A 54528-nucleotide genomic window follows, 5' to 3' on the forward strand; every position below is an offset into this window, starting at 1 on the left:
GGCCGAAATTGGCCATCGCCCGCGCTACCATGCCGATATTTTCTCCGAGCTGCGGTTCGACCAGAATGATCGCCGGGCCTTCCGCCACAAGTTCAAGCTCGCTGTTCGTACCTGCCATAGTTCGTTTTCCAGTTTCCAGACCGCCGTATCGAAAATCGATACTCTAAAGCGCGTCTCACTCGCACAGATCGGCGCGGAAATCAAAGCAGAAAGGCTACGAGCCCTCGTTATTCGCCCTTGATAATGGTTGCCATCTCTTCGCGCAGCGAGTCCGTGCCCTCATCGCCAACACGATGAATGTCGTTGATCACCGGACGACCATCCTCTTCGATGACGTCGAAATTCACTTCATCGACTGTCGCCTTCATCTCGGCCTCGTCCATGCATGCCCACAGCTTGAACTTTGCCGTGACGTTCGTGACGCCATCCTTCGCAGGCGCAGCATCCACGATGACATCCTGCAACGGGCAACCGTCCTGCGAGTTGGTGACGACATCGTAACCGAAGGGGTCGCCCGTCGTGCCGCTTTCAGCCTCATAGGCCGGCTTTTTCGCGGCCTCCCGATATTGTGCGACGAATTCCTTGCTGAACAGTCCGGTCAGCATGTCCTCGTCGAAGATGTATTTCCAGTCCTCGGCTTCGCCGGACCAGTTCTTGACGGTGATGTCCATGATCTTCTGGACCGGATCGGTGGGACCGGCAGCAAAAGCGCTGGTGGAAAAGAGGATGGCGGCGGTGGCGAGCAGAATGGTCCGCATGATGTAATCCTGGAATTGACCCTTAGACGGGCGAAGCGATTCGCCTGACTGTATTGCGGCAATATGGTTTGGCAATGTTCAAAGCAGCAATGGCGCCCAGCCAAAAAAGCGCCACTCATGGCTTTGCCTCACGCGCATGCGATGCTATAGCCGCACCGGATATTTTTTCCACATAACGGCGTTTTTGCGCCGCAGCTTCGAAGGTGAGGAATTCATGGCAAAGATCAAGGTAGCCAATCCGGTCGTCGATCTCGACGGCGACGAAATGACCCGTATCATCTGGCAGCTCATCAAGGACAAGCTGATCCTGCCGTACCTCGATCTCGATATCGAATACTACGACCTGTCGGTCGAAAACCGCGATGCCACCAACGACCAGGTTACCGTCGATGCTGCCAACGCCATCAAGAAGCACGGCGTCGGCATCAAGTGCGCAACGATCACGCCGGATGAAGCCCGCGTTGAAGAATTCGGCCTGAAGCAGATGTGGAAGAGCCCGAACGGCACGATCCGCAACATTCTTGGCGGCGTCATCTTCCGCGAGCCGATCATCTGCAAGAACGTTCCGCGCCTGGTTCCGGGCTGGACGAAGCCGATCGTTGTTGGCCGTCACGCTTTCGGCGACCAGTACAAGGCAACCGATTTCAAGTTCCCCGGCAAGGGCAAGCTGACGATCAAGTTCGTCGGTGAAGATGGTCAGGTTATCGAAAAGGACGTCTTTGACGCTCCGAGCGCCGGCGTTGCACTGGCTATGTACAACCTCGACGAATCCATCCGCGAATTCGCACGCGCATCCATGAATTACGGCCTGATGCGCAAGTGGCCGGTATACCTTTCCACGAAGAACACCATCCTCAAGGCTTACGACGGCCGCTTCAAGGATATCTTCGAAGAAGTCTACCAGACAGAGTTCAAGGCGAAGTTCGACGAAGTCGGCATCACCTACGAACACCGCCTGATCGACGACATGGTTGCTTCCGCTCTGAAGTGGTCCGGCGGCTACATCTGGGCCTGCAAGAACTACGACGGCGACGTGCAGTCCGACACGGTTGCGCAGGGCTTCGGCTCGCTCGGCCTGATGACCTCCGTTCTTCTGTCGCCCGATGGCCGCACGGTTGAAGCCGAAGCTGCTCACGGTACGGTTACGCGCCACTACCGCCAGCACCAGAAGGGTCAGGAAACCTCCACGAACTCGATCGCTTCGATCTTCGCATGGACCCGTGGCCTCGCACACCGCGCCAAGCTGGACGACAACGCCGACCTGGCGAAGTTCGCTAGCACGCTGGAAGAAGTCTGCGTTGCAACCGTTGAAAGCGGCTTCATGACCAAGGACCTCGCGCTCCTTATCGGTCCGGATCAGCCTTGGCTCTCCACAACCGCATTCCTCGACAAGATCGACGAGAACCTTCAGAAGGCCATGGCTGCCTGATTTTCCCGATCATGACACAGAAAACCCGGCCATATGGCCGGGTTTTTTTATGCCTTCGGCCTGGGCTGCGGCTTCAATAATTCACGACCGGGCGCTTGTTACAACGTCGGGTTTCTTTTTGAATCACCATATCTTGATTAGACGTGACACTAGGCGCACACTCCGCAACCGACTGCGGCCGTATGCGAAGCTGAACAAGACAACAACAATAACCACCTGAATTTCGAACTTCACCCGACTGGCCCGGTCAACAATGCCACACACCTCTATCGGACCCCGGAGATGTATCCCGGTTGCCGACATGTATGCTGCGTGGCTGAACGAGTTGGAGCGTCCATGCCTCCATCCGGGCCAATGGCGCTCTGAAGTGCGCTTCAGGAGGAGGAGCCATGAGCGAACTGATATTTTATACCAACCCCATGTCGCGCGGCCGCATCGCCCGCTGGATGCTGGAAGAAGTGGGGGTCCCTTACAAAACGGAAGTTCTGGGCTTCGAAACATCGATGAAGTCGCCCGCCTATCGTTTGATCAATCCGATGACCAAGGTTCCGGCGATCAAACACGGCGACACGATCGTTACCGAAGCCGCCGCGATCTGTGCCTATCTGGCAGACGCCTTCCCCGGCGCCAATCTCGCACCCACACCAAAGTCACGTGGCCTTTATTATCGCTGGATGTTCTTCGCAGCCGGTCCGCTCGAAATGGCTGTCAGCATGAAGGCACTGGGTTACGAGGTGCCGAAAGAAAAAGTGCGGATGGTGGGCTGTGGCAGCTATGACGACGTGATGAACACGCTCGAACGCGCCGTCAGCGAAAACCGTTATGTGGCGGGCGATCATTTTTCCGCTGCAGACGTCTATGTCGGCTCCCACATTGCCTGGGGCATGCAGTTCGGCTCCATCGAAAAACGTCCGCACTTTGTCGAGTATGTCAGCCACCTCGGCGAACGCGCGGCCTACAAGCGTGCCCATCAGCTGGACAACGAAGCTGCCAAGGAAATGCAGGCAGCCGGTTGAAAAAACAAAAAAGGCGGGCAATGCCCGCCTTTTTCATTGATATGAAATGCCGTTATCAGGCAGCCAGAGCAGCAGCAACAGCGTCGATTGCCTCACTGGCTTTCGCACCGTCAGGGCCGCCAGCCTGCGCCATGTCAGCGCGGCCGCCGCCACCCTTGCCGCCGAGCGCTGCAGAAGCGGTCCGCACCAGATCGACGGCGCTGAAGCGCGACGTCAGGTCTTCGGTAACAGCGGCAACGGCGCTCGCCTTGCCATCGTCAGAGACTGCAATCAGGAGAACGACGCCAGAACCAAGACCCCCCTTGGCTTCGTCGGCGAGGCCCTTGAGATCCTTGGCGTCGATGCCGGAGAGCGACTTGGCGAGGAACTTCACTCCGCCGATTTCCTTGACGTCCCCGGCCGAACCTTCCGTGGAACCGCCACCCATCGCGAGCTTGCGGCGTGCTTCCGCCAATTCGCGCTCAAGCTTCTTGCGCTCGTCCAGAAGACCTTCGACACGCGAAAGAACATCGGCAGGCTGAACCTTGAGTGAGGATGCCAGCGCCTTCACGCGCTCATCCTGTTCCGCGAGGTAGGCAAGTGCGCCCTGCCCTGTCACGGCTTCGATACGGCGAACGCCGGCACCAACCGCGCTTTCACCGAGAACGCGGACCAGGCCGATCTGGCCGGTCGCCGAAACATGCGTACCGCCGCAAAGCTCGACCGAGTATGGACGGTTCGCCTTGGCGCCATGAATGCCCGTTCCCATGGAAACGACACGAACCTCATCGCCGTACTTTTCGCCAAACAGCGCCATGGCGCCCTCGGCAATCGCATCGTCGACGCTCATCAGGCGGGTCACGACAGGCGAGTTCTGCAGGATGATCTCGTTTGCCATTTCCTCGACGATCTTCAGCTCTTCAGCCGACATCGGCTTCGGATGCGAGACGTCGAAACGCAGGCGCTCGGGCGCGACCAGAGAGCCCTTCTGGGCAACGTGGGTGCCGAGAACCTCGCGCAGTGCCTCATGTAGAAGGTGGGTTGCCGAGTGGTTGGCACGCAGGCGCGAACGACGGTCGTGATCGACTGTCAACTGAACCGCTTCACCAACCTTCAGGCCGCCCTTCGAAACGGTACCGACGTGCACGAACAGGCCTTCGCCCTTCTTCTGCGTGTCGGATACGGTGAAGGCACCGTTTTCGCCGGTGATGACACCGGTATCGCCCATCTGGCCACCAGATTCACCGTAGAACGGCGTCTGGCTGACTACGACCTGAACGGCCTCGCCATCAGCGGCGGCGTCAACCGACTTGCCGTCCTTGACGATTGCCTGCACGACGCCTTCAGCCGTTTCCGAGTCGTAGCCGAGGAATTCGGTTGCGCCGAGCTTTTCCTTGAGCTCGAACCAGACGGTTTCGGTCGCCTTGTCGCCGGAGCCGGCCCAATGCGAACGGGCTTCCGCCTTCTGGCGCTCCATCGCGTCGGTAAAGCCCGAAATGTCGACGCCAATACCGCGAGCGCGCAGAGCATCCTGCGTCAGATCGAGCGGGAAGCCGTAGGTGTCGTAGAGCTTGAAGGCGGTTTCGCCATCGAGCATGCCGCCCTTGGACAGATCCACAGTTGCGTCAGACAACAGCGACAGACCACGCTCCAGCGTCTTGCGGAAACGGGTTTCTTCGAGCTTCAGGGTTTCGGAGATCAGCGCTTCTGCACGCACGAGTTCCGGATAGGCGCGGCCCATCTGCTGAACGAGTGCTGGCAGGAGCCTCCAGATCAGCGGCTCCTTCGCGCCGAGCAGTTCGGCGTGGCGCATGGCGCGGCGCATGATACGGCGCAGAACATAACCGCGACCTTCATTCGACGGCAGAACGCCATCGGCAATCAGGAAGGCGGACGAACGCAGGTGGTCGGCGATAACGCGGTGGCTGGCGCGCTTTTCGCCTTCCGCCGGAACACCGGTTGCCTCGACCGACGCCGAGATCAGAGCGCGGAACAGGTCGGTGTCGTAGTTGTCGTGCTTACCCTGAAGCAGCGCGGAAATACGTTCCAGACCCATGCCGGTGTCGATCGACGGACGCGGCAGATCGATGCGCTCTTCCTTCGTAATCTGCTCGTACTGCATGAAGACGAGGTTCCAGATCTCGATGAAACGGTCGCCATCTTCATCCGGCGAACCGGGAGGACCACCCCAGATGTGATCGCCGTGGTCATAGAAGATTTCCGAACAGGGACCGCAAGGACCGGTATCGCCCATCGCCCAGAAGTTATCGCTGGTCGGAATGCGAATGATACGGTCGTCGGAGAAACCGGCGATCTTCTTCCAGAGATTAAAAGCCTCGTCGTCGGTGTGATAGACCGTCACGAGAAGGCGGTTCTTGTCGATGCCGAACTCGCCGGTGATCAGGTTCCAGGCGTGGCTGATTGCTTCTTCCTTGAAATAATCACCGAAGGAGAAGTTGCCGAGCATTTCAAAGAAAGTGTGGTGACGTGCCGTGTAACCGACATTGTCGAGGTCGTTGTGCTTGCCACCGGCGCGAACGCACTTCTGCGCCGACGCTGCCGTGGAATAAGGGCGGCTCTCAAGACCGGTGAAAACGTTCTTGAACTGCACCATGCCCGCATTGGTGAACATCAGCGTCGGGTCGTTACGCGGAACCAGCGGACTGGAAGACACGATTTCGTGCCCGTTCTTCTTGAAGTAGTCGAGAAACGTCGACCGAATTTCATTCACACCGCTCATGCCCACACACCGCTATAGCTGGAGTCCATCATCGCCATCCCATGCGGACGGCCATATTATAAAATCACTGGCTTTTATCGCCCGCTTTCCGCCCTGTCCAGCCGTTGAGCGTAGCATGACGCCCTGGCAAAACAAAAACGACCGCGCGAAACAAGTTCGCGCGGTCCAAATCTCAGAAACGGAAGTAGAGAGACTACAATTCAGGCCAATCTCGAAGCAGATCAGCCTTCACCGTCGCCATCGTCACCTTCACCGGCGTCAGGCCCACCGTTCTGCAGGAAGCGATCGGCGATCAGGCCAGCGTTCTGGCGCAGCGCCAGCTCGATCTCATTGGCAACCGCCGGATTATCGCGCAGGAAGGTCTTGGCGTTTTCGCGGCCCTGCCCGAGACGCTGACTGTTGTAGGAGAACCACGCACCGGACTTCTCGACGATGCCGGCCTTCACGCCGAGATCGACAAGCTCACCGGTCTTGGACACACCTTCGCCATACATGATGTCGAATTCGACCTGCTTGAAGGGCGGAGCCATCTTGTTCTTGACGACCTTGACGCGGGTCTGGTTGCCGACAACCTCTTCGCGTTCCTTGACGGCACCGATACGGCGAATGTCGAGGCGCACCGAGGCGTAGAACTTCAGCGCGTTACCGCCCGTCGTCGTTTCAGGCGAACCGAACATCACACCGATCTTCATACGGATCTGGTTGATGAAGATCACCATGCACTTCGAGCGAGAGATCGACGCCGTCAGCTTGCGCAGCGCCTGGCTCATCAGACGTGCCTGAAGACCCGGAAGGCTGTCGCCCATCTCACCTTCGATTTCCGCACGTGGCGTCAGTGCCGCAACGGAGTCGACGACGAGAACGTCAACGGCGCCGGAACGAACCAGCGTGTCGGTGATTTCGAGCGCCTGTTCACCCGTGTCCGGCTGCGAGATCAGCAGGTTCTGCAGATCAACGCCGAGCTTGCGGGCATAGACCGGATCGAGCGCATGCTCGGCGTCCACGAAGGCGCAGATGCCGCCCTTCTTCTGGGCTTCTGCAATGGTCTGCAGCGCCAGCGTCGTTTTACCCGAGCTTTCCGGCCCGTAAATTTCAATGATACGCCCCTTCGGCAAACCGCCGATTCCGAGCGCGATATCCAGACTGAGCGAACCCGTCGATACGGTTTCGACTTCGACTACGTTTTCATTGGAACCGAGCTTCATGATCGATCCCTTGCCGAACGAACGTTCGATCTGGGAGAGCGCCGCTTCCAGTGCCTTGCTTTTATCCACCGATTTATCCTCTACGAGACGCAAAGAATTTTGTGCCATCTGAAACACCTTTAGGTTATTGAAGCCACGCAGGCAATGAAGCAGTATGGAAACGGTATGTACTCTATTTGTTCTCATTTCGCAAGGCGACGCCAGAACATTGAAAACAAATAGCGATAAGTCATTTGTTCTATTTTTGTTTTTCTGGGCGCCGCTCGGGAAGCCTTTCAGGAAAAACAATCCGGGAACCGATTTTTTCAGCCGAATCGGAGAAAAATTTCGGGTCTCCAGAGAAGGGAAGAAGCGTTGAAAAAGATACTCGTTCTGGGAGGAGCGCATATCGACAGGCGCGGCATGATCGAGGCGGAAACCACGCCCGGTGCCAGCAATCCAGGACACTGGATGGAAGAAGCAGGCGGCGGCGGCTTCAATGCGGCCCGTAACCTGTCCCGTCTCGGCTTTGAGGTTCGCATCATCAGCCCGCGCGGTGGAGACGTCACTGGCGAAGCCGTTGCGGCAGCGGCGCGACAGGCCGGTGTCGAAGACACCCCTTTCGTTTTCCTCGATCGCCGCACACCAAGTTATACGGCCATTCTGGAACGCGACGGCAATCTGGTCATCGCGCTCGCAGACATGGACCTCTACAAGCTTTTCACGCCGCGACGCCTGCGCGTACGGTCTGTGCGCGAAGCGATCCGCTCGACCGACATTATCCTATGCGACGCCAACCTGCCGGAAGACACGCTGACGGCAATCGGCCTGGCAGCCCGTGTCTGCGGCAAGATGCTTGCGGCGATCGCGATCTCGCCCGCCAAGGCGGTCAAACTCAAACCGGCCTTTGCTGACATCGACATTCTTTTCATGAATGAAGCCGAGGCGCGCGCACTGACCGGAGAGAATCCCGACGATATCCGGCAGTGGCCCGATATGTTCCGAACAGCCGGCCTGCGCGGTGGCGTGGTCACGTCTGGCTCCAAACAGGCGATCGCTTTTGACCGAAACCAGGCAGCAACACTCGTTCCGCCTCGCGTCGACGATGTGAAGGATGTGACCGGTGCTGGCGATGCCATGGCCTCCGGTTATCTTTCCGCCATTGCCGAGGGCGCAACCATCACGCAGGCGCTACGACTGGGTGCAGCAGCAGCAGCCCTCACCGTCCAGTCGCCCTTCGCAACCTCGCCCGATCTATCGAAAAACGGTGTCGAGCTCATGTCGGGACTTGTGCCCGAGGCCGAAACACTGGCATGAACCCGCTTTTAAAAAATCTGGAACAGATAAGATGACCCGTCCAATTTCCCCACGCCTCCCCATCGTCTATTCACAGGAAGTCGCGGCCGCCAAGCAGCGCGGAGCGCCGATCGTGGCTCTCGAATCCACCATCATCACCCACGGCATGCCCTATCCGGGCAATATCGAGATGGCCGAAAGCGTCGAACAGATCATCCGCGACCAGGGTGCTGTGCCGGCAACCATCGCCGTCATTCATGGCGTACTGCATATCGGCCTTGAAAAGGATCAGCTCGAAGCGCTCGCCAAGACCACCGATGCGATGAAGGTTTCGCGCGCCGATATCGCCTTCGCGATTGCCGAGCGTCGCACCGGCGCCACCACCGTGGCGGCAACCATGATTGCCGCCGCACGCGCCGGCATCAAGGTCTTCGCAACCGGCGGCATCGGCGGCGTACACAAGGGTGCGGAAGAAAGCTTCGATGTATCCGCAGACCTGACCGAACTTGCCAAGACCGGCGTGATCGTTGTCTGCGCCGGCGCCAAGGCTATCCTCGATGTTCCCAAGACGCTCGAAGTTCTGGAAACGCAGGGCGTTCCGGTCGTGACCTTCGGCTCGGAAGAGTTCCCGGCATTCTGGTCGCGCTCCTCCGGTCTGAAAAGCCCGTTGTCGCTCAATAGCCCGGCTGCAATTGCCAATTTCCAGGCAACCCGCGAACAGCTCGGCATCGACGGTGGCATGCTGGTCGCAAACCCTGTTCCGGAAGAAGACGAAATCCCCAGCGAAGAGATGGCCATCTACATCAACCGCGCCATTTCCAACGCCGAACGCGAGGAAATCACCGGCAAGGAAGTCACACCATTCCTGCTGGGCGATATCTTCAAGATCACGGAAGGCCGCAGCCTGGTGACCAACATTGCGCTTGTGAAGAACAATGCTCGCCTCGCAGCAGAGATCGCTGTCGCGCTCGACTGAGGCAGTAAGGTATTCAAGCAAAAGGCCCGGAACCTTGTGGTTCCGGGCCTTTTTCGTTGTGGAGGTCCGCTTAGTTCTGCGCAACCGGGCGCACAAGCGGCGTAACGCGACGGATGGTGACGCGACGGTTCTGCTGTTCCGCAGTCAGTGTTTGAACCTTCAGGTAACGCTCGCCATAGCCCTGGGTCGCGAGGTTTTCCGGCGGAATGCCGTAGACATCCGTCAGGACATTGGCGACGGAGGCCGCACGTTCATCAGAAAGCACGAGGTTGCTTTCATCCGAACCAACCGCATCCGTATGTCCTTCGATCAGGAAGGTTTCCGCCGGGTTCTTGTCCAGCGCCTTGTTGATCGCATCGGCCACCTTGCGCAGCGAGCGGGCCTGCGCCATCGGAATTTCCGCACTGCCCGTGGCAAAGGTAATGGTATCGAGGTCGATACGACGCACCTTGTCACGAATACGGGCCGAATATCGCACCTCGTCGAGCGAATAGACGCGTTCGACCGGCTCGACCGGCGGCTGTTCCAGGAAGCGGTAGTAATCGCGATCCGGATCGCTGGAGGTATCGATGATGTAATCGCGAACAGGAATGCGCAGACGCATCGGCGGCAGGTCAAGGCCCGGATCGCGATAGACGTAATCCTGATCCGGATCATCCATCAGCTCAGGCGCATAGAACAGCACATATTCCCGGCCGCGATCATCGATGCGCGAACGCTGGATGACATCGCCATAACGGTTGCGGATCGTCACGACCTGGGTGCCATCCCGGCGTTCGACGGTTTCGCGGACCCGGCCTGCAGGCAGGCGCTCGTAATAGGGTTCGCCACCATCGCGGATGAAGCGCTGGTTATCGTCACCACGAACCACGACGCGATCACCGAATTGCAGGATGATCGGCGCATCGCGGTCTCTGTCGCGACGACCGCCTTCGCGTGGCTGCCATTCGCGCACGCCATCCGGCCGCTCATATTGCGGGCGCTGATCGATGCGCTCGCCCTGCTGCGAGGTGATCGCTTCCATCTTCACAGGCGGTGGCGGCGGGTTGCCATCCGGTCTTGCGGCGCGCTGGGCTTCGGCATCCGATGTCGGAACCTTGTAATCCCCGCCCTGCTCGCGTTCGCGGCGCCGCTCTTCGCGGGCCTGACGGTTGCCGGAGCGTTCGACCTCCTTGTCGCTGTCGAGAACGGCAGCACCCTTGTCAACAGGCAGAATAACCGTATCCGCAGTCTTGGATGGGTCCTGAGCAATCGCCTTGGCCTTGTCCAGCTGTTCCTTGCTCATTGGCGGCGCCTCGGTCTGAGGGGTCGCGACCTGATCGGGAACGACTTCACCAGCCGGGGCCTGTCCTGTGGTTGAACCATCCTGCGGCGGTGGGTTCGGCGCATCCGGCAGAGGGGTCGGGCGAGCATTGCCCTGACCTTCCGTTGGCTGCTGCTCCGACGGCTGCTGGCCAGGTGCAGGGTTTGGCTGTGCTTCCGGCGGACGCGGACGTGCCGGCGTCGGAGCCTCGGTCGGAACCGGTGCATCCTTGGCGGCGGGTTCTGGAGCGGCCGGTTTTTCGGCTGGCTGCGCCTTCTGCTCAGGCGCCTGTTCCTCTACCGGCTGCTTGCGGCGATCCGGCTTCTGTCGTGGCTCAGCGTTTTCGGGCGCCTGTGCAGCCGGCCGTTCGGCCTGGGGTTCCTGCGCGCGCTCCTGTCTGCGCGGCCGCTGCTGCTCACCCTCGCCTTCCGGCTGCTGGGCACGTTCAGGACGGCGTGGGCGCTCCTGTTGCTGCTCGGCAGGGGCTGCCTCCTGCGCCGGTTCACGTCGCGGGCGGTCCGGGCGCTGCTCGCCCTCACCTTCCGGCTGCTGCGCGCGCTCGGGACGACGCGGACGTTCCTGCTGCTGCTCCGGGGCCGCCTGCTGCTCTGGGGCTGGTGCTTCCGGCTGCGCCTCACGCTGTCTTGGAGGCTGCTCTGCCTGCGGTTCCGGCTGGCGCTGCGGCTCGGGCGCGGGTTCCGCCTGACGCTGCTGCTGCTCCTGCGGCTGAGCTTCTTCGGCCTGCTGGCGCTTCTTTCGCGGAATTTCTTCGGGATTGGCTTCCTCGGCAGGCGCCTGTGCCTCAGCCTGCGCCAGGATCAATGGGCGGGTATCCGCCGCTACGGTCGAACGGATGCCTGCCGGAGCCCCCGAAAAACCGGCCAATGCCGGTTCCACAGCGACCACCAGCGACATCAGGGGAAAGACCACCCCTGTCAGCAGTTTGTTCTTGTTCAGCATCGGTGCTTCCTCATCTGCCTTCATTTTTCAGCGTCAACGCTACCGAGACGCTTTGTATTTCTTTGCCGTGAAGGCGCTGAACAACGCCATGCACGCACTTCGGTTCCCATGATGAGCAAAGCCTTCTGTACTGGAAATGAACAGAACAAGGCCTTTTCGTGGAAGCACTGCGGCAGAAATGGAGGCAGAATTATTGCGGTTGCATTTTTTGACCAACAGGAAGAATAATTGCCGGCGCATTTGAGGTCGAAGACGCGATATTCCGTTCCGCCGACCTCACGCGCACAAGGCGTCTGCAACTGAAGATAAAAAACAGCCCGCAGATGAACGACCAAAAGAGAGGATCTAAATGCCTATTTCCACCCGTCTGCTCGCAGCCGTATCGATCGCCGCCATTTCGCTGTTTTCCGGCGCTGCCATGGCGCAGGACAAGCTCGTCATCGGCACCGAAGGTGCATACCCGCCCTTCAACAATCTTGAAGCCGACGGCACCCTGACCGGCTTCGACATCGACATCGCCAAGGCGCTGTGCGAAGAAATGAAGACCGAATGCACCTTCGTCACCAACGACTGGGACGGTATCATTCCCGCCTTGCAGGCCAAGAAGTTCGACGCCATCATCGCGTCCATGTCGATCACGCCTGAGCGTCTCCAGAAGGTCGACTTCTCGAAGAAATATTACAATACCCCACCGGCAATCGCCGTCCCGAAGGATTCGCCAATCAAGTCTGTCGAAGACCTGAAGGGCAAGTCGCTCGGCGCGCAGGGCTCCACCACCCACTCGAACTATGCCGAAAAGCATTTTCCGGATTCCGACCTGAAAATGTACCCGACCGCCGACGAGTATAAGCTCGACATCTCGAACGGCCGTATCGACGCCGTCATCGACGATATCGTCGTTCTGTCCGAGTGGCTGAAGTCGGATGCCGGCGCATGCTGCAAGATCATGACGCCGCTGAAGGTTGACCCTGAAATCAACGGCAACGGTGCCGGCATTGCTGTCCGCAAGGGTGAAACCGCTCTTGCCGACAAGTTCACGGCTGCTATTGCCGCGATCCGCGCCAACGGCAAATACCAGGAAATCAACAAGAAATACTTCGATTTCGACGTTTACGGCGAATAAGCCTTACGCGATCTGTTGAAATCTGATGGCGGAAGGCTTGCCCTTCCGCCATTTTTGTTTGAAAACGTGACGATAACAATCACGGCGGCTTAAGACCGCAGGGGAAAATTGGCATGAGCGGAGCATTTTCCGCCATAGGTGCGTTCTGGACCTATGTCTCGACACTTCTCGACCCATTCTGCGGACCGGTCGGCATTTTCTCGGTTTTTGGAAACGGCACCCTCGTTGCATGCGGCGATACCGGATGGGGCGATGAAATTGCCTTTGGCGTGAAAGTCACGATCTCGCTGGCGCTTGCGACACTGCCTGTCGGATTGATCATCGGCTTCCTGATCGCGCTTGCCGCACAATCTGAAGAAAAATCGCTGCGTCTCGCCGCTGGTATCTACACCACGATTTTCCGCGGACTGCCGGAACTGCTGACGCTCTTCATTGTCTATTACGGCATCCAGATGCTTCTGCAATCTGTCGCCGGATATGTCGGCATCACCGGTCCCGTTGAAATCAACGCCTTCCTCGCAGGCATGATCGCGCTTTCCGTGGTCTTTTCATCCTATGCCTCGGAAGTTCTGCTTTCGGCCTTCAAGGCCATTCCAAAAGGTCAGTATGAGGCTGGCGATGCGCTGGGTCTTTCCCGTGCCCGCACCATGACCCTCGTCATCATTCCACAACTGGTCCGGATCGCCCTGCCCGGCATGACGAACCTCTGGGTCATTCTGCTGAAGGATACGTCCTACGTCTCGATCATCGGTCTTGCCGATATCGTCCGCCAGACCGGCATTGCCGCCCGCGTCAGCAAGGAAGCCTTCTTCTTCTACGGCATTGCCTGCCTGCTTTACCTGACACTGGCGCTGATCTCGTCCTTCGGCATCGGCTTCATCGATCGCTGGTCGAAAAAGTCGGAGGTCCGCCGATGAGCCATATCCAGGAACTCATTCCGCCGCGTCCGGCTCCGCCTGTCGTCGACAAACCCTTCAATCTGTCGCGCGTCGTCGGCATAGCCGTCATCGCACTCTGGCTGATCCTTGCCGCAGGGCTGATCTTCGCCATGGTCGAAGGCTGGGACTGGGACAAGTTCGAGCGATACGGGCCGCGCTACATCGATGGCCTCATCACCACCATTACCCTGGTTGGCATGTCGATCATTCTCGGCGCAATCGTCTCCGTGCCGATTGCCTTTGGTCGCATGTCCGAAAACCGGTTCATAGGCTCGCTCGCTTATGCCTATGTTTATGTGTTCCGCAGCACGCCGCTGCTGGCGCAGCTCTTCCTGATCTATTATGGCCTCGGCAGCTTCCGTCACGGGCTGGAGAGCGTAGGCCTCTGGTGGTTCTTCCGCGAAGCATGGTATTGCGGCCTCCTCTCGCTGACGCTTAACACCGCCGCCTATCAGGCGGAGATCCTGCGTGGCGCAATCCAGAGCGTTCCGCGCGGCCAGCACGAGGGTGCAGCCTCTCTCGGCCTGTCGAAACTCGTGACCTTCCGCAAGGTCATTCTGCCCCAGGCACTGATCGTGGCCCTTCGCCCTTACGGCAATGAGATCATTCTGATGATCAAGGGGTCGGCCGTGGTTTCCATCGTCACAGTGTTCGACCTGATGGGGCAGACGCGTTACGCCTTCTCCCGCACCTTCGACTATCAGACCTATCTGTGGGCAGCGATCTTCTACCTGGCGATCGTGGAAACCCTGCGGCACGTGTGGGCATGGCTCGAAGCGCGCCTTACGCGCCATCTGAAGCGATAGGGCGAACGTTGGCAGCACTCACCAACAAACGCTGCTAACATTATGAAAAATATAAATATTTTGTGACAACCCAGGCCATTGGCAAGGGTGAATTAACCATGTCATGCTCCCATATCCGATACAGCGCAAATGCTGAAATCGGCAACAACAAGAATGGGAACAGCCTTCATGAACAAAGACATGGAAATGATGCTGAAGGGCTACGGCCTGACAACCGCCCAGATCTTCTATCGCATGCCCGATCACCCGCTGGTTCTGCAGAGCTATGTCTGGCAGAACTATGATGTTGCACCGGATTTCCCTGAAATGCGTGGTTTCCTCAAGTTCTGGCAGGAAAAGCTCGACGGGCCGCTGCACTCGGTTCGCTATGTCCACCGGCAGGTAATATCGGCGCAGGAATGGCGTGCCCTGAAAGGAGAGTTCATCATCCACTGAGCGTGAACAGCATATAGATATTGCGCCCGTTACTGTTGCGGCTTACAGCAGACGTCAGCCAGAGCGCCGTCCGTTTGAAAGACGACGGCATGAGATGCTCTGAACCTTAAAATCCGCGCATCCTTTATCTTGCAAATCGACGTTGATTTCCGAGACGATGTGCCAAGACGCTGATGGACCCGCACGATGACGAAAAACCAGAAAATTGACGAAGAGGCACTCGCCGAAGCCTACAATCGCGCACTCGCGCTGGAAAAGGCGGGCGACGTTGACGCTGCCGTCAAGGCTTACGAAGAGGTTCTCGCCATCGATCCGGAAGATCACGGTGGCGCAGCGGTCCGTATCGCGGCCATGGGACGTGGCGAAGTACCACCAAAAGCACCTGACGCCTATGTCGAAACGTTGTTCGACCAGCACGCCGAAGCATTCGAGGACATTCTCGTCGAGCAGCTTGGCTATGCCGTACCGATGATGGTGCGCCAGCGCTTCCAGACACTCGAGCTCGGCCCCTTCAAGCGCCTCCTCGACCTGGGCTGCGGCACCGGCCTCACCGGCGAAGCCCTGCGCGACATGGTCGATGACATCACCGGTATCGACATTTCCGAAAACATGGTCGAGATCGCCCACGAAAAGGACATCTACGAAACGCTCTACGTGGCGGAAGCGGAAGATTTCCTCGAAGACAATGATGACGAGCCCTTCGATCTCGTGGCTGCAACCGATGTTCTGCCCTATCTCGGCGCATTGGAGCCGCTGTTCTTCGGAGCTGCGGAAAACATGACGCCCGGCGGCATTCTGGTGTTCTCCTCGGAAACGCTTCCAGAAGACGTCATGGCTGGCCGACCCTATATCGTCGGTCCGCACCAGCGCTTTGCCCATGCCGAAAGCTATGTGCGCGATCGCCTTGCCGCCACCGGTTTCGAAATCATCGAAGTCACCGACATCAACGTCCGTATGCAGGATGGCAACCCGACCCCCGGCCACCTGGTCATCGCAAAGCTCAAGGGCTGACGGTCAAGGCGCTCCCGAAAACGGGAGCGCCTCCCCTGATTCAAACTTTCAGCAGAACACCCCAGCCCACTGAATTGACTCTCTTTTCCGAACGCGGATGCGTCAGCTTGCTTTCGGGCGCCAGATGATATCGGCGACATTCAGTTTCTTCGGCACGATCTTCAGATCATAGAACTCGTCTGCGAGTGCCTGCTGATAAGCTATCGCCTCATCCGGCACAGTCGACACCCGACCGAGATCAGCACCGGGACGCGTCAACGAAACCTTCGTCACATCCTCCGGAACGCCCGTGATGACAGAGAGCGATTTCGCCGTGGCATCGATGTCTGCCTGAGCCTTGGCACCTACATTTGCCAGCTCTTTCAGGATCACCGGGATCAGGTCGGGATTTTCGTTGACGAAATCGCCATTGGCAAGAAAGTAGCTCCACGGATCGACAATGCCTTCCGCCGTTGCCAGCACACGCGTTGTCGGCTCCTTTTCAGCGACGGCAAAATACGGGTCCCAGATCGACCACGCGTCGATGCTGCCGGAGCGGAAAGCCGCCGCCGCATCCGGCGGGGCAAGATCAACGGGGGTGACATCGGCAAGTGTCAGGCCCGCTTTCCTCAGCGCCTTGACCGTAACGTTATGAGCACTGGAACCGCGCTTGAAGGCCACCTTCTTGCCCTTGAGGTCTTCCAGCGTCCTGATGGGAGAATCTTTCTGGACAAGAAGAGCCGAACCACCGGCCGCCCCCTTATAGGTGCCGACGTACCGCAAATTGCCGCCGGCCGCCTGTGCAAAGAGCGGTGGAACATCGCCGGTCGGGCCGATATCCAGAGCACCGGCGCCGAGCGCTTCGAGAAGGGGCGGCCCTGAGGAAAACTCGGACCACTTCACCTCGATACCACGATCCTTCAACAGCGCCTCAAGTGCCCCCTGGCTTTTGGCAAGCGCGATCACGCCGTTCTTCTGCCAGCCAATGCGCAACGTCGTCGTCGCTGCCGCAGCCCGCCTGACATGAGGCATGAAGACCGCTCCTGTTGCGCCTGCAATCAATCCCAATGTTCCGCGTCGTGTCAGCATGCTGGCTATCCCTCGCTGTTGGCGTTCATCGCACCTCAAAAGCGTAGATATTCCACAGATTTTATCAAATTAATGCTTTGCGCGGATCGCGCCCCAATGGAATTGAATGTGCGCATTTGCCGACGTGAGAAGAATACGGTTTTTTCTCCATCGCAGCATCGCTGACCTGATCTTGCACCGAGGCCGCTTAGAACTGTCCACCAAACAACGAAAAATGCCCTCCCCGCATATCGGAAAGGGCATTGCAAAACGTCAGACGTGACGGCGACCGGAGTTATTCTTCGCCGGACTTCGGATTGTCCAGCATCATGTAATCAAGCGGCAGTTCCGTCGTATATTTGATCTGCTCCATGGCGAAGGCCGAGGATACGTCACGAATTTCGATCTTGGCGATCATGCGCTTGTAGAACGCGTCGTAGGCCGCGATATCAGGCACGACAACACGAAGCAGATAATCGACGTCACCGCTCATGCGGTAGAACTCGACGACTTCCGGAAACTCCGAAACCACCTCGGAAAAACGCTTCAGCCATTCAATCGAGTGGGATGCGGTGCGGATGGAAACAAAGACCGTAACCTTGGTGTTGACCTTGGCCGGATCGAGCAGGGCCACGCGCCGACGAATGACCCCATCCTCTTCCATCTTCTGGATACGCCGCCAACAGGGCGTCGTCGAAAGGCCGACCTTCTTTGCCAGATCGGCAACGGCCAGCGTAGAATCTTCTTGCAGAATGCGCAAAATCTTACGGTCAAGGCGATCCAATGCGTCTATCCTCCTGAATTAATTTCCTTTCAATACACCAATTCAGAGACAAAAACAGAAAATTGTTTCACTTTGCCAGGTTTTTTACATTCTCGCGTAGAACCGGCAGCAATTCCAGCTCGAACCACGGGTTGTTTTTCAACCAGCCGCTATTGCGCCAACTGGGATGCGGCAGCGCCAGAACACGCTGGCCGGTGTTGGTATGGAAATAACTGCGCCAGTTGCGAACGGTCTCGGTCACCGTTTTCAGACGTCTCGAACCGAGATGCCAGGCCTGTGCATACTGACCGATCGTCAGGACCAACTCCACCTGCGGCATTGCCGCGACAACCTCGTTGCGCCACTGCGGAGCACATTCTCGCCGCGGCGGCAGATCGCTGCCCTTGTCGTCATAACCGGGAAAACAGAAGCCCATTGGCACGATGGCAAAACGGTCACGATCGTAAAACTGCTCGCGATCCACATCCAGCCATTGGCGTAGACGATCGCCTGATGCGTCATTGAACGGCAGGCCGGTTTCATGCACCCGCAGTCCTGGCGCCTGCCCGGCGATCAGAATACGCGCCTTCGTCGAGATCACAGCAACTGGCCTTGGTTCGTGCGGCAGACGGTCTGCCTCCCCTTTCAACGGGGTGTCACGACAGAGCCGACAGGCCGCGATCCGATGGCGCAACTCATCGAGCCCATCTGAAGCCTCCGGCGTATCGGTCGAGATGTCAGACATTTCCCCACCCGAGAAGATGACGAATGATCGTCAACACGCCAGCGGCAGGCGTATCGAGTTCAGCGGCGCGATGCTCCCGCCTCCAGTCTTGCGGACGCTGAAAATCGCCGGACCAGATCCCCGATTTCTCCTGACGCGCCTGACGCTGCTCGTCCGAGAACTGGAAATATCCGGTCGCAACGGCAAAACCGGCCTCGACCATGGCAGACGAGATGTCCCTGCCATCAGCGCTGCAATAGACCAGCAACCGGTCGTAACGGTCTCTCGAGCCGCCCGAGCATGCAACCTTGCGGCCCTCGATGAGACCTTGCATGAAACGGCGCGCCTCCTCGCCGCATTGCCAGACCTTGCCGTCCCGCTCGCAGGACTGCCGCAGTTCCGGCGCATCGATACCAAGCAGCCGGAAGCGCTCACCGTTTTGCGAAAGTGTATCGCCGTCGATGGCGAAAAACCGGCCCGCATAGGTCTCGCTATTGACCTGGTCGAGCCGCGCGGCAATCAGAATGCCGAACACCATCATCAGCAGAAAAAGCACGCCATCCCGCAGCGGGGAGAAGCCTCCGCCTCCATTCCGTCTCATATAACAACAAACCCTTGTCAGAAATGGCAAACAAATCCTTTAACGGCAGCATCTTCTTAAGATTTTCCTCTTAGGCTGCAAGCGTTCATGTCATTTGCGTAGTCACAATGAGTAGAAGCGTCAGCACGTCCACCGACAAGATCATCGTCGACCGGTCCAGGAAACACCGCAACAAGGCGGTTTTCGACACCGTAAAGGCAACGCGCGAGCGCCTGCAACAGGGCGGAGCGTCGAGCGACGCCTATGAGCGTGAAATGCTGACCATGCACGTCGCCGAGACCCTTCAGGGGGCGACGATCATGCCGCTGTTCATTGTGCTGGCTTCGATCATCGGCGTCTACATCACCCGTGACGTCGAACTCATCATATGGTCATTGCTGGCGCTGAGCGCGCACGCCGTTTCGCTGATCCTGGTCAAGAGAGCGTCCAAACAGGACATTACGACGGAAAACCTGCCGCGCTGGCGCAGCCTTTTCCTCGGCACGCAGATTATCATCGGTTGCGTCTGGGCAATGTTCTCGCTCGCCGAGCCGGCATCGACCGACCCAAGCCTGATGCTGTTCTACAAGGGCTCGACCCTGTTGATCGCGCTTTCGCTGACGGCGATGGTCAGCTTCATGCTTCGGCGCGCCACCTACATGACCTTCCTGCCGGTGCTTGCGGCACTTTCGGTCACCGCGTCCATATCCCGCGATCCGTTCGACGTCGGCCTTGCCCTGATGTTCGGCATGGCGATCCTGTTTTGCCACCGCATCACCAGCAGGCTCTACCAGTCGAGCGTCAAGCTGCTCTCCTACCAGACGGAGAAGGACGACCTGATTGCCGAACTGGAGGTCGCGAAATCCGTGTCCGACGAGGCCCGCCGACGCGCCGAAGAGGCCAATCTGGCAAAGTCACGCTTCCTGGCGTCGATGTCGCACGAACTCAGAACGCCGCTGAACGCCATCCTTGGCTTCTCGGAAGTCATGGCGTCAGAGGTTTTGGGACCGCTCAATAATCCTCTCTACAAGGAATATTCGGGCGACATTCATCGTTCCGGTCAGCACCTTCTCAACTTGATCAACGAAATCCTCGATCTCTCCCGTATCGAGGCAGGCCGTTACGACCTCAATGAAGAGGCAATCTCGCTTCTTGAAATTGCCGAGGATTGCATCGGCATGATCCAGTTGCGTGCCCGCACCAAGAACATCAAGATCGCGCAGCAGTTCGAAAACAGCCTGCCGCAGGTCTGGGCGGACGAAAAGTCTATACGCCAGGTGGTGCTGAACCTCTTGTCCAACGCCGTGAAGTTTACGCCGCAGGGCGGTGAAATTCTCGTCAAGGCGGGCTGGACGGCGGGCGGCGGACAATATGTGTCGATCAAGGATAATGGACCCGGCATTCCGGAAGACGAAATCCCGGTCGTTCTTTCCGCATTCGGTCAGGGGTCGATCGCGATCAAAAGCGCCGAACAGGGAACGGGCCTTGGTCTACCGATCGTCCAGGCCATTCTTGCCAAGCACGACGGTCAGTTCATTCTGAAATCGAAATTGCGCGAAGGTACGGAGGGCATTGCCATCCTGCCGGCAAAACGCGTGATGCAGAGCCTGCCTGCGGTTGAAGAAACCCACGCCGTCCAGCCGCGCCGACGCTCCTTCGCCTGAACGGACGATCAGAGGCGAAGCGTTGTCGCCCATCGCCCCTTCCCCAAAATACCGCCGTTAAAAGAACAGCGACGTTACCAGCGAATAAAGCATGAAAAGGCCGTTTGCCGTCAAAAGGCAAAAGACGGAGAAGGAGCCAAGGTCCTTCGCGTGACGTCCCACCGACGAAAATTCAGGCGAGATGCGATCGATCACTTCCTCGATGGCCGTGTTCAGGGCTTCGACCGCAAAGAGCAGAAGCATCAGGACGGCAAAGACAAGGAAGTGGACAAAGGGCGCGCCGACAAGCAGAAGCAGCACAACGCCGACGCCAAACGCCAGAACCTCGTGCCGGAACGCCGCTTCCTGCCAGAGACGCCCCAGCCCCTGCGCAGAGTAGCGCGCAGCGGCAAAAAGATGGCGCAGGCCCTTTTCCTTACGGAAGACCGGCTCTTGTCCTGGCGGTTGCGGCATCGCGTCCATGCTCGTCCTCAGTGGTTGATGCGGGTATCGACACCCGCAGCCTCGAAGGTTGCCATGCCGGAATGGCAGGCGGCAGCGGCTTTGACGATGCTGGCGGCAAGGGCTGCACCCGTGCCTTCGCCAAGTCGCATGCCGAGTGCGAGAAGCGGCGTCTTGCCAAGCTTTTCAATGGCCGCCAGATGGCCCGGTTCTGCCGAGACATGACCAATCAGGCAATGGTCGAGTGCCGAAGGGTTGGCAGCCTTCAGAAGCGCGGCAGCGGCAGTTGCGACATAACCATCGATCAGAACGGGAATACGTTGCACGCGTGCTGCAAGGATCGCGCCGGCAATTGCCGCAATCTCGCGGCCGCCGAGACGGCGCATGATTTCGAGCGGATCGGACAGATGATCCCTGTGGAATTCGACAGCCGCCTTGACCACTGCCACCTTGCGCGCCAGCGTCTCTGCATCGGCACCGGTGCCCGGACCAGTCCAGTCTTCCGCTGTGCCGCCGTAGAGGGCGAGGTTGATCGCGGCCGCAACCGTGGTGTTGCCGATCCCCATTTCACCCACGCACAACAGATCCGTACCGCCTGCGATCGCTTCCATGCCAAACGCCATGGTCGCGGCGCAGTCACGCTCGGAAAGGGCAGCCTCGCAGGTGATATCGCCGGTCGGATAGTCGAGCGCCAGATCGAAGATCTTCAGGCCAAGATCGAAGGTAACGCAGATCTGGTTGATCGCAGCGCCACCGGCGGCAAAATTCTCCACCATCTGCTGCGTGACGGAATTCGGATAAGGAGAAACGCCATGGCGCGTGACACCGTGATTACCGGCAAAGATCGCCACCAGCGGACGATTGACCGCGGGTGCGCGACCGGACCATGCCGCCAGCCACATGGCAATCTCTTCCAGACGCCCGAGCGAGCCGGCCGGCTTGGTCAGTTGCGCGTTGCGCTCCTTGGCCGCGACCAGCGCATGCGTCTCAGGTCCGGGAAGCTCGCGCAGCAGCGCGCGGAAATCATCGAAGGGCATTCCGCTCATGCTCATGGTATCAGTCTTTCTCGTGTATCCGGAAACTTGTGTTTTCCGACAAATCGGTCTTTGTTGCGCCTCTCATAATCGCGGACGCGTTGAGGAACAACCGGAAATGCGTGCGAAGCAGTGGAGAGAGCATGAAGGCCGGGGATTTTATAACAGATGTGATGCGGTCCGTGGCCTTTCTCAGCCGCATCCCGGTTTCATCCCGCTTCTTTGAAGATGACGACGGCTCGATGCGCCGAACGGCGCGCGCCTTCCCCGCTGCCGGCCTGCTTATTGCCCTGCCCGCCGCAGCCGTCATCGCAGTGCTCGGGTCCTTTGATGTCGACGCCGACATGACGGGCTGGGTCGCCATTGCCGTGATGGCGTTGGTGACCGGCGCATTGCACGAAGACGGGCTGGCCGACATGGCGGATGGCTTCGGCAGCGGCAAACCACCTGAAAAAGTCCTCGAGATCATGAAGGACAGCCGCATCGGCGCCTATGGGGCCATCGCACTGATCCTGTCCTTCGCGCTTCGCGCCACTGCACTTGGCGCGCTGATCGCGTATCTGCCTGCCAAAACCGCCGCCGCCTGCCTGATCGCAGCGGCCGTTGCAAGCCGCGCCCTCATGGTGTGGCACTGGCAGACACTTGCGCCTGCACGTCCCACAGGCGTTGCAGCCTCCGTCGGCCAACCGGGAGAGAGTGAGCGCAATATCGCCCTCGCAACCGGCCTGTTCCTGGTAGCAATGTTTACGCTGCACACCCTGTCGGCACTGTCGCTGGTTGTCGTCTTGGCAACAGCGTGCGCGGCCATGATCCTGTTCAACCGCCTGTGTCTCGGCAAAATTGGCGGGCATACGGGTGACACGATCGGCGCTTGCCAGCAGATCACGGAGATCGTGATTCTGGTGGCCCTTGCCATCGCCATTTGACCCCCTGATATAGATCCCTATGGAAACGCCTTGCCGTCATATCTGTGTGCTCGATACCGCCGGTCGCCTCTGCATCGGCTGCGGGCGAACGCTGTCGGAAATCGGCGGCTGGTCGAGCTATAGCGACAAGGAACGCAGCGCCATCATGACCGCCCTGCCCGCGCGACTGGCATTGCTTGAAGAAACCGCCGCCGAGGAGAAAAGCACCGCATGAACAGGCTCACCTTCATCCTTCTGGTCCTGGCAGTGGGCCTTGGGCTTCTTCTCATCAATCACGACAGCGGCAGAACCTTCGGCATCAACAACGAACAATTTGGCCAGATGGTCTATCTGGTGCCGATTGCCGCCCTTCTCTCCGCCGGCATTCTGGCCGGACGCCGCGGCAGCATTGCCTCCGTCATCCGGCAACTGGCAATCTGGCTGGTGATTATTCTCGGTCTCGTCTCCGTCTATCTCTACCGGTACGATCTCCAGGCTTTCGGCAATCGCCTGGTGGGCGGATTGATACCGGGCCGCGCCGTCGTCATCACGACTGCTGACGGCACGGAGGAAATTGTGCTGCACAAATCCATGAGCGGCCACTTCGAAGCCAATGTCACGATAGACAGCAAGACGATCCACATGCTGGTCGATACCGGCGCCAGTTCAATCGTGCTTGCCAATGCGGACGCCGCCGCCATCGGCATCGATACGCAGAACCTTCGTTATTCCGTACCGGTCATGACTGCCAATGGCCGCACATCTGCAGCACCCGTCAGTCTGTCGGAAATCAGCATCGGCCCCATCGCCCGGAGAAACATTCCAGCTCTGGTGGCCCAGCAAGGCCAGCTTGAGCAGAGCCTTCTCGGCATGAGCTTCCTGTCCACGCTCGGTTCACTTCAAATGCAGACCGATGAACTCAGACTGCGTGACCGATAAGGAACGCGGCACGACCTCGAGATTGTCCCTCAGGACGAGAGGTCAAACCTGCCGCACCCGATCAACCGAAACCGCGTAGCGGCTTTCAGATCCGGTGCCGCCTCAATGGAAGAGGCTCAGATTTCGCTGAACTGGCCAGCGCGCGGTCCGGCGAGAACGACTTCCCAAGCGGACTTGTTGCCGTATTTCTGACGTGCCAGATAGGTGTAGCCAGTACGGTTCCACGGTTTGATCGAGCCGCTCATATTATCGAGAACGTACTCGCCGTCCGACAGCCGCACCAGAAGCACAGCATGGTTGTTGCCGCTCCGGTCCAGCACGACGGAAACCGACATCTTGTTGGACGGGAAACCTGCATCCAGCAACGCCTTGGTTTTTGCCATGGCATAGTCTTCGCAATCGCCACGCCCGTCTTTCGGCAGCGACCAGTAGTTGCTCCGACCGTAAACGATCGCATCATCGACCGGCTTGATGGCACTGTTGACCTTACGATTGACCTTGTTCAGCAGATCGAGCGCCTGCTCGTCCGTGAACTTTTGACCGGCTTTGGCCGAGCACAGCCAGCCATAACGCTGACAGGCGGAGGAAAAGCCCTCCGGTGCGGTGATTGAGCGACTGGCTGGAAGCTCGCCAGCAGAAACGTTTGCGCCAAACGTCATCGCGCCCAGAAGAGCGAATGCAACAACAGAAATCTTCATGATTATGTCAGTTCCTTCGAGAAAGCCTTGTGATTCATGGACTGGCCTGATGCCGTCCGACTCACGCATGAACAAATTAGGCATTGACTGAAGGTGACCCGACGTCACGTCGTACTCGAACTAAAAAACACCCCTGAAACGCGCCTAAGGCTCACCTATTGGCATGATTAGCCCAAAATTTCAAAAAAAAATTAATTTAGCCCGTTCTGATATGTGCCAAATCGGGAAAAACACCGGGCGCAACAAATATTCCAAGACAGACAAACCCGCAGCCGACGATTAAAAAACAGGCAATAAATTAGAAAAATATCCTCAAAACAGAATAATACTTTCGAGTAATACAGCAAAAAACATAACTAAATATGATTACAGTCAAGAGACATGAGCGGAATAACCACAGAATAGCAGTATATTGTGGATAACATTCCCTTAATATACCTTAGAGAATGCGGTTAACACTGCCAATAAGGGAGGAAACCCATGAGCAGTAAGATAACAACTGTGTTCTCGTGTATTGCAATCTTGCTGTCCAGCACGACACTGGGAACTGCGCAAACGCGTTTGCAGCGATGCGAATTCGTGAGGCCCGGAACACTAGAGGCTGCCCTTTGCAGGCCTACAGCCTCCATCCCCAGATTTGATGAAAGCCGTGGTGGCGACAACGATAGGAACAACGGCGGGATACAAACCAGCAGTTCGGGCAGCACAAGCAACCCGGGCGGAGGAACAAGTGACCCTGGCGGCGGTAGCAGCGGCGGTGACGGCGGCGGCGGCGGTGGCGGCGGCGGCGGCGGTGGCGGCGGCGGCGGCGGCGGCGGCGGCGGTGGCGGCGGCGGCGGCGGCGGCGGCGGCGGCGGTGGCGGTGGCGGTCACGGCGGTGGCGGAGGCCACGGCGGCGGTGGCGGTCACGGCGGTGGCGGAGGCCACGGCGGCGGTGGTGGTCACGGCGGTGGCGGTGGCCATGGCGGCGGTGGCGGCCACGGCGGTGGCGGAGGCCATGACGGCGGTGGCGGTGGTCACGGCGGCGGTGGCGGTCACGGCGGTGGCGGAGGCCATGGCGGCGGTGGCGGTGGTCACGGCGGCGGTGGCGGTCACGGCGGCGGTGGCGGTCACGGCGGTGGCCATGGCGGCGACGATGACCATGGCGGAGGCCGTGGTGGCGACCGCGATGGCCACGGCGGAGGCCGCGGTGATCACGACGGCGGTCATGGTGGTGGTCACGGTGGCGGCCATGGTGGCGGTCGCGGTGGCGACGACAACAATCGGAACTGATTGCTGCACCCTATCAAAACTGGCGGTCGGAAGGCCGCCAGTTTTTATTTTGCCAAAATTCGTTTGCTCGAAAGCATTTTCAGCGCGCAATCATCCGGACCGATCGCCTGATCCCCGCATGCCTGATCCCCACGTACCTGATCATTGACGTGATCTGTCAGTTGCGCAGACGGTAACCGGTCTTGAACATCCAACTGACGACACCGAGGCACGCCGCCAGGAATACGGCAATCATCAGCAGACTGAAAACCGGATCGACATCGGCAATACCGTAGAAACTCCAACGAAAACCGCTGATGAGATACAGCACGGGATTGAAGTGACTGACCGTCTGCCAGAATGGCGGCAGCATGTCGATGGAGTAGAAGCTACCGCCGAGGAAGGTCAAAGGTGGTACGACCAGCATTGGAATAAGGTTCAATTGCTCGAAGTTCGTCGCCCAGATGCCGATTATGAAACCGAACAGACTGAAGCTTACAGCCGTCAGCACGAAGAACAGGATCATCATCAGCGGATGCTGGATGGTGATATCGACAAAGAAGGACGCGGTTATCAGAATGATCGTGCCGATCATCAACCCCTTTGTCGCCGCCGCACCGACATAACCAGCAACGATTTCCGTCATGGCAACGGGCGCAGACAGGATTTCGTAGACCGTGCCGGTGAATTTCGGAAAGTAGATACCGAAGGAGCCATTGCTGATGCACTGCGTGAGCAGCGTCAGCATGATCAGGCCGGGCGTGATGAACGAGCCGTAGGAAACGCCGCCAACCTCCTGAATCCGCGAGCCAATCGCCGTTCCGAACACAATAAAATAGAGCGATGTGGAAATGACTGGAGACACGACGCTCTGCAAAAGCGTGCGTCGGGTCCGCGCCATCTCGAAGAAATAGATCGACTTGATTGCTTCGAAATTCATTTCTGGCCCCCAACGAGCGAAACGAAGATATCCTCGAGCGAGCTTTGCCGCGTCGATATATCCTTAAAGTGAATACCTTCCGCAGACAGTGCGCTCAGCAGATCGGCAATACGGCCCTGCTCGCCATTGCCGTCGATTTCATAGGTCATGGTGCAGTGATCTTCGGAAAGCGACAGAGCAAAGGCGGAGAGTTTTTCCGGCACGGCCTCAAGCGGCTGCGAAAGCTCGAGGAAAAGCTGTTTGCGGCCAAGCTTCTGCATCAGGGCCGTTTTTTCCTCGACCAGCAGCAGTTCGCCACCATTGATGACGCCGACACGGTCGGCAATTTCTTCCGCCTCTTCGATGTAGTGTGTTGTCAGAATGATCGTCACGCCCTTGGCGCGCAGATCCTCGACCACCTGCCACATATCGCGGCGCAGGGTCACGTCCACGCCGGCGGTCGGCTCATCGAGAAACAGCACCTTCGGCTCATGCGCCAGCGCCTTGGCGATCAGCACGCGCCGCTTCATGCCGCCGGAAAGTTCGCGCAGCATGTTGTCTTTCTTGCTCCAGAGCGACAGCGACTTCAGGATGCGCTCGATCAGCTCTGGATTCTTCTTCTGGCCGTGCAGGCCGCGCGAGAAACTGACCGTATTCCAGACTGTTTCGAACTGGTCAGTGGTCAGCTCCTGAGGCACCAGGCCAATCAGCGCCCGCGTCTGCCGGAAATCCTTCACGACATCATGACCACCGACAAAGACCGAGCCTTCGCCAGGATTGACGAGACCGCAGACGATCGAAATCAGTGTCGTCTTGCCGGCACCATTGGGGCCGAGGAGCGCGAGGATTTCGCCCTCCTTGATATCGAGGCTGACACCCTTGAGCGCCTGGAAACCGTTTGCATAGGATTTGGTGAGGTTTCGTATCGAAACGATTGCATTCATAGCGAAACTTCCGCGAAATCGAGGAGATATGCCCGCCATATAGGCTGTTGCCCGCACAAACGCCAGCCCGCGACCGCCAAACACTGTATTCCGTCAGCGCGGAAAATCAGCCGTAAACGCTGTAAAAGAACTGCGCGGACACAAAGACCAGAAACAGGCCGAAGGCGCGTTCGAGTTGTTGTTTGCTGAGCGCATGTGCCAGCCGGGCACCGTATGGCGCAACAATCAGCGTAATCGGGATCAGCAGGATGACGGCAATCCAGTTGATGAAGCCTGTCGAGAATGGCGGCAGGCCGGCATCTCCCCACCCCGCCCAGATATAACCGGCAAGCCCCGGCAACGAGATCAGCACGCCGACACCGGATGAGGTGGCAACTGCCTGATGGATGGTGCGGCCGTAAAGGGTCATGAAGGTGTTGTTCATCACGCCGCCGCCGACGCCCATCAGTCCGGAAAACAGGCCGATACCCGTGCCGACCAGAAAGCGGGTCGGATTGGCAGGCAGATCGGAGCCCAGATGCCAGCTCGCGCGATTGAAGATCATGCGAAATGCCAATGCCAGCGCGATGAAAGCGAAGATCAGCCGCAGGGCGATGCTTGAGGCATAAGCCGCAACGACCGATGCGAGGATGGTACCGAGCGGCACCGCGACAATCCAGCCTTTGAGCAGACCGATGTCGACAGCGCCCTTTTGCCGATGCGTCAGGAAAGAGCGAATGGAGGTCGGCACGATAATGGCAAGCGAAGTCCCAAGCGAGAGATGCATTCGCACCGCTTCCGGAACCTCCAGAAGTCCGAAGACATGGTAGAAGACCGGAACGAGAACTGCGCCGCCGCCAATGCCGAACAGCCCGGCAAGCAGGCCCGCGATGACTCCGGCACCGGCGAGTGCGGCGGCAAACATCGCTATTTCAGAAATAGGCGGCATGGAACAGGCTCCCCAGTCTGTCACGAACGTGTGATGGTGATACTGTATGAGAGAGGTGAGGCAAGCCACATTATCGGCCTGCCGGTACGACGACTACGCATTTGTGACACGGCTTCGAAACGGTCGCCGCCTTCTTCGAAGTCTGCAGTTCTTTCGTATTGTTTTTAGTCTGCATTCGGGACAGCACCCACCCCGCGTCGCTGTCCCATTTTAACCGGCCTTCGGGCCGGTTTTTCTTTTCCGTAATCGTCTGCTGATCTTAATCACAGTGGCGATAGCCGGATTTGCGGGTTCGCAGATCGAAATGGAAGTGGTTCCAGTGGTTCGGATCGCTGCCCGGCCCGAGAACCGTCGAGAAATATTTGCAGCTATCCGTGCGAACCGCCTTCAATAGCGCCTTCTCGCGGAAGGCGAAGAAGTTCTTCTTGCGGACATCGATCTCCTTGCCGTTCTTCAACGTGATCGTGCCGATATCGATGGCGTTGCCACGGGCATGTTCAGACCAGGGATTGCTGGAGCGAGAATTCATCTTGCGGCAGGAATAGCCGCCCATTGGGGTAATCCGCTCAACGCCAGAGAGATAGCGGAAGCGCGACGATGGCACGAGCTCGAACTTCACCCATTTTGCGAAGGCAAGCGTCACCTGGCAATTGAGTTTGACCGCCGGACGGATTGCAACGCCGCTGGAAAGACCGCTGAGCTCGATCGGATAGTCAATCCCGCAGGTCGGGCCATCGGCAATACGCGCAACATCCCGGAAGGCAACGCCGAGACGGCGAAGTTCGGCCCGGCAGGCAACCTCGGAAGACGGCATCATGCCGGGAGGCATGGAGGGACGGCTGCCTTGTGACGACCCGCCGCGTACCGGATCGTTTGGCATCACCATCGCCACCTCCTCGACCGGCTGGCGGGAGCCGCCGGACGGCGGTGGCGGGATCAGGCGTGATTGGGCAGCAGGCTGTGACTGACGTACCGGAGAAACCTGCATCGGGCTATCCGTGCCGATCCCATCGACAACCGGCTGAGATGACACGCCTTCGGCAATGTCGGCATCCTGCTCTTCGGCAAGCCCGCGCACCGGTTCCACGCCCAGCATGGAATCCATGTTCACACCGCCCTCGCCTTCGGCGATCTGATTGGAAGCGGGTTGGCGTGCCATCGCCTGACTTGAGACATTCTGGCCTGTCGCGGCCATGCGCGCCTGATGCTGGCTATCGAGTGTCGAATAGCTGCCCTGCGGCGCCTGCAGCAATGGATCGTGGGATGTGTAGGGTTCCGGCATCGGCTGCGAAACGGCGGAATAGTCGGCCATCTGCCCAGCCTGGTTTACCGCGCCGGGAGGCGCGCTGTAGGCGGGTTGCCGTGGTGAGCCAATGGCGCTGACGCGGGTGGTACCATCGACCTCTGCCGGCGGGACAAGCCCCTCCGCAGAGCACGACACCATCACCGTCGAAATCATCAGCAACGTCACCAGACGACGCGGAAGGGAAGCATACGCCATACTCGAACCTGTACCTTCAGCGGCTTCTAGAGCGCCGTGCATTCGTTTGAACGCACGCGGGAACGCCCTAAAATTTGAACCTGCGTATCGTTCATGTCGAAAATCGGTTTCGACCTTCGCCTCGACGCGCAGAGCGGCAATTCAGGTAAAATTTTAGTAAAACGAGGTAAACGAAGTCTTATCCTTCGCTAAGAACCCGGTCGAAATCCGTTAACCGGTTGTTCCAAATGAAAAAGGCGCTGCCGAAACAGCGCCTCTTGAGGTCCTCTGAACAACAGGCGTCACGCCGCGCGTGAAATCGTGCGGCCCGCCTGCTGCCCAAGTTCGAAACGCGACAACAGCGCATGCAACTGTCGGCTTTCTTCGGCAAGCGTCTGGCTGGCTGCGGTCGTTTCCTCCACCATGGCTGCGTTCTGCTGCGTCATCTGGTCCATATGGTTCACGGAGGTGTTGATCTCGTGCAAACCCGTCGCCTGCTCGCGCGCGGCGGTGGCAATGGAATTGACGTGGCCGTCAACACGATTGACGAGGCCAACGATCTCGTCCAGCGCATCGCCCGTCGAGCGGACAAGACGGACACCGCTACCGACCTCTTCTGCCGAACTGGTGATCAGCGATTTGATCTCCTTGGCCGCATTGGCCGACCGCTGCGCCAGTTCGCGAACCTCCTGCGCGACGACAGCAAAGCCACGGCCGGCCTCTCCGGCGCGTGCAGCCTCGACGCCGGCGTTAAGCGCGAGAAGGTTGGTCTGGAAGGCGATCTCGTCGATCACCGAAATGATCTGACTGATCCGCTTCGACGAATCTTCGATCCGCCCCATCGCTGCAACCGCATCGCGAACGATCTCACCGGAACGGCCAGCGCTGGTTTTCGTATCGCCAACCATCTGCCGCGCTTCGTTGGCGCGCTCGGAGGCGGTGCGTACCGTCGCCGTGATCTCATCCAGTGCAGCAGCCGTTTCTTCAAGAGCAGCCGCCTGCTGCTCGGTCCGACGCGAAAGATTGCCTGTCGCTTCACTGATATCGGAAGCACTGTCGTTGACGACGTGGCTTGTCTTGCTGATTGCCTCGATGACCTGGTGGAGCGCTCCGACGGCGCGGTTGAAATCGGTGCGCAGCTTTTCATAGTCCGCACCGATATCGGAGATTTCCACGGTCAGGTCGCCATTGGCAAGGTTTTCAAGCGCGTTGCCAAGCTGGCTCATCGCATGATCCTGACGCTCCGATGCCGAACGCAACGTCATTTCGTTGCCACGACGCGCCTCCTCCAAAGCGCGCTGCTGTTCGGCCTCGCGCCGCTGCAGGGCGCTGCGCTCATTGACGGAGTTGCGCAGGACAAGAAGCGTCTTGGCCATGGCACCGATCTCGTTGCTGCGATCAGCAAACGGTACATCGGCCTCACCATCTCCATCGGCAATGCGGCTCATGCTGTGCTTGATCCGCTCGATCGGCTTGACGACACCGCGGATCGTCGCAGTTGCAGCAGCAATGACCAGAAGACCTCCGACAAGGCAGATGGCCGCGTTGAGATAAGCGTCCCTCCAGAAAACCGCCTTCAGGTCGTCAACATAGACACCGGTACCGACAATCCAGCCCCAGGGAGCGAACCCGGCAACGTGCGAGAATTTCTCGACGGGCTCAGGCGCGCCGGGCTTCGGCCAGTAATAGTCGACAAAGCCCTGCCCGCTGGCCTTGACCGTGTTGACGAACTCAACGAACAGCGCCTTGCCGTTCGGGTCCTTGTTTCCGGAAAGATCGGTTCCGTTCATTTCCGGTTTGATGGGATGCATCACCATTTTCGGATGCATGTCGTTAATCCAGAAATAGCCGCTGCCATTTCCATATCGCATCGCTGCAATCGTGGCCTTGGCCTGCTGCTGCGCTGCTTCCCTAGAAAGACTTCCGCTTTGCTCCATGCGATAATATTGGTCAAGAATAGCGATGGCCGTGTGGTTCATCGATTCCAACCCTGCTTTACGTTCCCGCTCCATTCCCCGGTAACTTTCCAACAGGCTGAACGTAAGAGCAGTCGCCAATATCACCAGAAACAACGCGACAAGCGCATAAAGGCGCATAGATATCTTGGTGTTCTTCATAAGTTCGACCGCCTATAGTTGCAATTTAGCCAGCCAACTCTAAAGTCAAAAAATTGATTATTATTAAATACAGTTATTAGACCTTAGTATTGTATTCCAAATACACGGATTGATGGTCCGACACGCAACTAAACGTCCGGAAGCTGTACAGAATTTTGGAACCAGAACGGTTTCGTTCCATTTTTAAAGACAGCATTAACGTTGAAGCTTTTATTCTGTTCTTGAATTTGCAGCATTGAGAGGCGAGCCATGGCGAAGCCGAATTTCCGTTTCACCCACTACGATCTGAAAGAATTGCGCGCTGGTACGATCATCGAAATCTCGTTGACGGCCATCAACAATGTGCGCCTGATGACGGGTGCGAATTTTCAGCGTTTCACCGAACTGCTGGATTTCAAATATCTCGGTGGTGTCGCCAAGAAATCGCCAATCCGCATCACCATACCTGAAACGATGCATTGGCACCTGGTGATCGATGCCGAGGGGCACAGCGGCCTGGCGGAATCCTCCGTGAAGATGTTGCCGGCCCAGGCGGCAGCCATGCCGCAGCGCAAGGCGTCCTGACGGCCTGCCTGACGGCTGACGCCTGAGGAACAAACCACGCATCTGAAAAAGAATCTGAAAACAGCAAGATACGGGCATTTACGGAATCATTCTGCAAAGCAGGTGATTCATTTTATGAGGAACGGCGCTTAACGCTGTCCTCTTTCTCGCCGCAGCTTCGCCCACCAGTCCAGCCGCTTGCGAATGTCACGTTCGAAACCCCGGTCCGGCGGATCATAAAAGGTGGTCCGCCCCATCTTTTCGGGGAAGTAATCCTGGCCGGAAAACGCATCGGGCTCATCGTGATCGTAACGATAGCCGTCTCCGTAGCCTTCACCCTTCATCAGCTTGGTCGGCGCATTCAGAATATGCTTGGGCGGCACCAGCGATCCGTTCTCCTTGGCTGCCCGCATTGCCGATTTGAAGGCTGTGTAGACAGCATTCGACTTCGGTGCGGTCGCCAGATAAATGCAGGCCTGCGCCAGCGCCAGTTCGCCTTCAGGAGACCCCAGATAATCGTAGGCATCTTTGGCCGCATTGCAGATCACCAGCGCCTGCGGATCGGCGAGACCGATATCCTCAACCGCCATCCGCACGAGCCGGCGGCCGATGTAAAGCGGGTCCTCCCCGGCATCGAACATACGGCAGAGATAATAAAGCGAGGCATCGGGGTCTGAGCCGCGCACGGACTTATGCAGCGCCGAGATCAGATTGTAATGGCCATCCTGGCTCTTGTCGTAAACCGGAGCACGGCGCTGTACGATACGCGTCAATCCCTCGGTGTCGAAAACTTCATCCTTGCGGGCGGCACGCCAGACTTCCTCAGCCAGCGTCAACACCGCACGGCCATCGCCATCCGCCATGCGGATGAGACTGGCGCGCGCATCGTCGCTCAGTGGCAAGGGCCTTGCCTCAGCCTGCTCCGCGCGCTTCAACAACTCGGCAAGGCTGTCCTCATCGTGCGAGTGGAAGGTCAGTACCCGCGCCCGCGACAAGAGAGCCGCGTTGAGTTCGAAGGATGGGTTCTCGGTGGTGGCGCCGACAAGAATGATGGTGCCATCCTCCATGACCGGAAGAAAGCTATCCTGCTGCGCACGGTTGAAACGATGGATCTCGTCAACGAACAGCAGAGTCTGACGGCCATTCATGCGCCGCGTACGGGCCGATTCAAAGACTTTCTTGAGGTCTGCGACACCGGAGAAGATTGCCGATATCTGTTCGAAAGCGAGGCCCGCTTCACCGGAGAGCAGCCGGGCAACGGTTGTTTTTCCCGTTCCCGGCGGACCCCAGAAGATCATCGAGCCAAGCGACCCGCTGTCAATCATGCGGCGCAATGCGCCCTCTTCGCCCGTCAGATGCGATTGGCCGGTGACTTCAGCCAAGGTCTTCGGACGCAGGCGGTCGGCAAGAGGTCGCCTGTTGGCAACCTCTGTCGGAACCTGCGGCGCGAAGAGGTCATCGCTCATCGAAGGAACTGCCGGATGCGTTGACCGTCGCGCATGATTTCCACTCGCCAGAAACCGGGATTGTCATCCAGCACCTTCTCGACGGCCGCTGTCGAAGAGACATCCTCTCCGTTCAGCGACAGCAGAATGTCCTTCGGCTGGAAACCGACGCGGTACGCCGGTGAGCCGCGTTTGACGTCGACAATGACAACACCGTTCACCTGCGAGGGCATGCGCAGCTCATCCGCCAGTTTCGGCGAAAGGTTTGCGACAGTGGCGCCGGCAAAGGGATTGCGACCTTCAATCAGGCGCTCGTCGCGCGGTGCCGTTTCAGGCGCGGAATCGAGCGCAATGGTGACCTTTCGGGCCTGCCCCTTGTCCATGACCGTCAACTCGGCAGATTTGCCGATACCCGCCGTCGTCAGGCGGTAGCCCAGCGCGTCTGGATGCTCTACCTCAATACCGTTGACGGCCGTGATGACCTGTCCCGGCTCGACGCCAGCCTTCTCGGCAGGACCGCCCTTCACGACGCTGACAACCAGCGCACCTCTGGCACGGTCAAGGCCAAGCGCCTCTGCGACATCGGATGTGACGGGATCGAAGGTCGCACCGATATAGGGACGCTGGAAGCTGGCATCACCCTTTTCCGCAGCGGCAATGAACACCCGAACCAGATTGGCCGGAATGGCAAACCCGATACCGTTGGAACCGCCACCTTTGGAGAAGATCGCCGTGTTGATGCCGATCAGCTCACCGTTCATGTTCATCAACGCGCCACCCGAGTTGCCCGGATTGATGGAGGCATCGGTCTGGATAAAGAAACCGAAATCGCCCTGAACCACCTGATTGCGCGCCAGCGCCGAAACGATACCGCTGGTCACCGTCTGGCCGACACCAAACGGGTTACCGATGGCAAGCACGAGATCGCCGACTTCGACCGCATCCGAATTGCCGAGCGGCAACATTGGGAATTGTTCCTTGGCGTCGATCTGCAGCACGGCAAGGTCAAGCCGGTCGTCTTTCAGCAGAACCTTGGACGCAAACTCCCGACCATCGGCAAGGGCCACCTTGATATCGTCGGCGCCGTCGATCACGTGGTTGTTCGTCACCACAAGACCACCGGCCGTAAGAATAACGCCGGAACCGAGCGACGATTGTTTTTCCGTGCGGTTCGGCAATTGCTGGCCGAAGAACTGCTCAAAGAACGGATCGCCAGCGAACGGCGAAAGTCGGCGCTGGACGGCACGCTCGGCATAGACGTTGACCACGGCTCCGGCAGTGCGCTTGACGAGCGGCGCGAAGGACAACTGCATTTCCGTGTGACTGGTCGGTACAGTCTTGTTGTCTTGTGCACCCGCCGCGCCTGGCAGGAAAAGAAGGGCAGCGACAAGGCCGCTGGACAGACATTTCAACATGCTCGGCATGTGATTCCTCATCTTCATCAGTATGATAAAGTTATAACCAGCCAGCCTATAAATGAAAGCACGGCAAGATGATGGCTGGCGCTTTCAAGAATGGGCGGATGGAACAAACCGCGGCCTTCCGGCTTTTCAAACCCTGACAATATTCAGGGATACAGACAGCATGACGTTCAAAACCGGTTTCTTTGCCCTTTCCATCGCAGCGGTAACGATCATCACCGCCGCACCAGCCCACGCCGCCAGTTTCGACTGTGAAAAGCAGGATCTGGCGGCCGACGAAAAGGCGATCTGCGACAATCGTGTCCTTAACGATCTCGACGTCAAGATGGTAACGACCTTCGATATTCTCACGCAGCTTATGGCGATGGGCGCGCGCGACACGCTGCGGGACGAACAAAGCCAGTGGCTGAAGAGACGCCAGGAGTGCGGTGCGGACGCCACCTGCCTGACCGGCGCCTATCACGAGCGGATGAAGAAACTCAACGAAGCCTTTGAAAGCATTTCCCGCCCCCTGTAACTCAGGCTGCGCGGATGATCTCCCCCATCAGCCCATGCAACTGGTCGCGGTAACCGGTTCTGGCGGAGGGGGCATCCTCACGCGACGTCATCACCACCGAAAGCTTTTTAGCGGGCACGATGTAAAGCATCTGCCCGCCATAACCCCAGGCATAATAGACCTGTTCTCCTGCCATCTCCTTGATGAACCAGCAGTAACCGTAACCGTCGCCATTGAACACGGAATTGGTCCGTTGCTGCCATGACTGGTCGATCCAGGCCTGCGGCAGCAATCGCTCACCATCAGGCGTTACGCCGCCGCGCCGATAAAGCTCGCCAAAGGCCAGCAGCGACCGCGCCGTCATGGCCATCTGGTTGCCACCGAGATAGATACCCTGCGGATCGCGCTCCCACGCCCCGATCGAAAAACCTTTCAATGGACGAAACCACTCGCGTGCCAAGGCCAATGTCGAGCGGCCCGACGCCTTGGTGAGAATGGCCGAAAGCAGGTGGGTGGAACCGGTCGAGTAAAGCATGCCACCGCCCGGCTCGCCCGCGAAACCGGAGCCCAGGGCCGTCCGCACCCAATCCCGGCTGGACACCCATCGACCGTAATTCGGCCCTGACATGCGCTCCAGGCCGGACTGCATGGAAAGCAGATTGCCAATGGTAACCCTTTCCAGCCTGGGATCGGGATTGGTTGGAAAACTGCTCCGCAACACCGTTGCAATCGGCTGCTCCACGCCATCGAGAACCTTTTTGTCGATCGCCATGCCAACCAGAGCAGAGACGATGGATTTCGACGCGGACTTGATGTTGGTGGAGCCGTTGAGCGCCGCACCGTGATAGGCGCGGCTCGCGGTCTCGTTTCCATCAACGCTAACGATCACAGTCTTGAGGCTGGAAAGCGCATCCGCATTCCTCAAGGCAGGCTCGAAACGATCATTTCCCCCACCTGTCTGGGCGCGGGCGATGGAAGCAAAGGGCAAGGTGCCGAGAATGGCGAGCGCTGTTCGTCTTTTCATAATGGCAAGATAGGAACGGGTTGAATTCGGAAAAGGCATGTTCGGCGCACATCACTCCAACGTGACCGGTAGAATTCTTCTGGTTTCGAATGCTTATTGAATATGTTCAAAGACTTAGATCAATTTTCGGAATCACATCCCCAAAGACTTGAATCGCTTTCTGAAGCTGCAGTCTTCAACAAAAAAGCCGCCCCTGAGGGCGGCTTTCGTATTGGCTTCAAGCGAACGCTCTATCACTCGGCGTCAGGCAGAATGCGAACGGCACCCTTGTCAGCGCTGGCAGCAAAGGCAGCATAGGCCTTGAGCGCCGTGGTGACGTTACGCTTGCGCGGTGCGGCCGGCTTCCAGCCAAGCTGGTCCTGCTCGGCGCGGCGCGACGCGAGTTCTGCATCCGCGACCTTGAGGTTGATCGTACGGTTGGGGATATCGATTTCAATCGTATCACCCTGGCGCACGAGACCGATGGCACCGCCCTGCCCGGCTTCTGGCGAAGCGTGACCAATGGACAGACCAGAGGTACCGCCCGAGAAGCGACCGTCAGTGATGAGCGCGCAGGCTTTGCCGAGGCCCTTGGACTTGAGGTAGCTGGTCGGATAGAGCATTTCCTGCATGCCCGGGCCGCCCTTTGGTCCTTCATAGCGAATGACCACGACGTCACCTGCCTTGACCTCGTTGCCGAGAATGCCCTTCACGGCCGCATCCTGGCTTTCATAGACAACCGCCGGGCCGGTGAACTTCAGGATCGACTCGTCCACACCGGCAGTCTTCACGATGCAGCCATCAAGCGCGATGTTGCCGTAAAGCACGGCCAGACCGCCGTCCTTGGAGAAAGGCTTTTCGACAGAGCGGATAACGCCGTTTTCGCTGTCTGTGTCGAGATCATCCCAACGCGACGACTGGCTGAAGGCAACCTGCGTCGGAACGCCGCCCGGAGCCGCCTTGAAGAACTGGCGCACGGTTTCGCTGTTGGTACGGGTAATATCCCAACGATCGATGGCGTCGCCAAGCGTCGCTTCATGCACGGTGTAGGTATCGCGGTTGATAAGACCGCCGCGATCCAGTTCGCCGAGAATACGCATGATACCGCCGGCACGGTGAACGTCTTCCATGTGCACGTCCTGCTTGGCGGGCGCGACCTTGGAGAGGCAAGGCACCTTGCGCGACAGGCGGTCGATGTCTTCCATGCCGAAATCGACGCCGCCTTCGTAAGCAGCCGCGAGAATATGCAGAACCGTGTTCGTGGAACCGCCCATGGCGATATCGAGCGACATGGCGTTTTCGAACGCGGCCTTCGAGGCGATGGTGCGTGGCAGAACAGTTTCGTCGTCCTGCTCGTAATAACGGCGTGCCAGATCAACAATCAGATGACCGGCTTCAACGAACAGACGCTTGCGATCCGAGTGAGTGGCGAGCGTCGAGCCATTACCGGGCAAAGACAGGCCCAGTGCCTCGGTCAGACAGTTCATCGAGTTGGCCGTGAACATACCAGAGCATGAACCGCAGGTCGGGCAAGCGGAACGCTCGATGACCTGAACGTCTTCGTCGGAAACCTTGTCATCGGCAGCAGCAACCATGGCATCGACCAGATCGAGCGCGACCGTTTTGCCGTGAAGCACGACCTTGCCCGCTTCCATCGGACCGCCGGATACGAAGACCGCCGGGATGTTGAGGCGCATAGCGGCATTCAGCATGCCGGGGGTGATCTTGTCGCAGTTGGAAATGCAGACCATCGCGTCGGCGCAATGGGCGTTGACCATGTATTCAACGGAATCCGCGATGATTTCGCGTGAAGGCAGCGAATAGAGCATGCCATCGTGACCCATGGCGATACCGTCATCAACCGCGATCGTGTTGAATTCCTTGGCGACACCACCAGCGGCTTCGATTTCGCGCGCCACGAGCTGACCAAGATCCTTCAGGTGAACGTGGCCCGGCACGAACTGCGTGAACGAATTGACCACCGCAATGATCGGCTTGCCGAAATCGCCGTCCTTCATGCCTGTCGCGCGCCAAAGGCCGCGGGCGCCGGCCATGTTGCGGCCGTGAGTTGTCGTTCTGGAGCGATAAACTGGCATGGTGTTTTCCTCGATCTGTTGGCGAAGGGACAACGCCGCTCGGCGCGGCACCTTCCCTTCCCGTTTTGCCGTTTTTCTAGCGCAAACCACAGGCCCTGTCACTGTCACCTTCCGGCAAAACAGTACGGTTCGGTACGGTACGCACTGAGATCATCACGCAATTTCGACGGATCACATCACAAATCCGCGATTTTTACGGTCTTCATACAGTTTTTATAACACGTCTTGAAACATCTCTGTGCAACAGCCGTATTCATTATCATAATCGATTTGTCGCCGTTACGCCCGGCTTTTGTGGAGGTTCACATGCCCGCCTATCGTCCCCCTCGCATCGCAGCCAGCGAGATCACGCCCAAGGGCATCTATCTCTCGCGGCGTTCCTTTCTGGGGACTGCGGCCGGGCTGGCAGCTATCGGGTTGGCCGGCCGCGACGCAATCGCAGCCCCACTTGCCGCGAAACCCGGCGCCTACAAACTCGACGAGAAGCTGACGCCCCTCGACGCCGTGACGAGCTACAACAATTTTTATGAATTCGGCGTCGGAAAATCAGATCCGAAGGAATATTCAGGCGACTTCAAACCGACCCCCTGGACGGTAAAGGTCGACGGCCTCGTCGGTAAACCACAGGAGTTTGGGATCGAAGATCTCCTGAAGTATCAACTCGAAGAACGCACCTACCGCATGCGCTGCGTTGAAGGCTGGTCTATGGCGATCCCGTGGATCGGATTTCCGCTTGCGACACTTCTCGACAAGGTCGAACCGTTGGGCAGCGCCAAATATGTGGCTTTCGAAACCATTGTCAGGCCCGACGAAATGCCTGGACAACGCGGTCTCTTCCAGCCGCTGAAATGGCCTTATGTCGAGGGTCTGCGGCTTGATGAAGCCCGTCATCCGCTGACCATTCTGGCGCTCGGTCTTTATGGTGAAACCCTGCCGAACCAGAACGGCGCGCCGGTCCGGCTCGTTGTTCCCTGGAAGTACGGGTTCAAGGGCATCAAGTCCATCGTGCGCATCTCTCTGGTCGAACAGCAGCCGGAAACGACCTGGAAGAACTCCAACGCGCGGGAATACGGTTTCTATTCGAACGTCAATCCGAACGTCGATCATCCCCGCTGGAGCCAGGCGACGGAACAGCGCATTGGTGAAGGTGGCTTCTTTGGCGTGGAGAACCGCCCGACCCTGATGTTCAATGGATATGAAGAGGTCGCAAACCTCTACACCGGCCTGGACCTCAAAGCGAATTACTGACCATGGCTTTTGCTCTTACCCTTCCCTCCCTGCCGAAGCGCTATCAGCCGGCGGCGATCTGGGCACTTTACATTGTCGGTCTGGCACCGGGCGTATGGTATTTCTACCTCGCGGCGACGGGTGGCCTGGGGTTCAATCCTGTGAAGGATTTTGAACACCTTCTCGGCATCTGGGCACTGCGCTTTCTCTGTCTGGGATTGATGGTCACGCCGATGCGCGACCTTTTTAACATCAACCTCATCGCCTACAGGCGCGCGCTGGGTCTTATTGCCTTTTATTACGTGCTGGCACATTTCACCGTCTATCTGGTGCTCGATCGCGGCCTGGTCCTCAGCTCGATCGCCGGCGACATCCTGAAGCGACCCTACATCATGCTCGGCATGGCAGGTCTTCTGATGCTCATCCCGCTGGCACTGACATCAAACCGCTGGTCGATCCGCACCCTCGGCGGCCGCTGGAACACCCTGCACAAACTCGCCTATCCGATCCTGCTGGCGGGCGTTCTGCACTTCGTGCTAGCGCGAAAGTCAATGACGCTGGAACCGGTCTTTTACATCAGCATCATGGTCATCCTGCTGGGCTACCGGCTGGTGCGGCCGACGCTCATGGCACGCAGGCGGGCCGCTAAAAGCGCGGCGACAGCCAGAACCGTCTCGCGATAAACGCCGCCAGTAAGATGCCAACGAGATAACACGCGATATTCCACAACGAAAAAACGCGGCCGAGCAGCAAAGCGCCGGACGTTGTTGCTCGAAACGCATCAAGCGCCGGGAAATGGACGAGCCTTATAAGTTCGACCAGTATCGCCACTACACACGCCAATGGCGCAGCCAGCGATCGCCTCTCCGACCCCATGAGCATTGCCACCAGAAAATAGACCATCGATCCCCAGAGGATCGAGCCTCCATACTTCACGACAATGAACGACAATCCGATGGTATAGCCGTAGCGACGCAGCGCCAGCCCGGCAAAAATCACCAGGACAGTGGCGAACAGGAACCCCACACGGGTGCCATAAAATCGGTGTGAATCGGCGTTCATAAATATCTCTTTACGACCGGTTGCCGTAGACAGGCAACATTGACGCGCATTGAGGATCAACGGGTTTTGACGAGCGATACCACCTACCCCACAAGCCGCCTCGCCCTGATCGACAGGTTTCTCTGCGATATCAAGCCCTGGGGCGAGTTGCACGGTTTGAAGCGCTTCGCGGTCGAATTTCTGTACTTCGGCATCAAGGAGGCCCGTGCCTGCATGTTTGCCGGACTGTTTTTCCTGTCGATCTTCCTTGTTCCGCGCACTGGTCTCTTCGGACTGCCGCGTTATGACGTACTGCTCGTTATCGCGCTCGCCATCCAGTTTTTCATGATCTGGAGCAAGCTGGAGACGCTCGACGAAGCCAAGGCGATCCTCCTGTTCCACATCGTTGGTTTTGCCCTGGAGGTGTTCAAGACGTCCGGCACCATCCAATCATGGTCCTATCCGGACTTCGCCTATACCAAGGTTTTTGGCGTGCCGCTGTTTTCCGGTTTCATGTATGCGGCGGTCGGCAGTTACATCATTCAGGCGTGGCGGCTGCTCGATGTCCGCATCCGCCACCATCCACCGCACTGGATGGCAACGCTGATCGGCGTTGCGATTTACGCCAACTTCTTCACACATCACTTTATCGGCGACTATCGCTGGTATATTGCCGCCTGCGCCATCGGCCTCTACGCCCGCGCTACAGTCATCTACCGCCCCTATGACCGCGACCGCAAAATGCCTTTGCTGCTGTCATTCGTGCTCATCGGCTTTTTTGTCTGGCTCGCGGAAAACATCTCCACCTTCTTCGGGATCTGGAAGTACCCCGATCAGATTGGCGCCTGGTCCATCGTCCATATCGGCAAGTGGAGTTCCTGGTCACTGCTGGTCATCATGACCTTCACGATCGTGGCCCATCTCAAACATATCAAGAGCCGCATTTACGTTCCCGAATGACATGAACCGTCCTGGCGAAGATGAACCTGAAGGAGGGCTGTCGTTCCGTTTCGACGCGGCCTCCTTCAGCACCTGTCGATCCACGCAACCGGTCCCCTCACCCGGATAACGCCAAACACAAAAAAAGCCGGGTGATCGCTCACCCGGCTTTTTATCGAATGACACCGCAAGGGTGTCAGAACTTACGCAGCTTCGGCAGCAGCAGCTTCAGCAGCAACGCGAGCCTTGTCGGCTGCGCCCTTGGCGTCGACGTCACGCTCAACGAATTCAACAACTGCCAGAGCAGCGTTGTCGCCCTGGCGGAAGCCAGCCTTCATGATACGCAGGTAGCCGCCGTTGCGGTTTGCGTAACGAGCTGCGATCGCGTCGAACAGCTTGCGAACAGCGTCCTGATCCTTGATCTGCGAGATCGCCTGACGACGAGCGTGCAGGTCGCCGCGCTTCCCGAGGGTCACGAGCTTCTCAACGATCGGACGAATTTCCTTCGCCTTCGGAAGCGTGGTTACGATCTGCTCATGGGTGATGAGCGAAGCAGCCATGTTGGCAAACATTGCCTTGCGGTGGCTGGCGGTTCTATTGAGCTTGCGGCCTGAATTTCCGTGGCGCATTGCTATTCTCCTTTAATGCAGGGTTCCCTTTGGGATCTGCCGTTTCCTGGCACATGCAGGTGACTTACCTGCTGTTTGACGGGGAAAGGCAGTCTTTACGGTCCTGCCTTGTCTTTTGTTAGTACTGGTCTTCGTAACGCTTCGCGAGATCTTCGATGTTCTCTGGCGGCCATGCCGGCACTTCCATGCCGAGGTGCAGCCCCATGGAAGCGAGAACTTCCTTGATTTCGTTGAGCGACTTGCGACCGAAGTTCGGAGTGCGAAGCATTTCGGCCTCGGTCTTCTGAATCAGGTCGCCGATGTAGACGATGTTGTCATTCTTCAGGCAGTTAGCCGAACGAACAGACAGTTCGAGCTCGTCGACCTTCTTGAGAAGCGCCGGGTTGAACGCGAGTTCGGTAACCGATTCTTCTTCTGCTTCCTTCTGCGGCTCGTCGAAGTTGACGAAGACGCCCAGCTGGTCCTGAAGGATACGAGCGGCGAAGGCTACGGCGTCTTCGCCGGAAACCGAACCGTTGGTCTCGATCGTCATGATCAGCTTGTCGTAGTCAAGAACTTGGCCTTCACGGGTGTTTTCCACCTTGTAGGACACTTTCTTGACCGGAGAATAGAGGCTGTCCACCGGAATGAGGCCGATAGGGGCATCTTCCGCGCGGTTGCGCTCTGCCGGCACGTAGCCCTTGCCGTTGTTGACGGTGAATTCCATGCGGATTTCAGCGCCATCGTCCAGCGTGCAGATTACGTGGTCGGGATTGAGGATTTCGATGTCGCCAACCGTCTGGATATCGCCAGCGGTAACAGCACCAGGACCCTGCTTACGCACGACCATGCGCTTGGAATCGTCGCCATCCATCTTGATAGCGATTTCCTTGATGTTGAGCACGATGTCCGTCACATCTTCCCGTACACCGGGAATAGAGGAGAACTCGTGCAGAACACCGTCGATCTGCACGGCGGTTACAGCAGCGCCGCGCAGGGAGGACAACAGAACGCGACGAAGCGCGTTGCCGAGCGTCAGGCCGAAACCACGCTCCAGCGGCTCAGCAACGAGCGTTGCCTTCGTGCGGCTGGACGAGGTGAACTCGACCTTGTTCGGCTTGATAAGTTCCTGCCAGTTCTTCTGAATCATCTTTAAACCTTCCGTTCGCCGCCACCATCCAATCGTGACGGACCGAGCATGAAAACATCGAGAGGAACCTATGCCGGTTCATCGATGGGTTCTTAAGCGCAAGTCCGCCGATCGAAATCAGCGCGCACACGCCAGATACACGAAAATTCCGCCAGACCTGAAGGAAAGGCGGAATTTCCGAACCACGGTAGCGTCAGACGCGGCGCTTCTTGCGCGGACGGCAACCGTTGTGCGGGATCGGCGTCACGTCGCGAATGGAAGTAATCATGAAACCGGCAGCCTGCAGAGCGCGAAGCGCAGATTCACGACCCGAACCCGGACCGCAAACTTCAACTTCAAGCGACTTCATGCCGTGTTCCTGAGCCTTCTTCGCGCAATCTTCAGCAGCGATCTGGGCAGCGAACGGGGTCGACTTACGCGAACCCTTGAAGCCCTTGGCACCAGCAGACGACCAGGCAATAGCGTTGCCCTGCGCGTCGGTGATTGTGATCATCGTGTTGTTGAAGGTCGAGTTGACGTGCGCAACGCCAGACGTGATGTTTTTGCGTTCGCGACGACGGACGCGTGTGGCTTCCTTGGCCATGGTATACCTTTCGTTGATCTCTTCACCGCCGTAACACCAGCGGCTACACCGGCAATCCGCCCGAAAACGGGCTTTTCGCCAAACTCAGAAAGGCTGGCGCGGACTGCACCAGCCTCCCCTTTCCGGAAAACCGGAAAATTACTTCTTCTTACCAGCGATCGCCTTCGCCGGACCCTTGCGGGTGCGGGCGTTGGTGTGCGTGCGCTGACCGCGGACCGGCAAGCCACGACGGTGACGCAGACCACGGTAGCAACCGAGGTCCATCAGACGCTTGATGTTCATCGAGGTCTCGCGACGCAGGTCACCTTCGACCTGGTAGTCACGGTCGATGGCTTCACGGATCTGAAGAACTTCAGCATCCGTAAGCTGATGAACGCGCTTGTCAGCCGGAAGGCCAACCTTGTCCATGATTTCCTGCGCGAATTTCGGACCAATCCCGTGAATGTAGGTCAGCGCAATAACAACGCGCTTCGCAGTCGGGATATTGACGCCAGCGATACGTGCCACGTCTGTTCTCCTTGGTTCCAGTTGCCATCCGGCAAGTGGTGATTCCATTTGAGCGGCACGAAAGACCGCCAGTTCAAAATTGGTGTCCGCGACAAGTCAAAACGACCGTACCCGGATATCCCGTCCCTTCGGGAAATCCGCGCCAGTCGCTTGGGTTGTCGCGAGTTGGCGCGGTGTTTAACGGAATCAGCGCAAAAAAGCAACCAGCTCCGCCAAGATTCTTTTTTCGATCCAGAGGATCGACCAGCCTGTCAGGCCGATGCTTTCTCGAGGGCACCCTCGATCGCGCGGGTCACGGCATCAACATCAGCCATGCCATCGAGCGTGACGAGCTGACCTTGCTCACTATAGTACTGAGACAGCGGCGCTGTCTTCTCGCGATATTCGGTCAACCGCTTGCGGAAAGATTCCGGATTGTCATCCGAACGGACAGTGCCGCCGGCTGCAATGGTCTCCGCCACACGGTTTTCGATTCGGCGAATCAACGCCTCCTCATCAACCTTCAATTCGATAACCGCATCGAGAACGAGGTTGTTGTCGCGCATGTTGTCCGCCAGCGCCTTGGCCTGCGGGACCGTGCGCGGATAGCCGTCGAGAATAAATCCCTTCGTACAGTCCGCGCCCACGATGCGCTCAGAAACGATTTGATTGACGATATCGTCAGAAACCAGCCCGCCCGCGTCCATGACGGCCTTGGCGCGTTTGCCGATCTCTGTGCCTGCGCTGACAGCAGCACGAAGCATGTCACCGGTAGAAAGCTGCGGAATCCCATACTTGTCGGTCAAGCGCTTTGCCTGGGTTCCTTTGCCCGCACCCGGCGGACCCAAAAATATCAGTCTCATCGTCCCCTCTTTCCTCCACGCAACTTCGATTTCTTGATCAACCCCTCATATTGCTGGGCGATCAGGTGTCCCTGAATCTGCGCAACGGTATCTAGCGTTACACTGACTACGATCAAAAGCGAAGTACCACCAAGGGCTAATGGAATACCCGTACGAGCGATAAGTGTCTCAGGAAGGATACACACGAAGACCAGATAAATCGCACCGATCAAGGTGATACGCGTCAGAACGTAATCGATGTACTCCGCGGTGCGTTCGCCAGGGCGAATACCGGGAATGAAGCCGCCATGCTTTTTCAGGTTATCGGCCGTATCCTTCGGATTGAAGACGATAGCCGTGTAGAAGAAGGCGAAGAAGGCGATCAGCAGGCCATAGAGCGCCATGAACAGCGGCTGGCCATGCTGAAGCGCGGCAATTATGGATGTCGCCCATGTCGGCAGGCTGGTGTTACCGGCAAAACCTGCGGCGGTAGCCGGCAGAAGCAGCAGAGACGACGCGAAGATCGCTGGAATGACGCCTGCGGTGTTGAGCTTCAGCGGCAGGTGCGACGTATCGCCCTGGAACATGCGGTTGCCGACCTGTCGTTTTGGATACTGGATCAACAAGCGGCGCTGCGCACGCTCGACAAAAACGATCAGGGCAATAACGAGAATCGCGACGACCACGACGAGCAGGATCAGCGTTGTGGACAACGCACCCGTACGACCGAGTTCGAGCGTACCGGCCAGAGCCGTCGGCAGACCGGCAGCAATACCGGCGAAGATGATCAGCGAAATACCGTTGCCGATACCACGCGAGGTGATCTGCTCACCGAGCCACATCAGGAACATCGTGCCGCCGAGCAGCGTGATGACCGTCGAGACACGGAAGAACCAGCCCGGATCGATCACGAGACCGTTGCCGCTTTCGAGACCAACGGCAATACCGTAAGCCTGAAGAGTACCGAGCAGAACCGTACCGTAACGGGTGTACTGGTTGATGATCTTGCGTCCGGCTTCGCCTTCCTTCTTCAACGCTTCGAGCGAGGGCACGACAGATGTCATGAGCTGCACGATGATCGAAGCGGAGATGTAAGGCATGATGCCGAGGGCGAAAATCGCCATACGCTCGACAGCGCCACCCGCAAACATGTTGAAAAGACCGAGAATACCGTTGGCCTGGCCGCGGAAGGCCTGTGCATAGGCTTCTGGGTTCAAACCCGGAAGCGGAATATGGGTGCCGAGACGGTAGACGAGAAGTGCGGCAAGTGTAAACCAGAGACGCTTTTTCAGATCCTCCGCCTTAGCGAAGGTCGAAAAATTCAGGTTCGAAGCCAGTTGTTCCGCTGCTGAAGCCATAAATTTCTCCGAAGGACCTCTGCCTACCGGCTACAACCGGCACATGCGGAAAGGTCTAAAAGATACTGGTCAAAAACCGGGCCTCGGACGAACGCGGCTTTCCGCCGCCATCATGCCTCACCCCGTTTTCGTGTGTCTATCCCCTCCCCTGCGGGAGATCAAGACCGTGAGGCTCTCATATAGGAGCGCAAACGCCCGGAGTGAAACACACCGGGCGCCTGAAAGTCGAAATATTATTCGGCAGCTTCTGCTGCAACAACGAGAAGCTTGATGGAACCGCCAGCCTTTTCGATCTTTTCGATCGCAGGCTTGGAAGCACCAGCAACTTCGAAGGCAACCTTTGCCTTCAGTTCGCCGTCAGCGAGAATGCGAACGCCGTCCTTCGGACGACGGATAACGCCAGCGGCCTTGAGAGCGGCTGCGTCAATCGTCGCGGAAGCGTCGAGCTTCTTGGCGTCGATAGCCGTCTGGATACGACCGAGCGAAACAACAGCATATTCGGAACCGAAAATGTTGTTGAAGCCGCGCTTCGGCAGACGACGGTAGATAGGCATCTGACCGCCTTCGAAGCCGTTGATGGCAACGCCCGAACGAGCCTTCTGACCCTTTACACCGCGACCACCGGTCTTGCCCTTGCCAGAACCAATACCGCGACCTACGCGGATACGGTCCTTGGAGGAGCCTTCGTTGTCTCTGATTTCATTGAGTTTCATGATAGGTTACTCCGTCTCACTTCTCGTCAACGACGCGAACGAGATGCTGGACCGCACGGATCATGCCACGAACCGCCGGAGTATCTTCCAGGGTACGCTGACGGTGCATCTTGTTGAGACCCAGACCGACCAGCGTCTGACGCTGGATTGCCGGGCGGCGGATTGGGCTGCCGATCTGTTCGACCGTAACAGTCTTCTTGGCTTCAGTAGTCTTCTTGGCCATGATCCAGCTCCTTATTCTTCAGAAGCGTTGCCGGAAGCGGCACGACGAGCCTGCAGCGTTGCATACTTCAGACCGCGCTGTGCAGCGATGTCCTTAGGATGAACCTGGTGCTTCAGAGCGTCGAACGTAGCGCGAACCATGTTGTACGGGTTCGAAGAACCGGTCGACTTGGCAACAACGTCATGAACGCCGAGCGTTTCGAAAACTGCGCGCATCGGACCACCGGCGATGATACCGGTACCGGCCTTGGCGGAGCGAAGCAGAACCTTGCCAGCGCCGTGACGACCGTTAACGTCGTGATGCAGCGTACGGCCATCGCGCAGCGGTACGAAGATCAGATCGCGCTTTGCGCTTTCAGTTGCCTTGCGGATTGCTTCCGGAACTTCACGAGCCTTGCCGTGACCGAAACCAACGCGGCCCTTCTGGTCGCCAACGACGACGAGAGCAGCGAAACCGAAGCGACGGCCGCCCTTAACAACTTTTGCAACGCGGTTGATCGCGACCAGCTTGTCGACGAATTCGCTATCACGCTCTTCGCGGTTCTGGCGATCGTCGCGCGAACCTCTTTTATCCTGTGCCATTGTCCTTGTCCTTTTTCTTTTGCGGGTAGAACGGCAAACGAGAGAAGGACCACCGGTCTCATTGCTGAAACCTGCATGGTCCGGTGAAAATCCGCCCGGCAGAACCGGGCGGATAAAAGATTAGAAGCTCAGACCGCCTTCGCGGGCAGCTTCTGCCAGGGCCTTGACGCGGCCGTGGTAGATGAACGCGCCACGGTCGAATACAACCTCTTTGACGCCAGCCTTTGCCGCACGCTCTGCAACGAGCTTGCCGACAACCGCTGCTGCTGCAACGTCTGCACCGGTCTTCAGCGAACCGCGCAGATCAGCTTCGAGCGTGGAGGCAGACGCAAGCGTCTTGCCGGCAACGTCATCGATGACCTGAGCATAGATGTTCTTCGACGAGCGATGAACCGACAGGCGCGGGCGGCCATTGGCAACCGCCTTAAGCTGGCGGCGCACACGGCTCGCGCGACGTGCAAGTGCTTCTTTCCTGCTAGCCATTTCGCGTGATCCTTACTTCTTCTTGCCTTCTTTGCGGACAATACGCTCTTCAGCGTACTTGACGCCCTTGCCCTTGTAGGGCTCGGGGCCACGGTATTCGCGGATTTCCGCGGCAACCTGTCCGACCTGCTGCTTGTTGATACCGGAAATGATGATTTCCGTCGGCTTCGGCACGGCAATCGTGATGCCCTGCGGCGGCTCGTAAACAACGTCGTGGCTGAAGCCGAGTGCGAGCTGCAGGTTCTTGCCCTGCATCGCGGCACGGTAACCAACGCCGTTGATTTCGAGCTTGCGCTCGTAGCCATCCTTAACACCCTTGAAGATGTTCTCGATCATCGTGCGGGACATGCCCCACTTCGAACGAGCTTCCTTCGTGGTGTTTGCCGGCGTTACCGAAACGCCGTTATCTTCGAGCTTGAGCTGAATGTCGTCGTTTGCGACGAAAAACAGTTCACCCTTCGGGCCCTTTGCGGTGACCTTCTGGCCATCAACATTGGCCGTCACACCCGCGGGAACCGGAACGGGCTTTTTACCGATACGAGACATGTTTCAATCCTGTCTGTTCGCTATGGAGATCCTTGCGCGGTCTTAGAAGACCGAGCAAAGAACCTCGCCACCAACGTTCTGTTCGCGAGCCTGGTGATCGGCCATCACGCCCTTCGGAGTCGAAAGGATGGTGATGCCGAGGCCGTTCGCGACCTGCGGAATGGACTTAACCGAGACATAAACTCGGCGGCCCGGCTTGGAAACGCGGCCGATCTCACGGATCACGGACGCGCCTTCGTAGTACTTCAGTTCGATGTTGAATTCGGACTTGCCGTTTTCGAAATCGACCTTGGAATAACCGCGAATGTAGCCTTCAGACTGCAGCACATCGAGAACGCGTGCGCGGAGGCTGGAGGCAGGAGTGCTTACCGAAGACTTACGGCGAGCAGCACCATTGCGGATGCGGGTGAGCATATCACCCAAAGGATCAGTCATGGTCATGTGCCCGTCTCCTTACCAGCTCGACTTGACAACGCCAGGCACCTTGCCCGAGTTGCCCAGCTCACGAAGCGCAATACGCGACATCTTGAGCTTGCGATAGAACGCGCGCGGACGGCCCGTTACTTCGCAGCGGTTGCGGATACGCGTCTTCGAGCCGTCACGCGGCAGCGAAGCGAGCTTCAGGGTGGCCTGGAACCGCTCTTCGATCGGAAGGGACTGGTTCATGACAATAGCCTTGAGGGCGGCGCGCTTGCCGGCCTGGGAGGCAACTGTCTTGCGGCGGCGCTTGTTCTTTTCAACTGCGCTTGTTTTCGCCATATCGGAGTTCCTTTTCTACGCTCGTCGTTACGGTTAGTGACGGAACGGGAAGTTGAACTCTGTCAGAAGAGCCCGTGCTTCGTCGTCCGAAGTCGCCGTCGTGCAAACGATGATGTCCATGCCCCACATCTGATCAACCTTATCGTAGTTGATCTCAGGGAACACAATGTGCTCCTTGATGCCCATGGCGAAGTTGCCACGGCCGTCAAAGCTCTTCGGGTTCAAGCCCCGGAAGTCGCGAACGCGCGGCAGCGCGATGTTGACCAGACGATCAAGGAATTCGTACATGCGCGCGCCACGAAGGGTAACCTTCGCACCGATCGGCATGCCTTCGCGAACCTTGAAGCCCGCGATGGAGTTGCGAGCGCGGGTAACAACCGGCTTCTGACCAGCGATAGCGGCCAGATCAGCAGCAGCAACCGTAGGCTTCTTGGAGTCAGCAGTTGCTTCACCAACGCCCATGTTGATGACGATCTTGTCGATCTTCGGGATCATCATAACGTTAGCGTAGGAGAACTTCTCCTGCATGGCGCCACGGATACGCGAAACGTATTCCGCCTTGAGACGCGGTTCGTACTTGGTCTCAGCCATCGATGACTTCTCCCGAACGCTTGGCCACACGGACCTTCTTGCCTTCTACAACCTTGAAGCCAACGCGAGTCGGCTTGCCATCCTTATCGGCAATGGCAATGTTGGAGATGTGCAAGGATGCTTCCTTGTTGATGATGCCGGCTTCCTGGCTCTGGGTCTGGCGCTGGTGACGCTTCACCATGTTAACGCCACTCACGACAGCCCGGTCTTCCTTCGGCAAAACCTGGATTACTTCACCGGTGCGGCCCTTGTCCTTACCGGTCAATACGACAACCTTGTCGCCTTTACGAATTTTCTGCATCGCATTCGCTCCTTACAGTACTTCCGGAGCCAGCGAGATGATCTTCATGTGGTTCTTAGCGCGGAGTTCGCGCGGAACCGGTCCGAAGATACGCGTGCCGATCGGCTCTTTCTTGTTATCGATAAGAACTGCTGCGTTGTTATCGAAACGGATGACGCTGCCGTCAGCGCGGCGGATGTCCTTGGCGGTACGAACTACGACCGCCTTCATCACGTCGCCCTTCTTGACGCGGCCGCGCGGAATAGCTTCCTTGATGGAAACGACAATGATGTCGCCAACAGAAGCATACTTGCGCTTCGAGCCGCCCAGCACCTTGATGCACATGACACGACGTGCGCCGGAATTATCCGCCACGTCGAGGTTTGTTTGCATCTGAATCATGTCAGGTCGCCTTCTTGTTGTTACCGGAACGGTTGGGCAAACTCTTACGAGCAAGCCCCCTGTCCCAGCTTATGAATATCTGTTTGTTTGCGCGGAAAAGTCGTGACAGGGTGGTTTCCCGAAGGACCTTCCGTGCGCATCAAAGCAAAAGACGCCCGTGACACGAGCGTCCTTGCGGTGCTTCATACAGATTTTCGCGCCGAATACAAGTGAGTCGGCGCGATTCTGTTGAAATTAAGCGTGGGCAGATACAACCGTCCAGCGCTTGTCCTTGGAGATCGGTGCGCATTCCTCGATGGAAACGACATCGCCGACCTTGTACTGGTTGTTTTCGTCGTGCGCCTTGTACTTCTTCGAACGGCGAACGGTCTTCTGGAGCAGCGGGTGAGCGAAACGACGCTCAACCCGGACCACTACGGTCTTCTCGTTCTTGTCGGAAACGACGACGCCTTGCAGGATGCGTTTGGGCATATTGTTCTTCCCTTAGGCCTTGGCTTCTGCCGCCTTCTGGCGGGCAATGGTTTTGACGCGGGCGATGTCCTTACGGACTTCGTTGATGCGCGAGGACTTTTCCAGCTGGCCGGTTGCCTTCTGGAAGCGCAGGTTGAACTGCTCCTTCTTCAGGTCAGCGAGCTTGTCCTTGAGCTGATCGGCGCTGAGGCCGCGAACGTCTTCGGCTTTCATGTGCCTTGCTCCTTACTCTGCGATGCGCTGTACGAAGCGCGTCTTCACCGAGAGCTTGGCAGCGCCGAGACGAAGCGCCTCGCGGGCGATCTCCTCGGACACACCGTCGATCTCGAACATCATACGACCGGGCTTGACCTTGCATGCCCAGTAATCGACCGAACCCTTGCCCTTACCCATACGAACTTCGGTCGGCTTAGCCGTAACCGGAACGTCAGGGAACACACGGATCCAAACACGACCTGCGCGCTTCATGTAACGCGTGATCGCGCGGCGGGCCGCTTCGATCTCGCGTGCATTCACGCGGTTCGGTTCCTGCGACTTCAAGCCGAATTCACCGAATGCCAGGTCAAAGCCGCCCTTAGCGACGCCTTTGATGCGTCCCTTGAACTGCTTGCGGTACTTAGTACGCTTTGGCTGCAACATTTTCTTACTTCTCCGAGCTTATCTTTCGCCAGCGTTTATCAAGCGTTTTCGCGACGACGATCGGAACGATCGCCACGCTCGCGGCTTGCCGGACCCTGGGCATCGCCTTCGAGCGCACGACGCTCGGAAGCCATCGGATCGTGCTCAAGGATTTCGCCCTTGAAGATCCAGACCTTGATGCCGCAGATACCGAATGCGGTTTCGGCTTCAGCCGTACCGTAGTCGATGTCCGCACGCAGCGTGTGGAGCGGAACGCGGCCTTCGCGGTACCATTCGGTACGAGCGATTTCGGCACCACCGAGACGACCACCGCAGGTGATCTTGATGCCTTCGGCGCCAAGACGCATTGCGGACTGAACAGCACGCTTCATCGCACGGCGGAAAGCCACGCGGCGTTCGAGCTGCTGGGCGATCGACTGTGCAACGAGGGTTGCGTCGACTTCCGGCTTACGCACTTCAACGATGTTGAGGTGCGTTTCGGAGTTGGTCATCTCGGAAAGCTTCTTGCGAAGCTTTTCGATGTCTGCACCCTTCTTGCCGATGATCAGACCCGGACGAGCCGAGTGAATGGTCACGCGGCACTTCTTGTGCGGGCGCTCGATGACGACCTTGGCAATACCAGACTGCTTGAGTTCCTTGACCAGGTAAGCCCGGATAGCAAGGTCTTCGTGCAGCAGCTTGCCGTATTCAGCGGTGTCAGCGTACCAGCGGCTGTCCCAGGTACGGTTGATGCCGAGGCGGAAGCCGATTGGATTGATTTTCTGACCCATTATGCGGCCTCCCCTTTTTCCTCGACTTCACGAACAACGATCGTGAGGTGAGAGAACGGCTTTTCAATGCGGGATGCACGACCACGGCCACGAGCGTGGAAACGCTTCATGGTGATGGACTTGCCAACATAAGCCTCGGCGACGACGAGAGCGTCGACGTCGAGATCATGGTTGTTTTCCGCATTGGCAATTGCAGATTCGAGCGTCTTCTTGACGGTGCCTGCAATGCGCTTGCGGGAGAATTCGAGCTCAGCGAGAGCGCGATCAACCTTCTTGCCACGGATAAGAGCGGCAACCAGGTTCAGTTTCTGGGGGCTGACGCGAAGCGTACGGGCAACGGCCTGAGCCTCGTTGTCCTTCAGCCGGCGTTCGGTCTTAGCCTTCGCCATGATTACTTCCTCTTTGCCTTCTTGTCCGCGCCGTGACCGTAATAGGTACGGGTCG

63 protein-coding genes (2 of these 63 running past the window's edge) are annotated in these 54528 nt (G+C 58.2%); 19 read left to right on the forward strand and 44 right to left on the reverse strand.

Annotated elements, in window-relative coordinates; all coding sequences use genetic code 11:
• Both HWX89_RS19555 and HWX89_RS19560 read right to left on the reverse strand, forming a co-directional pair.
• Window positions 1-118 carry the start of an RNA methyltransferase gene (locus HWX89_RS19555; protein ID WP_138793896.1) on the reverse strand. The gene continues 710 nt to the left of window position 1, outside the view, so the window shows 118 of its 828 coding nt (coding positions 1-118); the start codon lies at window positions 116-118; its stop codon lies beyond the left edge, outside the window.
• Window positions 119-227: 109 nt separating this feature from the next.
• Window positions 228-758 carry a hypothetical protein gene (locus HWX89_RS19560; protein ID WP_178340843.1) on the reverse strand — a complete coding sequence of 177 codons (531 nt, stop codon included), beginning with the start codon at window positions 756-758 and terminating at the stop codon, window positions 228-230.
• A 214-nt stretch (window positions 759-972) separates the two neighbouring features.
• Here HWX89_RS19560 and HWX89_RS19565 point away from each other — a divergent pair, with 214 nt between their 5' ends.
• Entirely contained in the window at window positions 973-2187 is a 1215-nt protein-coding gene (locus HWX89_RS19565) for an NADP-dependent isocitrate dehydrogenase (RefSeq protein WP_138793897.1), read from the forward strand.
• A gap of 389 nt (window positions 2188-2576) precedes the next feature.
• Window positions 2577-3203, forward strand: coding sequence for a glutathione S-transferase family protein (locus HWX89_RS19570; RefSeq protein ID WP_138793898.1), 627 nt, complete (start codon window positions 2577-2579; stop codon window positions 3201-3203).
• A 55-nt stretch (window positions 3204-3258) separates the two neighbouring features.
• Here HWX89_RS19570 and alaS read toward each other — a convergent pair whose 3' ends face one another.
• Together alaS and recA are read right to left on the reverse strand one after the other, a co-directional pair.
• A complete protein-coding gene (alaS, locus tag HWX89_RS19575; protein WP_138793899.1) occupies window positions 3259-5922 on the reverse strand; it encodes an alanine--tRNA ligase in 2664 nt (887 codons plus the stop codon).
• 221 nt (window positions 5923-6143) lie between these two features.
• The gene (gene recA, locus HWX89_RS19580; RefSeq protein WP_138793900.1) at window positions 6144-7235 is read right to left on the reverse strand and encodes a recombinase RecA; all 1092 of its coding nucleotides are present in this window, start codon (window positions 7233-7235) and stop codon (window positions 6144-6146) included.
• A gap of 246 nt (window positions 7236-7481) precedes the next feature.
• Between recA and HWX89_RS19585 the strand changes: the two genes are divergently transcribed.
• On the forward strand, window positions 7482-8423 hold the full coding sequence (locus HWX89_RS19585; protein WP_138793901.1) for a carbohydrate kinase family protein: 942 nt from the start codon (window positions 7482-7484) through the stop codon (window positions 8421-8423).
• A 31-nt stretch (window positions 8424-8454) separates the two neighbouring features.
• Window positions 8455-9378 (forward strand): pseudouridine-5'-phosphate glycosidase, encoded by a 924-nt coding sequence (locus HWX89_RS19590; protein WP_138793902.1) that lies wholly within the window; start codon window positions 8455-8457, stop codon window positions 9376-9378.
• Window positions 9379-9448: 70 nt separating this feature from the next.
• On the opposite strand, the gene HWX89_RS19595 is transcribed toward HWX89_RS19590, so the two are convergent.
• Window positions 9449-11641 (reverse strand): OmpA family protein, encoded by a 2193-nt coding sequence (locus HWX89_RS19595; RefSeq protein WP_138793903.1) that lies wholly within the window; start codon window positions 11639-11641, stop codon window positions 9449-9451.
• A 349-nt stretch (window positions 11642-11990) separates the two neighbouring features.
• On the opposite strand from HWX89_RS19595, the gene HWX89_RS19600 reads away from it, so the two are divergent.
• From HWX89_RS19600 to HWX89_RS19620, 5 genes are all read left to right on the forward strand, one after another.
• Window positions 11991-12764, forward strand: coding sequence for an ABC transporter substrate-binding protein (locus tag HWX89_RS19600; RefSeq protein WP_138793905.1), 774 nt, complete (start codon window positions 11991-11993; stop codon window positions 12762-12764).
• A gap of 113 nt (window positions 12765-12877) precedes the next feature.
• Window positions 12878-13681: an ABC transporter permease gene (locus tag HWX89_RS19605; protein ID WP_138793906.1), complete on the forward strand. Its 804-nt coding sequence runs from the start codon at window positions 12878-12880 to the stop codon at window positions 13679-13681.
• On the forward strand, window positions 13678-14508 hold the full coding sequence (locus HWX89_RS19610; RefSeq protein ID WP_138793907.1) for an ABC transporter permease: 831 nt from the start codon (window positions 13678-13680) through the stop codon (window positions 14506-14508). The genes HWX89_RS19605 and HWX89_RS19610 overlap by 4 nt, the downstream gene beginning before the upstream one ends.
• 168 nt (window positions 14509-14676) lie before the next feature.
• On the forward strand, window positions 14677-14943 hold the full coding sequence (locus HWX89_RS19615) for an usg protein (protein ID WP_138793908.1): 267 nt from the start codon (window positions 14677-14679) through the stop codon (window positions 14941-14943).
• Between the two features lie 186 nt (window positions 14944-15129).
• Window positions 15130-15954: a class I SAM-dependent methyltransferase gene (locus HWX89_RS19620; RefSeq protein ID WP_138793909.1), complete on the forward strand. Its 825-nt coding sequence runs from the start codon at window positions 15130-15132 to the stop codon at window positions 15952-15954.
• 102 nt (window positions 15955-16056) lie between these two features.
• On the opposite strand, the gene HWX89_RS19625 is transcribed toward HWX89_RS19620, so the two are convergent.
• The 4 genes from HWX89_RS19625 to HWX89_RS19640 form a co-directional block, all read right to left on the reverse strand.
• Window positions 16057-17022, reverse strand: a complete 966-nt coding sequence (locus tag HWX89_RS19625; RefSeq protein WP_138793910.1) for an aliphatic sulfonate ABC transporter substrate-binding protein — start codon at window positions 17020-17022, stop codon at window positions 16057-16059.
• A 274-nt stretch (window positions 17023-17296) separates the two neighbouring features.
• Entirely contained in the window at window positions 17297-17785 is a 489-nt protein-coding gene (locus tag HWX89_RS19630; protein ID WP_138793911.1) for an Lrp/AsnC family transcriptional regulator, read from the reverse strand.
• Between the two features lie 67 nt (window positions 17786-17852).
• Window positions 17853-18509 carry a uracil-DNA glycosylase family protein gene (locus HWX89_RS19635; protein ID WP_138793912.1) on the reverse strand — a complete coding sequence of 219 codons (657 nt, stop codon included), beginning with the start codon at window positions 18507-18509 and terminating at the stop codon, window positions 17853-17855.
• Window positions 18502-19089 carry a thermonuclease family protein gene (locus tag HWX89_RS19640; protein ID WP_138793913.1) on the reverse strand — a complete coding sequence of 196 codons (588 nt, stop codon included), beginning with the start codon at window positions 19087-19089 and terminating at the stop codon, window positions 18502-18504. Before HWX89_RS19640 ends, HWX89_RS19635 begins: the two co-directional genes overlap by 8 nt.
• 107 nt (window positions 19090-19196) lie before the next feature.
• On the opposite strand from HWX89_RS19640, the gene HWX89_RS19645 reads away from it, so the two are divergent.
• Window positions 19197-20732 (forward strand): sensor histidine kinase, encoded by a 1536-nt coding sequence (locus tag HWX89_RS19645; RefSeq protein ID WP_138793914.1) that lies wholly within the window; start codon window positions 19197-19199, stop codon window positions 20730-20732.
• Between the two features lie 57 nt (window positions 20733-20789).
• Here HWX89_RS19645 and HWX89_RS19650 read toward each other — a convergent pair whose 3' ends face one another.
• Together HWX89_RS19650 and cobT are read right to left on the reverse strand one after the other, a co-directional pair.
• Window positions 20790-21194, reverse strand: a complete 405-nt coding sequence (locus HWX89_RS19650; RefSeq protein ID WP_138793915.1) for a diacylglycerol kinase — start codon at window positions 21192-21194, stop codon at window positions 20790-20792.
• Between the two features lie 8 nt (window positions 21195-21202).
• The gene (gene cobT, locus HWX89_RS19655) at window positions 21203-22225 is read right to left on the reverse strand and encodes a nicotinate-nucleotide--dimethylbenzimidazole phosphoribosyltransferase (protein ID WP_138793916.1); all 1023 of its coding nucleotides are present in this window, start codon (window positions 22223-22225) and stop codon (window positions 21203-21205) included.
• A 125-nt stretch (window positions 22226-22350) separates the two neighbouring features.
• Between cobT and HWX89_RS19660 the strand changes: the two genes are divergently transcribed.
• From HWX89_RS19660 to HWX89_RS19670, 3 genes are read left to right on the forward strand one after another with little or no spacing between them, the layout of a single operon-like run.
• Window positions 22351-23133 carry an adenosylcobinamide-GDP ribazoletransferase gene (locus HWX89_RS19660; RefSeq protein ID WP_210271452.1) on the forward strand — a complete coding sequence of 261 codons (783 nt, stop codon included), beginning with the start codon at window positions 22351-22353 and terminating at the stop codon, window positions 23131-23133.
• Between the two features lie 19 nt (window positions 23134-23152).
• The gene (locus HWX89_RS19665) at window positions 23153-23347 is read left to right on the forward strand and encodes a DUF1289 domain-containing protein (protein WP_138793918.1); all 195 of its coding nucleotides are present in this window, start codon (window positions 23153-23155) and stop codon (window positions 23345-23347) included.
• Window positions 23344-24051, forward strand: a complete 708-nt coding sequence (locus HWX89_RS19670; RefSeq protein WP_138793919.1) for a TIGR02281 family clan AA aspartic protease — start codon at window positions 23344-23346, stop codon at window positions 24049-24051. Before HWX89_RS19665 ends, HWX89_RS19670 begins: the two co-directional genes overlap by 4 nt.
• A 116-nt stretch (window positions 24052-24167) precedes the next feature.
• Here HWX89_RS19670 and HWX89_RS19675 read toward each other — a convergent pair whose 3' ends face one another.
• On the reverse strand, window positions 24168-24749 hold the full coding sequence (locus HWX89_RS19675; protein ID WP_138793920.1) for a transglutaminase-like cysteine peptidase: 582 nt from the start codon (window positions 24747-24749) through the stop codon (window positions 24168-24170).
• Window positions 24750-25229: 480 nt separating this feature from the next.
• Between HWX89_RS19675 and HWX89_RS26480 the strand changes: the two genes are divergently transcribed.
• Entirely contained in the window at window positions 25230-26021 is a 792-nt protein-coding gene (locus HWX89_RS26480; protein ID WP_178340804.1) for a hypothetical protein, read from the forward strand.
• Window positions 26022-26178: 157 nt separating this feature from the next.
• Here the strand turns inward: HWX89_RS26480 and HWX89_RS19685 are convergent, their stop codons facing one another.
• The 5 genes from HWX89_RS19685 to HWX89_RS19705 all read right to left on the reverse strand — a co-directional run bounded on the left by HWX89_RS19685 (window position 26179) and on the right by HWX89_RS19705 (window position 32388).
• Window positions 26179-26940, reverse strand: a complete 762-nt coding sequence (locus tag HWX89_RS19685) for an ABC transporter permease (RefSeq protein WP_138790850.1) — start codon at window positions 26938-26940, stop codon at window positions 26179-26181.
• The gene (locus tag HWX89_RS19690; RefSeq protein WP_138790851.1) at window positions 26937-27863 is read right to left on the reverse strand and encodes an ABC transporter ATP-binding protein; all 927 of its coding nucleotides are present in this window, start codon (window positions 27861-27863) and stop codon (window positions 26937-26939) included. Before HWX89_RS19690 ends, HWX89_RS19685 begins: the two co-directional genes overlap by 4 nt.
• 106 nt (window positions 27864-27969) lie before the next feature.
• The gene (locus tag HWX89_RS19695; protein ID WP_138790852.1) at window positions 27970-28791 is read right to left on the reverse strand and encodes a sulfite exporter TauE/SafE family protein; all 822 of its coding nucleotides are present in this window, start codon (window positions 28789-28791) and stop codon (window positions 27970-27972) included.
• A gap of 259 nt (window positions 28792-29050) precedes the next feature.
• Window positions 29051-30292, reverse strand: coding sequence for an extensin-like domain-containing protein (locus tag HWX89_RS19700; RefSeq protein WP_138790853.1), 1242 nt, complete (start codon window positions 30290-30292; stop codon window positions 29051-29053).
• 281 nt (window positions 30293-30573) lie between these two features.
• Complete coding sequence (locus tag HWX89_RS19705) at window positions 30574-32388, reverse strand: methyl-accepting chemotaxis protein (protein WP_138790854.1); 1815 nt, start codon at window positions 32386-32388, stop codon at window positions 30574-30576.
• A 249-nt stretch (window positions 32389-32637) separates the two neighbouring features.
• On the opposite strand from HWX89_RS19705, the gene HWX89_RS19710 reads away from it, so the two are divergent.
• Complete coding sequence (locus tag HWX89_RS19710; RefSeq protein ID WP_138790855.1) at window positions 32638-32952, forward strand: DUF1883 domain-containing protein; 315 nt, start codon at window positions 32638-32640, stop codon at window positions 32950-32952.
• Window positions 32953-33080: 128 nt separating this feature from the next.
• On the opposite strand, the gene HWX89_RS19715 is transcribed toward HWX89_RS19710, so the two are convergent.
• The gene (locus HWX89_RS19715; RefSeq protein ID WP_138790856.1) at window positions 33081-34397 is read right to left on the reverse strand and encodes a replication-associated recombination protein A; all 1317 of its coding nucleotides are present in this window, start codon (window positions 34395-34397) and stop codon (window positions 33081-33083) included.
• Window positions 34394-35800, reverse strand: a complete 1407-nt coding sequence (locus tag HWX89_RS19720; RefSeq protein WP_138790857.1) for a DegQ family serine endoprotease — start codon at window positions 35798-35800, stop codon at window positions 34394-34396. The genes HWX89_RS19715 and HWX89_RS19720 overlap by 4 nt, the downstream gene beginning before the upstream one ends.
• Window positions 35801-35960: 160 nt before the next feature.
• Here HWX89_RS19720 and HWX89_RS19725 point away from each other — a divergent pair, with 160 nt between their 5' ends.
• Entirely contained in the window at window positions 35961-36314 is a 354-nt protein-coding gene (locus tag HWX89_RS19725) for a lysozyme inhibitor LprI family protein (protein WP_138790858.1), read from the forward strand.
• A gap of 1 nt (window position 36315) precedes the next feature.
• Here HWX89_RS19725 and HWX89_RS19730 read toward each other — a convergent pair whose 3' ends face one another.
• Complete coding sequence (locus HWX89_RS19730) at window positions 36316-37317, reverse strand: serine hydrolase domain-containing protein (protein ID WP_138791381.1); 1002 nt, start codon at window positions 37315-37317, stop codon at window positions 36316-36318.
• Window positions 37318-37550: 233 nt separating this feature from the next.
• A complete protein-coding gene (gene ilvD / locus HWX89_RS19735; RefSeq protein ID WP_138790859.1) occupies window positions 37551-39392 on the reverse strand; it encodes a dihydroxy-acid dehydratase in 1842 nt (613 codons plus the stop codon).
• 306 nt (window positions 39393-39698) lie between these two features.
• Between ilvD and msrP the strand changes: the two genes are divergently transcribed.
• A complete protein-coding gene (gene msrP, locus HWX89_RS19740) occupies window positions 39699-40640 on the forward strand; it encodes a protein-methionine-sulfoxide reductase catalytic subunit MsrP (protein WP_138790860.1) in 942 nt (313 codons plus the stop codon).
• A gap of 2 nt (window positions 40641-40642) precedes the next feature.
• Window positions 40643-41302: a protein-methionine-sulfoxide reductase heme-binding subunit MsrQ gene (gene msrQ, locus HWX89_RS19745; RefSeq protein ID WP_138790861.1), complete on the forward strand. Its 660-nt coding sequence runs from the start codon at window positions 40643-40645 to the stop codon at window positions 41300-41302.
• Here the strand turns inward: msrQ and HWX89_RS19750 are convergent.
• Complete coding sequence (locus HWX89_RS19750) at window positions 41265-41681, reverse strand: ribosomal maturation YjgA family protein (protein WP_138790862.1); 417 nt, start codon at window positions 41679-41681, stop codon at window positions 41265-41267. The two genes, msrQ and HWX89_RS19750, sit on opposite strands and share 38 nt — an antisense overlap.
• 66 nt (window positions 41682-41747) lie before the next feature.
• Here HWX89_RS19750 and HWX89_RS19755 point away from each other — a divergent pair, with 66 nt between their 5' ends.
• Window positions 41748-42620 (forward strand): DUF817 domain-containing protein, encoded by an 873-nt coding sequence (locus HWX89_RS19755; RefSeq protein WP_138790863.1) that lies wholly within the window; start codon window positions 41748-41750, stop codon window positions 42618-42620.
• Between the two features lie 182 nt (window positions 42621-42802).
• Here HWX89_RS19755 and rplQ read toward each other — a convergent pair whose 3' ends face one another.
• From rplQ to rpsS, 22 genes are all read right to left on the reverse strand, one after another.
• The gene (gene rplQ / locus HWX89_RS19760) at window positions 42803-43228 is read right to left on the reverse strand and encodes a 50S ribosomal protein L17 (protein WP_004442575.1); all 426 of its coding nucleotides are present in this window, start codon (window positions 43226-43228) and stop codon (window positions 42803-42805) included.
• Window positions 43229-43346: 118 nt separating this feature from the next.
• Window positions 43347-44357 (reverse strand): DNA-directed RNA polymerase subunit alpha, encoded by a 1011-nt coding sequence (locus tag HWX89_RS19765; RefSeq protein ID WP_003495228.1) that lies wholly within the window; start codon window positions 44355-44357, stop codon window positions 43347-43349.
• A 193-nt stretch (window positions 44358-44550) separates the two neighbouring features.
• Window positions 44551-44940, reverse strand: coding sequence for a 30S ribosomal protein S11 (gene rpsK, locus HWX89_RS19770; RefSeq protein WP_007766864.1), 390 nt, complete (start codon window positions 44938-44940; stop codon window positions 44551-44553).
• 138 nt (window positions 44941-45078) lie between these two features.
• On the reverse strand, window positions 45079-45447 hold the full coding sequence (gene rpsM / locus HWX89_RS19775; protein ID WP_003516122.1) for a 30S ribosomal protein S13: 369 nt from the start codon (window positions 45445-45447) through the stop codon (window positions 45079-45081).
• Between the two features lie 251 nt (window positions 45448-45698).
• Window positions 45699-46289 carry an adenylate kinase gene (locus HWX89_RS19780; RefSeq protein ID WP_138790864.1) on the reverse strand — a complete coding sequence of 197 codons (591 nt, stop codon included), beginning with the start codon at window positions 46287-46289 and terminating at the stop codon, window positions 45699-45701.
• Window positions 46286-47626, reverse strand: a complete 1341-nt coding sequence (secY, locus tag HWX89_RS19785; protein ID WP_138790865.1) for a preprotein translocase subunit SecY — start codon at window positions 47624-47626, stop codon at window positions 46286-46288. Before secY ends, HWX89_RS19780 begins: the two co-directional genes overlap by 4 nt.
• Before the next feature lie 233 nt (window positions 47627-47859).
• Window positions 47860-48339: a 50S ribosomal protein L15 gene (gene rplO, locus HWX89_RS19790; protein WP_138790866.1), complete on the reverse strand. Its 480-nt coding sequence runs from the start codon at window positions 48337-48339 to the stop codon at window positions 47860-47862.
• 16 nt (window positions 48340-48355) lie between these two features.
• The gene (gene rpmD / locus HWX89_RS19795; protein ID WP_003495212.1) at window positions 48356-48562 is read right to left on the reverse strand and encodes a 50S ribosomal protein L30; all 207 of its coding nucleotides are present in this window, start codon (window positions 48560-48562) and stop codon (window positions 48356-48358) included.
• An 11-nt stretch (window positions 48563-48573) separates the two neighbouring features.
• On the reverse strand, window positions 48574-49143 hold the full coding sequence (gene rpsE, locus HWX89_RS19800) for a 30S ribosomal protein S5 (protein ID WP_138790867.1): 570 nt from the start codon (window positions 49141-49143) through the stop codon (window positions 48574-48576).
• Between the two features lie 120 nt (window positions 49144-49263).
• Complete coding sequence (rplR, locus tag HWX89_RS19805) at window positions 49264-49626, reverse strand: 50S ribosomal protein L18 (protein WP_138790868.1); 363 nt, start codon at window positions 49624-49626, stop codon at window positions 49264-49266.
• A gap of 12 nt (window positions 49627-49638) precedes the next feature.
• On the reverse strand, window positions 49639-50172 hold the full coding sequence (gene rplF / locus HWX89_RS19810; RefSeq protein WP_138790869.1) for a 50S ribosomal protein L6: 534 nt from the start codon (window positions 50170-50172) through the stop codon (window positions 49639-49641).
• A gap of 42 nt (window positions 50173-50214) precedes the next feature.
• Window positions 50215-50613: a 30S ribosomal protein S8 gene (gene rpsH, locus HWX89_RS19815; protein WP_138790870.1), complete on the reverse strand. Its 399-nt coding sequence runs from the start codon at window positions 50611-50613 to the stop codon at window positions 50215-50217.
• Window positions 50614-50625: 12 nt separating this feature from the next.
• Window positions 50626-50931, reverse strand: coding sequence for a 30S ribosomal protein S14 (rpsN, locus tag HWX89_RS19820; RefSeq protein WP_138790871.1), 306 nt, complete (start codon window positions 50929-50931; stop codon window positions 50626-50628).
• 33 nt (window positions 50932-50964) lie between these two features.
• Entirely contained in the window at window positions 50965-51522 is a 558-nt protein-coding gene (rplE, locus tag HWX89_RS19825; RefSeq protein WP_138790872.1) for a 50S ribosomal protein L5, read from the reverse strand.
• Complete coding sequence (gene rplX, locus HWX89_RS19830) at window positions 51515-51823, reverse strand: 50S ribosomal protein L24 (protein ID WP_138790873.1); 309 nt, start codon at window positions 51821-51823, stop codon at window positions 51515-51517. The genes rplE and rplX overlap by 8 nt, the downstream gene beginning before the upstream one ends.
• A 12-nt stretch (window positions 51824-51835) precedes the next feature.
• Entirely contained in the window at window positions 51836-52204 is a 369-nt protein-coding gene (gene rplN, locus HWX89_RS19835) for a 50S ribosomal protein L14 (RefSeq protein ID WP_003495199.1), read from the reverse strand.
• Window positions 52205-52438: 234 nt separating this feature from the next.
• A complete protein-coding gene (rpsQ, locus tag HWX89_RS19840) occupies window positions 52439-52675 on the reverse strand; it encodes a 30S ribosomal protein S17 (RefSeq protein ID WP_045017083.1) in 237 nt (78 codons plus the stop codon).
• Window positions 52676-52687: 12 nt separating this feature from the next.
• Window positions 52688-52888, reverse strand: coding sequence for a 50S ribosomal protein L29 (gene rpmC / locus HWX89_RS19845; protein WP_138790874.1), 201 nt, complete (start codon window positions 52886-52888; stop codon window positions 52688-52690).
• 12 nt (window positions 52889-52900) lie between these two features.
• The gene (gene rplP, locus HWX89_RS19850; RefSeq protein WP_003495190.1) at window positions 52901-53314 is read right to left on the reverse strand and encodes a 50S ribosomal protein L16; all 414 of its coding nucleotides are present in this window, start codon (window positions 53312-53314) and stop codon (window positions 52901-52903) included.
• Window positions 53315-53352: 38 nt separating this feature from the next.
• A complete protein-coding gene (rpsC, locus tag HWX89_RS19855) occupies window positions 53353-54084 on the reverse strand; it encodes a 30S ribosomal protein S3 (protein ID WP_138790875.1) in 732 nt (243 codons plus the stop codon).
• Window positions 54084-54473 carry a 50S ribosomal protein L22 gene (gene rplV / locus HWX89_RS19860; protein WP_065113658.1) on the reverse strand — a complete coding sequence of 130 codons (390 nt, stop codon included), beginning with the start codon at window positions 54471-54473 and terminating at the stop codon, window positions 54084-54086. The genes rpsC and rplV overlap by 1 nt, the downstream gene beginning before the upstream one ends.
• Before the next feature lie 2 nt (window positions 54474-54475).
• Window positions 54476-54528, reverse strand: the 3' end of a protein-coding gene (rpsS, locus tag HWX89_RS19865) for a 30S ribosomal protein S19 (RefSeq protein WP_075627127.1). The gene runs 226 nt beyond the window's last position; 53 of the gene's 279 nt are visible here — the last part of the coding sequence; its start codon lies beyond the right edge, outside the window; the stop codon is at window positions 54476-54478.

The organism is Rhizobium sp. RM (assembly GCF_013390595.1).
In the GTDB taxonomy this organism is placed as follows: domain Bacteria; phylum Pseudomonadota; class Alphaproteobacteria; order Rhizobiales; family Rhizobiaceae; genus Agrobacterium.

Bases quoted from the DNA above. Each gene is read 5' to 3' on its own strand.
- HWX89_RS19560 (WP_178340843.1), bottom strand. From the start codon at position 758: ATGCGGACCATTCTGCTCGCCACCGCCGCCATCCTCTTTTCCACCAGC.
- HWX89_RS19565 (WP_138793897.1), top strand. From the start codon at position 973: ATGGCAAAGATCAAGGTAGCCAATCCGGTCGTCGATCTCGACGGCGAC.
- HWX89_RS19570 (WP_138793898.1), top strand. From the start codon at position 2,577: ATGAGCGAACTGATATTTTATACCAACCCCATGTCGCGCGGCCGCATC.
- alaS (WP_138793899.1), bottom strand. From the start codon at position 5,922: ATGAGCGGTGTGAATGAAATTCGGTCGACGTTTCTCGACTACTTCAAG.
- recA (WP_138793900.1), bottom strand. From the start codon at position 7,235: ATGGCACAAAATTCTTTGCGTCTCGTAGAGGATAAATCGGTGGATAAA.
- HWX89_RS19590 (WP_138793902.1), top strand. From the start codon at position 8,455: ATGACCCGTCCAATTTCCCCACGCCTCCCCATCGTCTATTCACAGGAA.
- HWX89_RS19595 (WP_138793903.1), bottom strand. From the start codon at position 11,641: ATGCTGAACAAGAACAAACTGCTGACAGGGGTGGTCTTTCCCCTGATG.
- HWX89_RS19600 (WP_138793905.1), top strand. From the start codon at position 11,991: ATGCCTATTTCCACCCGTCTGCTCGCAGCCGTATCGATCGCCGCCATT.
- HWX89_RS19605 (WP_138793906.1), top strand. From the start codon at position 12,878: ATGAGCGGAGCATTTTCCGCCATAGGTGCGTTCTGGACCTATGTCTCG.
- HWX89_RS19610 (WP_138793907.1), top strand. From the start codon at position 13,678: ATGAGCCATATCCAGGAACTCATTCCGCCGCGTCCGGCTCCGCCTGTC.
- HWX89_RS19615 (WP_138793908.1), top strand. From the start codon at position 14,677: ATGAACAAAGACATGGAAATGATGCTGAAGGGCTACGGCCTGACAACC.
- HWX89_RS19620 (WP_138793909.1), top strand. From the start codon at position 15,130: ATGACGAAAAACCAGAAAATTGACGAAGAGGCACTCGCCGAAGCCTAC.
- HWX89_RS19625 (WP_138793910.1), bottom strand. From the start codon at position 17,022: ATGCTGACACGACGCGGAACATTGGGATTGATTGCAGGCGCAACAGGA.
- HWX89_RS19635 (WP_138793912.1), bottom strand. From the start codon at position 18,509: ATGTCTGACATCTCGACCGATACGCCGGAGGCTTCAGATGGGCTCGAT.
- HWX89_RS19640 (WP_138793913.1), bottom strand. From the start codon at position 19,089: ATGAGACGGAATGGAGGCGGAGGCTTCTCCCCGCTGCGGGATGGCGTG.
- HWX89_RS19645 (WP_138793914.1), top strand. From the start codon at position 19,197: ATGAGTAGAAGCGTCAGCACGTCCACCGACAAGATCATCGTCGACCGG.
- HWX89_RS19650 (WP_138793915.1), bottom strand. From the start codon at position 21,194: ATGGACGCGATGCCGCAACCGCCAGGACAAGAGCCGGTCTTCCGTAAG.
- cobT (WP_138793916.1), bottom strand. From the start codon at position 22,225: ATGAGCATGAGCGGAATGCCCTTCGATGATTTCCGCGCGCTGCTGCGC.
- HWX89_RS19660 (WP_210271452.1), top strand. From the start codon at position 22,351: ATGAAGGCCGGGGATTTTATAACAGATGTGATGCGGTCCGTGGCCTTT.
- HWX89_RS19665 (WP_138793918.1), top strand. From the start codon at position 23,153: ATGGAAACGCCTTGCCGTCATATCTGTGTGCTCGATACCGCCGGTCGC.
- HWX89_RS19670 (WP_138793919.1), top strand. From the start codon at position 23,344: ATGAACAGGCTCACCTTCATCCTTCTGGTCCTGGCAGTGGGCCTTGGG.
- HWX89_RS19675 (WP_138793920.1), bottom strand. From the start codon at position 24,749: ATGAAGATTTCTGTTGTTGCATTCGCTCTTCTGGGCGCGATGACGTTT.
- HWX89_RS26480 (WP_178340804.1), top strand. From the start codon at position 25,230: ATGAGCAGTAAGATAACAACTGTGTTCTCGTGTATTGCAATCTTGCTG.
- HWX89_RS19685 (WP_138790850.1), bottom strand. From the start codon at position 26,940: ATGAATTTCGAAGCAATCAAGTCGATCTATTTCTTCGAGATGGCGCGG.
- HWX89_RS19690 (WP_138790851.1), bottom strand. From the start codon at position 27,863: ATGAATGCAATCGTTTCGATACGAAACCTCACCAAATCCTATGCAAAC.
- HWX89_RS19695 (WP_138790852.1), bottom strand. From the start codon at position 28,791: ATGCCGCCTATTTCTGAAATAGCGATGTTTGCCGCCGCACTCGCCGGT.
- HWX89_RS19700 (WP_138790853.1), bottom strand. From the start codon at position 30,292: ATGGCGTATGCTTCCCTTCCGCGTCGTCTGGTGACGTTGCTGATGATT.
- HWX89_RS19705 (WP_138790854.1), bottom strand. From the start codon at position 32,388: ATGAAGAACACCAAGATATCTATGCGCCTTTATGCGCTTGTCGCGTTG.
- HWX89_RS19710 (WP_138790855.1), top strand. From the start codon at position 32,638: ATGGCGAAGCCGAATTTCCGTTTCACCCACTACGATCTGAAAGAATTG.
- HWX89_RS19715 (WP_138790856.1), bottom strand. From the start codon at position 34,397: ATGAGCGATGACCTCTTCGCGCCGCAGGTTCCGACAGAGGTTGCCAAC.
- HWX89_RS19720 (WP_138790857.1), bottom strand. From the start codon at position 35,800: ATGCCGAGCATGTTGAAATGTCTGTCCAGCGGCCTTGTCGCTGCCCTT.
- HWX89_RS19725 (WP_138790858.1), top strand. From the start codon at position 35,961: ATGACGTTCAAAACCGGTTTCTTTGCCCTTTCCATCGCAGCGGTAACG.
- HWX89_RS19730 (WP_138791381.1), bottom strand. From the start codon at position 37,317: ATGAAAAGACGAACAGCGCTCGCCATTCTCGGCACCTTGCCCTTTGCT.
- ilvD (WP_138790859.1), bottom strand. From the start codon at position 39,392: ATGCCAGTTTATCGCTCCAGAACGACAACTCACGGCCGCAACATGGCC.
- msrP (WP_138790860.1), top strand. From the start codon at position 39,699: ATGCCCGCCTATCGTCCCCCTCGCATCGCAGCCAGCGAGATCACGCCC.
- msrQ (WP_138790861.1), top strand. From the start codon at position 40,643: ATGGCTTTTGCTCTTACCCTTCCCTCCCTGCCGAAGCGCTATCAGCCG.
- HWX89_RS19750 (WP_138790862.1), bottom strand. From the start codon at position 41,681: ATGAACGCCGATTCACACCGATTTTATGGCACCCGTGTGGGGTTCCTG.
- rplQ (WP_004442575.1), bottom strand. From the start codon at position 43,228: ATGCGCCACGGAAATTCAGGCCGCAAGCTCAATAGAACCGCCAGCCAC.
- HWX89_RS19765 (WP_003495228.1), bottom strand. From the start codon at position 44,357: ATGATTCAGAAGAACTGGCAGGAACTTATCAAGCCGAACAAGGTCGAG.
- rpsK (WP_007766864.1), bottom strand. From the start codon at position 44,940: ATGGCCAAGGAAGCCACACGCGTCCGTCGTCGCGAACGCAAAAACATC.
- HWX89_RS19780 (WP_138790864.1), bottom strand. From the start codon at position 46,289: ATGAGACTGATATTTTTGGGTCCGCCGGGTGCGGGCAAAGGAACCCAG.
- secY (WP_138790865.1), bottom strand. From the start codon at position 47,626: ATGGCTTCAGCAGCGGAACAACTGGCTTCGAACCTGAATTTTTCGACC.
- rplO (WP_138790866.1), bottom strand. From the start codon at position 48,339: ATGAAACTCAATGAAATCAGAGACAACGAAGGCTCCTCCAAGGACCGT.
- rpmD (WP_003495212.1), bottom strand. From the start codon at position 48,562: ATGGCCAAGAAGACTACTGAAGCCAAGAAGACTGTTACGGTCGAACAG.
- rpsE (WP_138790867.1), bottom strand. From the start codon at position 49,143: ATGGCACAGGATAAAAGAGGTTCGCGCGACGATCGCCAGAACCGCGAA.
- rplR (WP_138790868.1), bottom strand. From the start codon at position 49,626: ATGGCTAGCAGGAAAGAAGCACTTGCACGTCGCGCGAGCCGTGTGCGC.
- rplF (WP_138790869.1), bottom strand. From the start codon at position 50,172: ATGTCTCGTATCGGTAAAAAGCCCGTTCCGGTTCCCGCGGGTGTGACG.
- rpsH (WP_138790870.1), bottom strand. From the start codon at position 50,613: ATGACCATGACTGATCCTTTGGGTGATATGCTCACCCGCATCCGCAAT.
- rpsN (WP_138790871.1), bottom strand. From the start codon at position 50,931: ATGGCGAAAACAAGCGCAGTTGAAAAGAACAAGCGCCGCCGCAAGACA.
- rplE (WP_138790872.1), bottom strand. From the start codon at position 51,522: ATGGCTGAGACCAAGTACGAACCGCGTCTCAAGGCGGAATACGTTTCG.
- rplX (WP_138790873.1), bottom strand. From the start codon at position 51,823: ATGCAGAAAATTCGTAAAGGCGACAAGGTTGTCGTATTGACCGGTAAG.
- rplN (WP_003495199.1), bottom strand. From the start codon at position 52,204: ATGATTCAGATGCAAACAAACCTCGACGTGGCGGATAATTCCGGCGCA.
- rpsQ (WP_045017083.1), bottom strand. From the start codon at position 52,675: ATGCCCAAACGCATCCTGCAAGGCGTCGTCGTTTCCGACAAGAACGAG.
- rpmC (WP_138790874.1), bottom strand. From the start codon at position 52,888: ATGAAAGCCGAAGACGTTCGCGGCCTCAGCGCCGATCAGCTCAAGGAC.
- rplP (WP_003495190.1), bottom strand. From the start codon at position 53,314: ATGTTGCAGCCAAAGCGTACTAAGTACCGCAAGCAGTTCAAGGGACGC.
- rpsC (WP_138790875.1), bottom strand. From the start codon at position 54,084: ATGGGTCAGAAAATCAATCCAATCGGCTTCCGCCTCGGCATCAACCGT.
- rplV (WP_065113658.1), bottom strand. From the start codon at position 54,473: ATGGCGAAGGCTAAGACCGAACGCCGGCTGAAGGACAACGAGGCTCAG.